The sequence below is a fragment of the Myceligenerans halotolerans genome (genome assembly GCF_054782975.1).
Map to the genome: position 1 here is coordinate 1 of NZ_BAAGRL010000016.1, position 57,183 is coordinate 57,183.

48 protein-coding genes and 2 pseudogenes (1 of these 50 only partly in view) are annotated in these 57,183 nt (G+C 71.2%); 19 read left to right on the plus strand and 31 right to left on the minus strand.

Going from position 1 to position 57,183, the window contains the following annotated elements; translation table 11 throughout:
• Positions 1–163: 163 nt before the first annotated feature.
• The 3 genes from ACYVK5_RS11825 to ACYVK5_RS11835 form a co-directional block, all read right to left on the minus strand.
• Positions 164–2,062, minus strand: a complete 1,899-nt coding sequence (locus ACYVK5_RS11825; RefSeq protein ID WP_460705111.1) for a S1C family serine protease — start codon at positions 2,060–2,062, stop codon at positions 164–166.
• Positions 2,063–2,199: 137 nt separating this feature from the next.
• A complete protein-coding gene (menD, locus tag ACYVK5_RS11830; RefSeq protein WP_460705113.1) occupies positions 2,200–4,290 on the minus strand; it encodes a 2-succinyl-5-enolpyruvyl-6-hydroxy-3-cyclohexene-1-carboxylic-acid synthase in 2,091 nt (696 codons plus the stop codon).
• 188 nt (positions 4,291–4,478) lie between these two features.
• Positions 4,479–5,543, minus strand: coding sequence for an o-succinylbenzoate synthase (locus tag ACYVK5_RS11835; RefSeq protein WP_460705115.1), 1,065 nt, complete (start codon positions 5,541–5,543; stop codon positions 4,479–4,481).
• Positions 5,544–5,703: 160 nt separating this feature from the next.
• On the opposite strand from ACYVK5_RS11835, the gene ACYVK5_RS11840 reads away from it, so the two are divergent.
• The gene (locus tag ACYVK5_RS11840) at positions 5,704–6,699 is read left to right on the plus strand and encodes a 1,4-dihydroxy-2-naphthoyl-CoA synthase (RefSeq protein ID WP_460705117.1); all 996 of its coding nucleotides are present in this window, start codon (positions 5,704–5,706) and stop codon (positions 6,697–6,699) included.
• A 48-nt stretch (positions 6,700–6,747) separates the two neighbouring features.
• Here ACYVK5_RS11840 and ACYVK5_RS11845 read toward each other — a convergent pair whose 3' ends face one another.
• Complete coding sequence (locus tag ACYVK5_RS11845; protein ID WP_460705119.1) at positions 6,748–8,121, minus strand: AMP-binding protein; 1,374 nt, start codon at positions 8,119–8,121, stop codon at positions 6,748–6,750.
• 266 nt (positions 8,122–8,387) lie between these two features.
• On the opposite strand from ACYVK5_RS11845, the gene ACYVK5_RS11850 reads away from it, so the two are divergent.
• Positions 8,388–9,509 (plus strand): DUF3048 domain-containing protein, encoded by a 1,122-nt coding sequence (locus ACYVK5_RS11850; RefSeq protein ID WP_460705121.1) that lies wholly within the window; start codon positions 8,388–8,390, stop codon positions 9,507–9,509.
• A gap of 24 nt (positions 9,510–9,533) precedes the next feature.
• On the opposite strand, the gene ACYVK5_RS11855 is transcribed toward ACYVK5_RS11850, so the two are convergent.
• Complete coding sequence (locus tag ACYVK5_RS11855; RefSeq protein ID WP_460705123.1) at positions 9,534–10,403, minus strand: 1,4-dihydroxy-2-naphthoate polyprenyltransferase; 870 nt, start codon at positions 10,401–10,403, stop codon at positions 9,534–9,536.
• Positions 10,404–10,613: 210 nt separating this feature from the next.
• Positions 10,614–10,886, minus strand: a complete 273-nt coding sequence (locus ACYVK5_RS11860; protein WP_460705125.1) for a DUF4229 domain-containing protein — start codon at positions 10,884–10,886, stop codon at positions 10,614–10,616.
• A gap of 207 nt (positions 10,887–11,093) precedes the next feature.
• Between ACYVK5_RS11860 and ACYVK5_RS11865 the strand changes: the two genes are divergently transcribed.
• The 3 genes and pseudogenes from ACYVK5_RS11865 to ACYVK5_RS11875 all read left to right on the plus strand — a co-directional run.
• Positions 11,094–11,528, plus strand: coding sequence for a PLD nuclease N-terminal domain-containing protein (locus ACYVK5_RS11865; protein WP_460705127.1), 435 nt, complete (start codon positions 11,094–11,096; stop codon positions 11,526–11,528).
• Positions 11,529–11,654: 126 nt separating this feature from the next.
• Positions 11,655–11,858 (plus strand): PLDc N-terminal domain-containing protein, encoded by a 204-nt coding sequence (locus ACYVK5_RS11870; RefSeq protein WP_460705129.1) that lies wholly within the window; start codon positions 11,655–11,657, stop codon positions 11,856–11,858.
• Positions 11,859–11,870: 12 nt separating this feature from the next.
• Positions 11,871–12,095 (plus strand): annotated as a pseudogene (locus tag ACYVK5_RS11875) (GNAT family N-acetyltransferase); the annotation flags it as partial.
• A 30-nt stretch (positions 12,096–12,125) separates the two neighbouring features.
• Here the strand turns inward: ACYVK5_RS11875 and ccsB are convergent.
• From ccsB to ACYVK5_RS11900, 5 genes are read right to left on the minus strand one after another with little or no spacing between them, the layout of a single operon-like run.
• Positions 12,126–13,124 carry a c-type cytochrome biogenesis protein CcsB gene (ccsB, locus tag ACYVK5_RS11880; RefSeq protein WP_460705131.1) on the minus strand — a complete coding sequence of 333 codons (999 nt, stop codon included), beginning with the start codon at positions 13,122–13,124 and terminating at the stop codon, positions 12,126–12,128.
• Between the two features lie 46 nt (positions 13,125–13,170).
• Positions 13,171–15,033, minus strand: a complete 1,863-nt coding sequence (gene resB, locus ACYVK5_RS11885) for a cytochrome c biogenesis protein ResB (protein ID WP_460705133.1) — start codon at positions 15,031–15,033, stop codon at positions 13,171–13,173.
• The gene (locus ACYVK5_RS11890; protein WP_460705135.1) at positions 15,034–15,879 is read right to left on the minus strand and encodes a cytochrome c biogenesis CcdA family protein; all 846 of its coding nucleotides are present in this window, start codon (positions 15,877–15,879) and stop codon (positions 15,034–15,036) included. It abuts the gene before it with no gap.
• Positions 15,879–16,646: a TlpA family protein disulfide reductase gene (locus ACYVK5_RS11895; protein ID WP_460705137.1), complete on the minus strand. Its 768-nt coding sequence runs from the start codon at positions 16,644–16,646 to the stop codon at positions 15,879–15,881. Before ACYVK5_RS11895 ends, ACYVK5_RS11890 begins: the two co-directional genes overlap by 1 nt.
• Complete coding sequence (locus tag ACYVK5_RS11900) at positions 16,643–17,287, minus strand: histidine phosphatase family protein (protein WP_460705139.1); 645 nt, start codon at positions 17,285–17,287, stop codon at positions 16,643–16,645. The genes ACYVK5_RS11895 and ACYVK5_RS11900 overlap by 4 nt, the downstream gene beginning before the upstream one ends.
• 269 nt (positions 17,288–17,556) lie before the next feature.
• Here ACYVK5_RS11900 and aqpZ point away from each other — a divergent pair, with 269 nt between their 5' ends.
• Entirely contained in the window at positions 17,557–18,306 is a 750-nt protein-coding gene (gene aqpZ / locus ACYVK5_RS11905; RefSeq protein WP_460705141.1) for an aquaporin Z, read from the plus strand.
• Positions 18,307–18,447: 141 nt separating this feature from the next.
• Here aqpZ and ACYVK5_RS11910 read toward each other — a convergent pair whose 3' ends face one another.
• Entirely contained in the window at positions 18,448–18,939 is a 492-nt protein-coding gene (locus ACYVK5_RS11910) for a MarR family winged helix-turn-helix transcriptional regulator (protein WP_460705143.1), read from the minus strand.
• A gap of 177 nt (positions 18,940–19,116) precedes the next feature.
• On the opposite strand from ACYVK5_RS11910, the gene ACYVK5_RS11915 reads away from it, so the two are divergent.
• A complete protein-coding gene (locus ACYVK5_RS11915; protein WP_460705145.1) occupies positions 19,117–19,668 on the plus strand; it encodes a YceI family protein in 552 nt (183 codons plus the stop codon).
• A gap of 142 nt (positions 19,669–19,810) precedes the next feature.
• Here the strand turns inward: ACYVK5_RS11915 and ACYVK5_RS11920 are convergent, their stop codons facing one another.
• Entirely contained in the window at positions 19,811–20,404 is a 594-nt protein-coding gene (locus tag ACYVK5_RS11920) for a helix-turn-helix domain-containing protein (RefSeq protein WP_460705147.1), read from the minus strand.
• Between the two features lie 204 nt (positions 20,405–20,608).
• On the opposite strand from ACYVK5_RS11920, the gene ACYVK5_RS11925 reads away from it, so the two are divergent.
• Together ACYVK5_RS11925 and ACYVK5_RS11930 are read left to right on the plus strand one after the other, a co-directional pair.
• Positions 20,609–22,291 (plus strand): NCS1 family nucleobase:cation symporter-1, encoded by a 1,683-nt coding sequence (locus tag ACYVK5_RS11925; RefSeq protein ID WP_460705149.1) that lies wholly within the window; start codon positions 20,609–20,611, stop codon positions 22,289–22,291.
• Between the two features lie 10 nt (positions 22,292–22,301).
• Entirely contained in the window at positions 22,302–23,042 is a 741-nt protein-coding gene (locus ACYVK5_RS11930) for an aspartate/glutamate racemase family protein (protein WP_460705151.1), read from the plus strand.
• Positions 23,043–23,246: 204 nt separating this feature from the next.
• Here the strand turns inward: ACYVK5_RS11930 and ACYVK5_RS11935 are convergent, their stop codons facing one another.
• A complete protein-coding gene (locus ACYVK5_RS11935) occupies positions 23,247–23,900 on the minus strand; it encodes a redox-sensing transcriptional repressor Rex (protein ID WP_460705153.1) in 654 nt (217 codons plus the stop codon).
• Positions 23,901–23,960: 60 nt separating this feature from the next.
• Positions 23,961–24,215, minus strand: coding sequence for a glutaredoxin family protein (locus ACYVK5_RS11940; RefSeq protein ID WP_460705155.1), 255 nt, complete (start codon positions 24,213–24,215; stop codon positions 23,961–23,963).
• A 123-nt stretch (positions 24,216–24,338) separates the two neighbouring features.
• Here ACYVK5_RS11940 and ACYVK5_RS11945 point away from each other — a divergent pair, with 123 nt between their 5' ends.
• The gene (locus ACYVK5_RS11945) at positions 24,339–25,145 is read left to right on the plus strand and encodes an HAD family hydrolase (protein WP_460705157.1); all 807 of its coding nucleotides are present in this window, start codon (positions 24,339–24,341) and stop codon (positions 25,143–25,145) included.
• Between the two features lie 164 nt (positions 25,146–25,309).
• Here ACYVK5_RS11945 and ACYVK5_RS11950 read toward each other — a convergent pair whose 3' ends face one another.
• Together ACYVK5_RS11950 and ACYVK5_RS11955 are read right to left on the minus strand one after the other, a co-directional pair.
• Positions 25,310–25,981, minus strand: coding sequence for a potassium channel family protein (locus tag ACYVK5_RS11950; RefSeq protein ID WP_460705159.1), 672 nt, complete (start codon positions 25,979–25,981; stop codon positions 25,310–25,312).
• Positions 25,982–26,129: 148 nt separating this feature from the next.
• Entirely contained in the window at positions 26,130–27,533 is a 1,404-nt protein-coding gene (locus tag ACYVK5_RS11955) for a TrkH family potassium uptake protein (RefSeq protein WP_460705161.1), read from the minus strand.
• Positions 27,534–27,703: 170 nt separating this feature from the next.
• On the opposite strand from ACYVK5_RS11955, the gene ACYVK5_RS11960 reads away from it, so the two are divergent.
• Positions 27,704–28,882, plus strand: a complete 1,179-nt coding sequence (locus ACYVK5_RS11960) for an acetoin utilization protein AcuC (protein ID WP_460705163.1) — start codon at positions 27,704–27,706, stop codon at positions 28,880–28,882.
• A gap of 288 nt (positions 28,883–29,170) precedes the next feature.
• Complete coding sequence (locus tag ACYVK5_RS11965) at positions 29,171–29,269, plus strand: 30S ribosomal protein bS22 (RefSeq protein ID WP_003792170.1); 99 nt, start codon at positions 29,171–29,173, stop codon at positions 29,267–29,269.
• Between the two features lie 153 nt (positions 29,270–29,422).
• Here the strand turns inward: ACYVK5_RS11965 and ACYVK5_RS11970 are convergent, their stop codons facing one another.
• The 8 genes and pseudogenes from ACYVK5_RS11970 to arfA all read right to left on the minus strand — a co-directional run bounded on the left by ACYVK5_RS11970 (position 29,423) and on the right by arfA (position 39,183).
• The gene (locus tag ACYVK5_RS11970; RefSeq protein WP_460705165.1) at positions 29,423–30,148 is read right to left on the minus strand and encodes an ABC transporter permease; all 726 of its coding nucleotides are present in this window, start codon (positions 30,146–30,148) and stop codon (positions 29,423–29,425) included.
• 469 nt (positions 30,149–30,617) lie between these two features.
• Positions 30,618–31,136: pseudogene (locus ACYVK5_RS11975) on the minus strand (ABC transporter ATP-binding protein); the annotation flags it as partial.
• A gap of 90 nt (positions 31,137–31,226) precedes the next feature.
• Positions 31,227–31,859, minus strand: coding sequence for a TetR/AcrR family transcriptional regulator (locus tag ACYVK5_RS11980; protein WP_460705167.1), 633 nt, complete (start codon positions 31,857–31,859; stop codon positions 31,227–31,229).
• 222 nt (positions 31,860–32,081) lie between these two features.
• On the minus strand, positions 32,082–33,266 hold the full coding sequence (mmsB, locus tag ACYVK5_RS11985) for a multiple monosaccharide ABC transporter permease (protein WP_460705169.1): 1,185 nt from the start codon (positions 33,264–33,266) through the stop codon (positions 32,082–32,084).
• On the minus strand, positions 33,263–34,828 hold the full coding sequence (mmsA, locus tag ACYVK5_RS11990) for a multiple monosaccharide ABC transporter ATP-binding protein (protein WP_460705171.1): 1,566 nt from the start codon (positions 34,826–34,828) through the stop codon (positions 33,263–33,265). The genes mmsB and mmsA overlap by 4 nt, the downstream gene beginning before the upstream one ends.
• A gap of 170 nt (positions 34,829–34,998) precedes the next feature.
• Entirely contained in the window at positions 34,999–36,156 is a 1,158-nt protein-coding gene (chvE, locus tag ACYVK5_RS11995; RefSeq protein ID WP_460705173.1) for a multiple monosaccharide ABC transporter substrate-binding protein, read from the minus strand.
• A gap of 430 nt (positions 36,157–36,586) precedes the next feature.
• Positions 36,587–37,663, minus strand: a complete 1,077-nt coding sequence (locus tag ACYVK5_RS12000; protein WP_460705175.1) for an arabinan endo-1,5-alpha-L-arabinosidase — start codon at positions 37,661–37,663, stop codon at positions 36,587–36,589.
• An 8-nt stretch (positions 37,664–37,671) separates the two neighbouring features.
• Positions 37,672–39,183 (minus strand): arabinosylfuranosidase ArfA, encoded by a 1,512-nt coding sequence (gene arfA, locus ACYVK5_RS12005; protein ID WP_460705177.1) that lies wholly within the window; start codon positions 39,181–39,183, stop codon positions 37,672–37,674.
• 460 nt (positions 39,184–39,643) lie between these two features.
• On the opposite strand from arfA, the gene ACYVK5_RS12010 reads away from it, so the two are divergent.
• The 5 genes from ACYVK5_RS12010 to ACYVK5_RS12030 all read left to right on the plus strand — a co-directional run bounded on the left by ACYVK5_RS12010 (position 39,644) and on the right by ACYVK5_RS12030 (position 45,251).
• Positions 39,644–40,987 (plus strand): ABC transporter substrate-binding protein, encoded by a 1,344-nt coding sequence (locus ACYVK5_RS12010; protein WP_460705179.1) that lies wholly within the window; start codon positions 39,644–39,646, stop codon positions 40,985–40,987.
• Positions 40,987–41,877, plus strand: coding sequence for a carbohydrate ABC transporter permease (locus ACYVK5_RS12015; RefSeq protein WP_460705180.1), 891 nt, complete (start codon positions 40,987–40,989; stop codon positions 41,875–41,877). The genes ACYVK5_RS12010 and ACYVK5_RS12015 overlap by 1 nt, the downstream gene beginning before the upstream one ends.
• A 16-nt stretch (positions 41,878–41,893) precedes the next feature.
• The gene (locus tag ACYVK5_RS12020; RefSeq protein WP_460705182.1) at positions 41,894–42,928 is read left to right on the plus strand and encodes a carbohydrate ABC transporter permease; all 1,035 of its coding nucleotides are present in this window, start codon (positions 41,894–41,896) and stop codon (positions 42,926–42,928) included.
• 1 nt (position 42,929) lies between these two features.
• Positions 42,930–43,730, plus strand: coding sequence for a DUF624 domain-containing protein (locus ACYVK5_RS12025; protein ID WP_460705184.1), 801 nt, complete (start codon positions 42,930–42,932; stop codon positions 43,728–43,730).
• Between the two features lie 249 nt (positions 43,731–43,979).
• Positions 43,980–45,251, plus strand: coding sequence for an ATP-binding protein (locus ACYVK5_RS12030; RefSeq protein ID WP_460705186.1), 1,272 nt, complete (start codon positions 43,980–43,982; stop codon positions 45,249–45,251).
• Between the two features lie 82 nt (positions 45,252–45,333).
• Here the strand turns inward: ACYVK5_RS12030 and ACYVK5_RS12035 are convergent, their stop codons facing one another.
• Positions 45,334–45,810: a MarR family winged helix-turn-helix transcriptional regulator gene (locus ACYVK5_RS12035; RefSeq protein WP_460705188.1), complete on the minus strand. Its 477-nt coding sequence runs from the start codon at positions 45,808–45,810 to the stop codon at positions 45,334–45,336.
• Positions 45,811–45,870: 60 nt separating this feature from the next.
• On the opposite strand from ACYVK5_RS12035, the gene ACYVK5_RS12040 reads away from it, so the two are divergent.
• Positions 45,871–46,323 carry a hypothetical protein gene (locus tag ACYVK5_RS12040; protein WP_460705190.1) on the plus strand — a complete coding sequence of 151 codons (453 nt, stop codon included), beginning with the start codon at positions 45,871–45,873 and terminating at the stop codon, positions 46,321–46,323.
• 30 nt (positions 46,324–46,353) lie between these two features.
• Here the strand turns inward: ACYVK5_RS12040 and ACYVK5_RS12045 are convergent, their stop codons facing one another.
• Positions 46,354–47,448 (minus strand): LacI family DNA-binding transcriptional regulator, encoded by a 1,095-nt coding sequence (locus tag ACYVK5_RS12045; RefSeq protein ID WP_460705192.1) that lies wholly within the window; start codon positions 47,446–47,448, stop codon positions 46,354–46,356.
• A 142-nt stretch (positions 47,449–47,590) separates the two neighbouring features.
• On the opposite strand from ACYVK5_RS12045, the gene ACYVK5_RS12050 reads away from it, so the two are divergent.
• Complete coding sequence (locus tag ACYVK5_RS12050) at positions 47,591–49,147, plus strand: alpha-N-arabinofuranosidase (RefSeq protein ID WP_460705194.1); 1,557 nt, start codon at positions 47,591–47,593, stop codon at positions 49,145–49,147.
• A 404-nt stretch (positions 49,148–49,551) separates the two neighbouring features.
• On the opposite strand, the gene ACYVK5_RS12055 is transcribed toward ACYVK5_RS12050, so the two are convergent.
• From ACYVK5_RS12055 to ACYVK5_RS12070, 4 genes are all read right to left on the minus strand, one after another.
• Complete coding sequence (locus ACYVK5_RS12055) at positions 49,552–53,145, minus strand: alpha-L-arabinofuranosidase C-terminal domain-containing protein (protein ID WP_460705196.1); 3,594 nt, start codon at positions 53,143–53,145, stop codon at positions 49,552–49,554.
• Positions 53,146–53,259: 114 nt separating this feature from the next.
• Positions 53,260–54,759, minus strand: coding sequence for an RICIN domain-containing protein (locus ACYVK5_RS12060; RefSeq protein WP_460705198.1), 1,500 nt, complete (start codon positions 54,757–54,759; stop codon positions 53,260–53,262).
• Between the two features lie 193 nt (positions 54,760–54,952).
• The gene (locus tag ACYVK5_RS12065; RefSeq protein WP_460705200.1) at positions 54,953–56,509 is read right to left on the minus strand and encodes an RICIN domain-containing protein; all 1,557 of its coding nucleotides are present in this window, start codon (positions 56,507–56,509) and stop codon (positions 54,953–54,955) included.
• A gap of 196 nt (positions 56,510–56,705) precedes the next feature.
• Positions 56,706–57,183 carry the end of a family 43 glycosylhydrolase gene (locus tag ACYVK5_RS12070; RefSeq protein ID WP_460705202.1) on the minus strand. It continues 1,004 nt past the right edge of the window, so 478 of the gene's 1,482 nt are visible here — the last part of the coding sequence; its start codon lies beyond the right edge, outside the window — the gene reads right to left on this strand; the stop codon is at positions 56,706–56,708.

A 57,183-nucleotide genomic window follows, 5' to 3' on the forward strand; every position in this document is an offset into this window, starting at 1 on the left:
GGGCACCGGCCGGCGGGCAGCGGCCGGCGGGCAGCGGCCGGCGGGCCGGGGTTGCGGTTCGGCAGCGGCCGGCGGCCGGCGGGCCAGGATTGCCGTTCGCCGCACCCGCCGCCGTCGCACCCGCCGCCGTCACAGCCGCCGCACCGACCGCCGCCGGATCGACTCAGTTGCCGAACAGGTCCCGCAGCCAGTCCGGGATGTTGCCCGGGTCGGTCTGGTCGGAGCTGCTCGATCCCGAGTCGCCCGAGTCGCCCGAGCCGTCCGAGTCGTCCTGCCCGGGCAGACCCGGCTGGCCGGGCGTCCCCTGCTCCTGCTGGTTCTCCTGGGCGAGCTCCTCGTCGTCCCGCACGGCGAGAGGGGCGGTGACCTGCCGGGCCTCGCCGTCGCGCACCACGGTCAGCGTGACCTCCTCACCGGCCGCGTGCTCGCGCACGAAGGCGGTGAGCGACTCGGAGCCGTCGACCGGGTCGTCGCCGATCGCGACGATCACGTCACCCACCTGGAGCCCGGCCTCCTCGGCCGGCGAGCCCGCGATGACCTGCTCGACGCGCGCGCCGAGCCGGGTCACGCCGTCGGCCGCCGCCGTGCCGTCCGAGAGCGACACGCCGAGGAACGCGTGCTCGGCCGAGCCGTCGTCGATGAGCTGCCCGCTGACGTTCGACGCCAGGTTCGACGGGATCGCGAACCCGAGCCCGATCGACCCGGACTGCTGCGTGGAGTTCGACAGCGTCAGGATGGACGAGTTGATCCCGATGACCTCACCCGACGCGTTGAACAGCGGACCACCCGAGTTTCCGGGGTTCACGGCGGCGTCGGTCTGGACGGCGTTCGTCACCACGACGTCGCCTCCGCTCCGCGACGACGCGGACACCGGCCGGTTCAGCGCCGAGACGATGCCCGTCGTCGCGGTGTTCTCCAGCCCCAGCGGGTTACCCACCGCCATCACGGGGTCGCCCACGGAGACCGCGTCGGAGTCGCCGAGGGTCGCGGGCGACAGGTCGTCCGGTGCGTCCTCGAGCTGTACGACGGCGAGGTCCGTGGCCGCGTCCGTTCCGACGACCGTGGCGTCGAAGAGCCGCCCGTCGGCCAGTGTGACCTGCACCTTCTCGGCGCCGGAGACCACGTGGTTGTTCGTGAGGATGCGGCCGTCCGCGTCGATGACGACGCCGGAGCCCTCACCCTCGCCCTGCTGGGTCGCCACCTGGATCGAGACCACCGACTCCGAGACGGCGGCGCTGACCGCCTGCCAGTCGGGCGCATCGCCGCTGGACGAGACGGGTACGGCCTGCTGCTGCGACCGGCCGACGTCGGCCAGCGACGCCGACTGCGTGTCGTCGTCCAGCAGCGCGATCGCTCCCGCGGTACCGACGCTCGCCAGCAGCGCGGCGACCGCCGCGGCGCTCACCACCGGGACCCAGCGGCGCTCCTTGCGGCGCGTCGTCGTCGCGGCCCCCGGGGCGACGTACGGGTTGCTGTAGGCCGTCGCCGTGTCCGACGACGTTCCGGGGTCAGCCGGGTAGGTTCCCTGCGGCCCGGCGCCGGCCGGGTACGACTGCTGGGCGGTGCCGACCGGTGCGTGATCGTGCGACGGCGGCGATCCGGCATCGGCGTCCTGCCGCGCCTGAGATCCGGCATCGGCGGGCGAGTCCGTCGGCCGGTCGGCAGGTACGGCCGGAGGCAGCGCCGCCGCCGCGCGTCCGGCGGCCGACCCGTCGGCGGACTCCGCCGAGGCGGGCGGCTGCGGAGCGGGCGGCGGCTGGTGAGTCGAGAGCTGCTGGGCCGACGACTGCTGGGCCGACGACTGCGGACCAGGCATCTGCTGAGCCGAAGGCCGCTGAGCCGGGAGCTGCTGCGTGGGCTGCGCCTCCGGCCCACCCGCCGTCGGTGTCTGCGCGGCCGGTACCTCTGCGGCCGCTGCCGGTGTTCCGGCGGTGGGGACCTGCGCCGCCCGAGCCTCAGCGGCGGGGGTCGGGGCGGTGGGGCTCTCCTGCTGCTGCGGTGCGACGGCGTCGGCCGCCTCTGGCTCGTGGCCCTGTGGTGTGGGGTTCTGCTCGGTGTTCACGGTGCCCTCCTTCATCCGTGAACCACTACACACCGGCACTCTGACGCGATGCTTGACCCTGCCTGTGAGTTACCTGCGCGGGCTGAGAGCTTGCCCGGAGCGCGGGCGACCGCCACACGCTCCGGGCCACACGGCGTTCACACCACCCCGCGGACCGCGTCCGACACGCGGTGGGCCAGGTCCCGTGCCTCCGCGTGGCGGTCCGCGCGTGGCACCTGTACCTCGATGACCTGCACGCCACGGCTCGGCGCCTGGAGGGCGTGGCGCAGGCTCGGCACGTCCTTCACGAGCTGGTGATCCACGCTGTAGCCCGCGCACAGCTGCGCGAGGTTCGCGCCGTGGGGCGTGCCGAACACCCGCTCGAACCGGGCGCCGGCCAGGTCCGACGACGCCGCCAGCGCGCCGTGCTCCAGCGTCGCGAAGATCGAGCCGCCGTCGTCGTTGACCACGACGATCTCCAGGTCGACGGCAGGCTCGCCGGGGCCGCGCAGCAGGCCGCCGACGTCGTGCAGGAACGTCAGGTCGCCCACCAGCGCGCGCGTGCGCCTGCCCGCCCGCGCGGCCGCGAGCGCGACGCCGGTCGCCGTCGAGACGGTGCCGTCGATGCCGGCGAGCCCGCGGTTGGCGACCACGACGGGGAGGCCGCCGATGTCGTCCATGCCGAGCACGAGGTCGAGGTCGCGCACCGGGTTCGACGAGCCGACGACGAGCACGTCGTCGTCCCCGAGGACCGTGGCGACGGCGCGGGCGACGGACAGCGCCGTCGGACCGCCGACGACGGCGTCGTCGCGGGTCACCTCGTCGATCACGGTGGCCGCCGCGCGTCCGGCGGCCTGCCATCGCTCGAGCCAGTCGCGGTCCAGGTCGTCCGGGGTCTCGTACCATCCGGGCGCGAGGCCGGGCACCACCTGGGCGGCGTTGCGGGCGGCGTCGGGCCAGGGCAGGCTGCCGGGTGCGACGACGGTGACGGTGACGTCGGGCCTGGCGAGCATGCGCTGCACGGGGCGGGAGAGGGTGGGGTGGCCGAGCACGACGGCCTGCTGGATCTCCCCCGCGAGCCCGTCCTCGCCGAGCACGAGGCGGTATGCGGGGATCATGTTCGGGCCGCCGCAGGCGCCGGACGACGGTTCGGCCAGGAGCGGCCAGCCCTGCGCCTCGGCGAGCCGGCGGGCGCCGGGCCCGGCGCCGTCGCCGGCCACGACAACGGTGCGCCCGGGATGTCCGGGCAGGGCCGGGGAGGCGTAGTGCCGCACGGTCCCGGGGGCGACGACGGTCACCGGGCGGTTCACGCCCGCGTCGGAACGGCGCGCCGTCGGCCATCCGATCGGCGCCGGCGCCGCCGTGCCGGATGCGGCGTCGGAGCCGGGCGACTCCGTCCGGTGGGGCTGTTCCGACGGTTCGACGCCGGATCGGGGCACGGCCGGAGCGGCTTCGTGGCCCGGTATGACGGGCAGGGCGGGGTGGAGGGGGTCGCGGTAGGAGAGGTTCAGGTGGACCGGCCCGGGTGCGCCGTCGCGCAGCCCGAGCGCGGCGGAGGCGGCGCGTGCCGCGAGGGCGGCGAGGTCGCGCGCCTCGGTCGCGCGGGTCGCGAGGTCCGTGCCCGACGGCGCCGGGACGTCCACCTCGTACCGCACGGCTCCGGCGAAGATGCCGGGCTGGTGGGTGGTCTGCGAGGCGCCCGTGCCGCGCAGTTCGTGCGGGCGGTCGGCGGTGAGCAGGATCAGCGGGACGCCGGTGTGGTGTGCCTCGAGCACGGCCGGGTGCAGGTTGGCGACGGCGGTCCCGGAAGTGGTGATCACGGCGACGGGGTGGCCGGTGAGGGGCGTGAGGAGCTCGATGGGCGCCGATGGCTCCGGGGCCGGCGCTTCGTCGTGGGTCTCGCCGTGGGTCGCGGGGAGGTCCGGCGCCGCGTGATCCTGGCCGTCCCGGTCCTGCCTGTCCCGGTCCTGCCTGTCCCGGTCCTGCCTGTCCCGGTCCTGCTCCGGCGGGGAGTCGCTGTCCGGCGTCAGCATGCTGCCGCGCGAGAGTCCGAGTGCCAGGAATCCCGCCGCGCGCTCGTCGATCCGCACGTGCAGGGTGAGCAGGCCGGACTCCGCGGCCTCGGCGGCGGCGTAGGCGAGTGGCGCGGACCGCGACCCGGGTGCCAGGACGACGTCGTGCACGCCGTGCGCGACGAGTTCGGAGATCAGGCCGCGCGCCGCGCAGACCGAGGCGGGATTCTCAGGCATACGGCCAGGCTAGCGGCGCGACGGCCGACGGGCCGCGCGCGGCGCGTGGTCGGGAGTTCCGTGGTCGGGGGACTCTGCGTGGTCGGGGGATTTCCGTGTGGTCGGTCAAGTGCTTGACCGACCACACGGAAATCCCCCGACCACGCGACGCCTCCACCCCATGCGGTCGCTGCACGCTGCCGCCGCGGTCAGCCGGAGGAGGCGGAGCCCACGGTTTCGGTCGCGGCGAGGATGCTCACGAGCCTGGAGTATCGGGCGCGCCAGCGGTCGGAGAGGTCGCTGGGTGCCGTGGCCTCGGCCAGTGCGGTCGGGTCCGGGGGCGGGGACGGGCGGCGTCCCGTCAGGAACCCGTTCTCCGGGAGCAGCGGGTCGCGAACGACGTCGTGCTCCAGGAGTTGCGCCGTCGCGAGACCGCACGCGTGCGGGAGGTCCGGGAGCGCCGCCGCGAGCGCCACACCAGCGGCCAGTCCGACCGAGGACTCCAGCGCCGAGGAGACCACGACGGGCAGTCCCACCTGCTCGGCCAGGTCGAGGCAGGCCCGCACGCCTCCGAGCGGTTGCACCTTGAGGACCACGATGTCGGCTGCTTCCAGCCGGACGACTCGCAGGGGGTCCTCGGCGCGGCGGATCGATTCGTCGGCGGCGACGGGGACGTGTTGGGCGCGGCGGACGGCGGCGAGGTCTTCGACGGACGCGCACGGCTGCTCGACGTACTCCAGTCCGCGAACGCTGCCGGCTCGCCCGTCCCCGCCCGCCGTCCGGTCGAGGACGGGCAGTCTCCGCAGTGCCTCGTCCAGGCTCCAGCCGCCGTTGGCGTCGATCCGGATCCGCGCGTCTGCTCCGGCGTCGGCGGCGAAGAGTTCGTCGAAGGCGGACCGGACGGCCTCGATGCGGGCCTGCTCGGCGGCAAGAGGTTCGACGCCGCCGTCGGGCAGGCGCTGGGCGACCTTGACCTTGGCGGTCCGGCAGCCGCCGGAGCCGAGCACGATCTCGCGGGCCTTGTCGGGCCCGACGGCGGGGACGGTGACATTCACGGGGACGGCGTCGCGCACGGGTGCGGGCCAGCCGGTGTCGGCGGCCTCGCGGGCGGCGCGCAGCCAGGTAGCGGATTCGGCGTCGTCGTAGTCCCAGAACGGGGAGAGCTCGCCCCAGCCGGCGTCGCCCCGGATCAGCATCCCGTCACGCGTGCCGAGCCCGCGGAACCGCGTGCGCAGGGGCGTGGACCAGACGATGAGACCGGCGGGTTCGGGCATACGGCCAGGCTAACGGCCGGCCACGCGCCGGACGCGCGCTGCGGCGCAAACTCTCGGACGGCATGGTCCGCGTCGTTGCGGTGTAGAGATCGCGCGGGCGGGTGTGACCGGTCCGGCCGCAGGATCGGAGGGCGCCGCGCTCACGAACTACGCTGCCCTCGTGAGTAGCACCGACCGAGCCGAGACCCCGTCCGCGCAGCCGCAGCTCCCCCGCCAGGTCTCCGAGACCTTCGACCCGCGGCGGTGGCGGGAGGTCACCGGGTTCGAGGATCTCACCGACATGACGTACCACCGCGGCCACGACCACGCGACGGGGCGTGACCTGCCCGTCGTCCGGGTCGCCTTCGACCGTCCCGACGTCCGCAACGCGTTCCGCCCGCACACCGTGGACGAGCTGTACCGGGTGCTGGACCACGCGCGCATGACGTCCGACGTCGGCACCGTCCTCCTCACCGGCAACGGCCCCTCGCCCAAGGACGCCGGCTGGGCCTTCTGCAGCGGCGGCGACCAGCGCATCCGCGGCCGGTCCGGGTACCGGTACACGACCGCCTCCGACGGCGGCGGCGAGGTCGCGACGGCCGACGCCGTCGACCCGGCCCGTGCCGGGCGCCTGCACATCCTGGAGGTGCAGCGCCTCATCCGGACGATGCCGAAGGTCGTGGTCGCGGTCGTCGACGGCTGGGCGGCCGGTGGGGGGCACTCGCTGCACGTGGTGTGCGACCTGACTATCGCGTGCCGGGACCACGGGAAGTTCAAGCAGACGGACGCGAACGTCGGCTCGTTCGACGGCGGCTACGGCTCCGCCTACCTGGCCCGCCAGGTGGGGCAGAAGCGGGCACGGGAGATCTTCTTCCTGGCCCGGGAGTACTCCGCCGACGACGCCGAACGCTGGGGCGCGGTCAACGAGGTCGCCGAGCACGCCGACCTGGAGGGTCTGGCGATCGAGTACGCGCGCACCATCGCGACGAAGTCGCCGCAGGCGATCCGCATGCTCAAGTTCGCCTTCAACCTGCCCGACGACGGCATCAACGGCCAGCAGGTCTTCGCCGGCGAGGCGACCCGCCTGGCGTACATGACGGACGAGGCGGTCGAGGGCCGCGACGCGTTCCTGGAACGCCGCGACCCGGACTGGAGCCAGTTCCCGTACTACTTCTGACGGGCTCGCAAGGGCCGCTGATGCGTGAGGTGGGGTGGCGGGAGGCCTTTACGGGCATCTGACGGTCGCCTCGGCCACCGTCGCCTCGATCGCGGCGCGGTCCGGCTTCCCCGGTCCGCGCAGGGGCAGTGTGTCCGCCAGGTAGAGGCGCCGCGGCGCCGCGGCGCGGCCTACGGCGGCCGTCGCCAGGGCCCGCGCCCGGTCGGTCAGCGCCTGCGGGGCCTCGGTCAGGCGCGGAGAACTCGTGTCCGACGCCGGTCGCGGGCGCGCACGCGGCGTCGCCGCGCCGCCGCCGAGCGCCAGGACCGCGACGACCGCCCTGCCCCATTCGGGGTCGGGGACGCCGACCACGCAGACCTCGCCGAGATCCGCGAGCGCCGCCTCGACCGCCGCGGGGGCGACATTGACGCCGCCGGTGACGATGACGTCGTCGGCGCGGCCGAGGATCGTGAGGCGGCCGTCGGTGTCGAGAGTGCCGAGGTCGGAGGTGCGGAACCAGTGGGTGCCGTCGGGGTCGGTCCGGAAGGCGTCGCTGGTGGCGGCCGCGACGGCGATGGGGGCGACGGCGACAGGGGCGGGGGCGGGGGCGGGGGCGGCAGCAGCGGTGGCGGCGACGTCGTCGGCGGCGCCAGCGGCGGCGCCGGTTTCGAGATAGCCGCTGGCGATTACCGGGCCGGAGATCTCGACGATGCCGGGCGATGAACCGTGCGGGGCCCGCGAGTCGCCGGGCGCGCGCTCGGGGTTCGCCGGGGTGCCGGGGTCGACGGCGGACTCGTCGCGAGCGAGGCGGACGCGCACGCCCGCCAGGGGAACGCCGTCGTACACGCATCCGCCGCAGGTCTCGGACATGCCGTAGGTGGCGACGGCGCGGACGCCGGCGTCGCGGAGCCGCGCGCGCAGCGGGAGCGGGGTGGTGGCGCCGCCGAGGAGGACGGCGTCGAACCGGGCGAGCGTGTCCAGGCCGGCGGGGGCGCCGTCGTCGGCGGCCTCGACGAGACGGTGGGCCTGCGTGGGGACGAGGGAGACGTAGGTGCGGGAGCCGTCGTCGTCGGACAGGAACTTTCCGGCCGCCGCGGCGAACCGGTCGGGGGTGAACGGCCCGTCCACTCCCCCGCCGACCCGGGTCCCGGCGACGACGGACCGCGAGATCACCTGGAGGCCCGCCACATGGGTGGCGGGGAGGGCGAGGAACCAGCGGCCCGGGCCTCCGAGGCGCTCGTGCGTGGCGGTGGCGGAGGCGCGGAGCGCGGAGGCGGACAGCGCGACCTCGCGGGGGGCTCCGGTCGAGCCGGAGGTGCGGACGACGAGCGCGGTGCCGCGGGGCGGCGGCGCGGCGGCCAGCAGGGGCTGCGGCGCGTAGGGGGTCCCGCCGTCCAGGGCCTCGCGGATCGCCGCGACCACGTCCTTCAGCTCATCCCGCACCCGGCCAGCCTACGAGACCGGCGGGCAGGCCCACCGCCGGACCGTCACCTGCTTCCGGCCCGCGCTGCCGCTCAGTCGCCTGTGCCGCGCGTCCGGGCGATCGAAGCGGACCACGTGACTGCCCGGCAGCGACGCCTCCGCACGCCCTCTCGTCCCGCCTGCTCGGCCCACACCTGCTTAGTCTGGGGGCGATGCAGCCCGCTAGGGTGTGGGGCCAGTCCCGGAGGCGGCCGGGGACGAGCACCGAGCGCGGACCCGGAGGAGAGATGAGACGGACCCTGCGACGGACGCGAGCGGCCGGGGTGGTCGCCGTGATCCTGGTGGCGGTGATCGGGATGAGCGCCTGCACCACACCCTGGGGACGGGACCTGGCGTGGCCGTGGGACGAGCCGGAACCTCTGCCCACGCCCACCGAGACGACGGCTGCGGACACGGCCGCCCGCAAGGCCGAGCCACCGCGGCCCGTCCCGAAGCCGGTGTACTGGCCCCTCACCGGGATCGAGGGCGACGAGGCGAAGATGCGGCACCCGGCCGTCTCGGTCAAGATCGAGAACGCGCCCGAGGCGCGCCCGACGCGCGGCCTGGAGCACGCGGACATCGTCTGGGAGCAGGTCGTCGAGGGCGGGATCACGCGCTTCGTCGCCACCTACCACTCGACTCTGCCGGACGCCGTGGAGCCGGTGCGGTCCGTGCGGCCGATGGATGCGGCGATCGTCGCGCCGATGAAGGGCATCCTCGCGTACTCAGGCGGGCAGCTGCCGTTCATCGACCAGGTGAACCGGGTGAGCACGCAGTCCGTGATCATGGACGACGGACACGCCGGCTTCTCGCGCAACCCGAGCCGCCCGGCACCGCACAACGTGATCGGCCGGCCGCACGTGTTCCTGTCCCAGGAGCGTGAGGACATGCAGCTGCGCTCCCCACCGCGGTCGCAGTTCACCTACGCGCACGAGAAGGGCAAGGGGTCCGCCGCCACGCAGGGCCGCAAGGCGGGAACCCTCAAGGTCCGCCTGTCGAACCAGCAGACCAGCAACTGGTACTGGGACGGCGACAGCCGCACCTACCGGCGCAGCGAGGGCGGCGTGCCATCCATGTCGATGTCGGGCGCGCGGCACAGCGCCCGGAACGTCGTCGCGCTGAGGATGAAGGTGGTCATGACCCCGTACACGGATCCGAGCGGCGCCCACGTGCCCGAGACGAAAGTCGTCGGTTCCGGCGAGGGCTTCATCGCCGCCGACGGCAAGGTCGTGAAGGTGCGCTGGAAGAAGGCCGCGCTCCGTGCGCCGATCAAGCTGACCCTCACCAACGGCAAGCCGGCGAAGCTGGCCCCCGGCAACACCTGGATCGAACTGGTTCCCGAAGCCACCGGATCCTGGTCGGTCCCCTGACCGCTCCGCCGCTCGGGGCCGACGTCAGAGCGCCAGGCCGACGCCGAGCAGCAGGCCGTAGCCGAGCTCGAACAGACCCGTGCCCGCCAGGACCGGAACGAGCAGCTTGCCACGCGCGCCGGCGATGATCGGCAGCGCCAGGAGCGCCGCCGGCCCGATGAGCAGCACCACCAGCAGCGACCACGGCGCCCAGAACGCACACACCATGCCGAGCAGCACCGGAATCCAGAGCAGCCCGAGGTACACCCGCCGCGCCCGGTGGTCACCGATCCGCACCGCCAGGGTCCTCTTCCCCGCCAGCACGTCGCCGGGAATGTCGCGCAGGTTGTTCACCATCAGCAGCGCGCACGCGATCAAGCCGATGCCCACCGCCCCGAGCAGAGCCGGCCACGTCACGACGTCGGCCTGCGTGTACGTGGTGCCGAGCACCGCAACCAGCCCAAAGAACACGAAGACCGCCACCTCGCCGAGCCCCGCGTACCCGTACGGCCTGCGGCCGCCCGTGTAGTACCAGCCCGCCAGCACGCACACCACGCCGACGGCGAGCAACCACCAGTGCCCGCTCACCGCGCACAGCGCCACACCGAACACACCCGCCGCACCGAATGCCCCGAACGCGGCATGCTTCACGGCCCGCGGCACGGCAGCACCGGACGCCGTCAGCCGCATCGGACCCACCCGGTCGATGTCGGTGCCCCGGACACCGTCCGAGTAGTCGTTGGCGAAGTTCACGCCGACCTGCAACGCGAGCGCGACGCCGAGCGCGAGCAGCGCCGCAACCCAGGAAGCCGCATCCACCTGCGCCGCCGCACCCGTGCCCACCATGACCGGGGCAGCCGCGGCCGGCAACGTGCGGGGCCGCGCCCCGGAGATCCACTCGGCGGCTGTCGCCATGCGTGCGCTCCTAACAGGTCGATCCGACGTGAGATGTCGATCCGGCGTGATCAACGAGCCCGCCCGGTCGGCAGTTCCACGCGGGTTGGGTTGTGCAGCTCGGGTGATGCAGCTCGGGTGATGCAGCTGGGGTGGTGCAGCATGAGCTTGCTTACGTCCAGGGCGTCCATGGCGTAAGCAAGTTCATGGCTCCGCACGGCCGCTCGCGGCTCACTCGGTCGCGCGGTCGACGACGGCGTCCTCGTGGGCGGCGTCCGCGTCCGCCGCCGAAGCGCCCGTCCGGGTGCCACGGCGCTCGCGGCGGTCCGCCAGCCACCTGGCGGCGGCGTCGCGCGGTCCGCCGAGCAGCACATAGGACAGGGCGAACGCCGCGACCGCGGCGACCCCGACGAGCAGCCAGCTCCGCAGACCGGCGAGATGCAGGAGCCCGAGCGCACCGGCGAACAGGGCCAGGCGCAGCATGGTGTAGATCACGAGGGGCACCACACCATGGTAGGTCTCCGGAACGCCGCCGGGGACCGCGGGGACCGCGGGGACCGCGGGACCGCGGGACCGCGGGAGCAGAGGCCGGCCGGAGGCCCTCGGGAGTCCCCCGCGACGATCGGCGCGCACCCGCTTCGAGCCCGGGTTCACTCCGGGCGGACGCGTCGGAGGAGACTCGCGGGCCCCACAGCGATTAGCCTCTCCGACGTGCGCCCCCTTCTGCTCGGAGTCCTGTACGTCGCTCTCGTCGCCTACACACTGGTGGACGTCGCCCAGTCCGACGACGAGGACCGCCACGGCATCCCCAAGGCCCTGTGGGTCGCAGCAATCATCTTCCTGCCGCTCGTCGGGTCGATCGCATGGATCGTCCTGGCGTTCACCGCACGCCGCCGCAAGGGGCGGAAGGCGGCGGCCCCGTGGGAACGCGCGAACGGTGGCGCTCCGACGACGCCGCGTGGCGACGAGCCCCCCGCCGGCCCGGAGGACGACCCGGAGTACATGTGGCTCCTGGAGCAGGCCCGGCGCCGGAAGGAACGTGAGGAGCGTCTCCGCGACGAGCAGCCTCGCGAGGATCCCGACGACGAGTCCCACCCGGACGACCGCCCCCAGAACGGCGACCGCCCGAAGGATTCCTCGGACTGACGTCCGGTCCGTGCAGCGGTCACCGGCCGCGCGGGTGCCGTGTCCGTCATGCCGGCACCGGCCGCATGACCTCCACCGGCCGAGAGATTCCGCAAGCTCCCAGGAATCGGGGCCTACGCTGGAAGCATGTTGATCCGCGTAGGCCTTCCGATCCTCGCCGTGGGACTTCTCGTCTATGCGCTCGTCGATGTGCTCGGCGCGCCGCCGCAGGAACGAGCCGGTCTTCCGCGCTGGGCCTGGGTGCTCATCGTGCTGGTCCCGGTGCTCGGCCCCTTGGCCTGGATCTACGTCCGCACGGTCGTCCGTCACACAGGCCGCCTCGACCGGTGATCCCCGGCCGCGCGGGGCCGCGGGGCCGCGTCCCGCGCGGTGGAGGCCGCCGCCGGATGGGCGTTCGCGAAGGGTTTCCACCGGCTGGACCTCGACCACGCGACCGGCAACACGGCGTCGTGCCGCGTGGCCGAAAGAGCCCACTTCACGGCCGAGGGGACCCGCCGCAGTGCCGCCCTGCACGAGGACGGCTGGCTCGACATGCACGTCCACGCCCGTCTCGCACCCGACGCCTGACAGCGCGCGACGCGGGCCGAGCGCGGTGGGTCAGCTCAGGCCCGAGTACGAGTGCTTCCCGTTGAAGATCAGGTTCACCCCGGTGAAGTTGAACAGGACGCAGGCGTAGCCCGCCACGACGAACCAGGCCGCGCGCCGCCCGGACCATCCGCGCGTAGTCCTGGCGTGCAGGTAGGCCGCGTACACGACCCAGACCACGAAGGACCAGACCTCCTTGGGGTCCCAGCCCCAGTAGCGTCCCCACGCGTCCTCGGCCCAGATCGCCCCGCCGATGATGGTGAAGGTCCACAGCACGAACGCGACCGCGTTCAGCCGGAACGACAGTGCCTCCAGGGCGTTCGCCGACGGCGTGTGGTCGAGCCACCCCCACCGGGCGAGCCACGGCGCGCCCTCGTCACGGGTGTCCCGAAGTAACTGCAGCACCGAGGCCACGAACGCCACGGTGAAGATCCCGGTCGCCATGATCGCCACGCCGACGTGGATCACGAGCCAGTAGTTCTGCAGCGCGGGCTGCACACCCGTGGCCGCCACGAAGAACGCGTTCTGCGCCAGCACGAGGAACACGGCGCTCAGCCCGGCGACGAACGCTCCCAGGAACCGCGCCTCGCGGGCCAGGCACACCCCCACGAACACGGCGACCGCCACGAAGGTGCCCACCAGCGTGAACTCGTACATGTTGGCCCACGGCGTCCGTCCGGAGGCGATCCCCCGCAGCACGATCGCGACCAGCAGCATCCCGGCGGCGAGCCACGACAGGGACAACCCAATCCCGGCGCCCTTCCGTGACACGCCGTCCGCGGCGGCATCGCTCCCGGGTCCGTAGGCCGTCGTCGGTCCCGCCCCGGCGCCCGCCGTCGTCCCCGGCGCTGCCGCGCCCGCGCCGACCACGGCCTTCTCGCGCGCGGCGTCCCGCACCGCCACCCGCGCGCCGGAGAGGCGCGCCAGGTCCGCCGCGAACGCGATCATCGCGATCGCGAGCGCCGTGGCGGCCGCCCACACGAGCAGCACGCTCAGGTTCGCCATCTCCATGTCTCAGTCCTTCGTCGTCTCGTTCTCGGTCCCGACGGTCCTGGTGTCACCGGGCTCGGCCGCGACGGGCTCGGGCTCGGCGGTCTCCGTCTCGACGGGCTCGTCCCCCGACCCCCCCGGCCTCCGGCACCGCCACCGGCAGCACCGACATCGCCCGGTCCACCTCGCCCTGGAGCCCCGCGTCATCCCCGCGCGCCAGCCCCGCGGCCTCCACCACAGTAGCCCCGCTGTCCGACACGAACGCCCGCACCCACACCCGCCGCCGTGGCGTGAACAGGCTCAGGGCGAGCCCGCCCAGCGCGAGCAGGGCGAACGTCAGCACGAATCCCAGCGACGGGTCGTGGCGCAGATCGAGCGCCACGTAGCGCGGCACGTCCTCGCCGAGCGTCACGGTCCCGAGGTCGTCGGGCAGTTCCACGCTCTCGCCGGGCCGCACCAGCAGCTTGAGCCGCTGCCCGGCCTCGTCCACCGAGGGTGTCAGCGTCGCGGTGTCGAGCTGGTACACGTTCTGCGGTACGCCGTCGTCGAGTCCCAGGTCGCCGCGGTACACCTCGAGCACGAGCAGCGGGTCGAGCGGCTGGGGGAAGGTGGAGCGGGCGGTGCCGTCGTCGTTCACGACCGCCGTGGGCAGGAAGTATCCGATCAGCCCGATCTGGTCGCCCCCCGACACGTCCGGCACCTTCACGACGCCCCGCGACGTGTACATCTGGTCCTCGGGCAGGAAGGGCACGCGCTGGGAGAAGGCGGTCTCGCCCTCGGCGTCGGTCACGGTGATCTCGGGGGCGAAGCCGTTGCCCTGCAGGTAGATCTTCGCGCCGTCCGTGACGAGCGGGTGGTTCACCTTGATCTGCTCGGCGCGCTGCGCGCCGCCGGGCTCGGTGACCGTCACGTGCGCCGTGAAGTCCCTGGCCTGCGCGAACGCCACGGTCTCGCTCGTGAACTCCGAGTCGAACGCGTCGAGCGTCATGGAGAACGGCACCAGCGAGGACGCCTGGAACCACGCTCCCTTGTCGAAGGTGTCGTAGTCGACGACGGCGTTCGCGAACCCGCGCCCCTCCGTGACGATCGCCTGGCCCCGGTAGTGCAGCATCTGCCCTGTCGCCACGGACACCAGCAGCCCCAGCAGGGCCAGGTGGAAGAGCAGGTTCCCGCTCTCGCGGAGGTAGCCGCGCTCGGCGCTGATCGTGCGCGCCGCGGGCCGCCCCCGCCGCGCGGGCTCCGTGCGCCGGTCCACGCGGAAGGCGGGCAGGTAGCGCGGCCCGCGCAGCTTCGCCGCGACCAGGCCGACGACGTCGTCCGGCGTGAGGTCGGTGGTCACGCTCGCCCGCGCCGGGAACCGCCCGAACCGCGAGGGGACGCGCGGCGGCCGCTCCCGCAGCGCCCGGCCGTGCGCGGCCGTCCGGGGAACGATGCAGCCCACCAGCGACACGAAGAGCATCAGGTAGATCGCGGAGAACCACACCGACGTGTACACGTCGAAGAAGCCGAGCCGGTCCAGCCATTCTCCGAGATCGGGATGATCGCCCAGGTACTCGGCCACGGCGCCCGGGTCCTGGCCGCGCTGCGGCAGGACGGACCCGGGCACCGCCGCGACCGCGAGCAGCATGAGGAGCATGAGCGCCACCCGCATCGAGGTGAGCTGCCGCCACACCCACCGCAGCATGCCGACGACGCCGATCCCCGGTGCGGTCGGCCTCCGGCCGCCCTCGTCGCCGTCCGTGTCCGACGACGAACCGGGCGCCGCGGCACCCTCGGCGAACTCGTCGTCGATCCCGTGGGGAACGTAGCCGCCCCGCCGCGGACGGGACTCGGCCGGGAGACCGGCCGCCCTCGCCGGACCCTGGTCCTCGGATCGCGGGGTGCCGGTCGGGCCGGGCACCTCGGCGTCCGGTCGCTGGTCGTCCGCCATCTACAGGACCGTCCAGTATCCGTTGATCCAGGACTGGAGGGAGGCCGTCAGCACGCCCCACAGGCCCGTGACCAGGGCCAGGCCGATCGCCACCAGAAGGGCGCCGCCCGCGCGCATCACGGCGAGGCGGTGGCGGCGCAGGAAACCCATCATCCGGTCCGAGGCCGTCGCGCCCAGCGCGACGAGCAGGAACGGCACGCCCAGGCCCACGCAGTAGGCCACGCCGAGCAGTGCCCCCCGCCACACCGACGCCTCGTCGAGGGCGAGCGTCTGCACGGCCGCCAGGGTCGGTCCCATGCACGGGGTCCAGCCCAGCCCGAACACGAAGCCCAGCACGGGCGCACCCCAGAGCCCGGTTCGCGGCGCGACGTGCAGGCGCGCCTCGCGCTGCAGCCAGGGGACGAGGCCCACGAACGACAGCCCCATCAGGATCACCACGACGCCGAGCACCCGGAACAGCACGTCCTCCCAGCGCACCAGGTAGACACCCACAGCGCCGGCCGCCGCCATCAACGTGACGAACACCGTCGTGAACCCCGCCACGAACAGGGCGACCCCGGCGAGCACCCTGCCGCGCCCGGTCGAGACCGCGCGGTCCGTCGCGACGCCACCCGCGACCGCCGTCGTCCCCGAACCGCCCGGGGTACCCGCGACCGCCGTCGTCCCCGAGGACGACGCCGGGCGGCCCGGCCCGGCCGAGGCGGCCGACATGCCGCCCACGTAGCCGATGTATCCAGGCACGAGCGGCAGCACGCACGGCGACGCGAACGAGACCAGGCCGGCGAGGACGGCCACGGGGATCGCGACCAGCAGCGACCCGCTGAAGGCGAGCGAGCCGGCGTCCATCAGGCCTCCTCGGCGAGCGCGTCGTCGATCAGGGACTGCAGCGTGGAGTGCTCGACCTGCCCGATCACGCGCGCGGCCACCATGCCGTCGCCGTCGAGCACCACGGTGGTGGGCACGGCCTGGAGCGGCATGATGCCGGACAGGTCGGCGACGACGCGGCCGTCGCGGTCCTCGAGGCTGGGGTACGGCGTGTCGAAGGTGCGCTCGAAGGCCTGGGCTGTCGCGGCGTCGTCCTCGGTGTTGATGCCCAGGAAGTGCACGCCGTCGTCCGCGTACTCGTCGGCGAGGTCGGTGAGGTCGGGCGCCTCGGCCCGGCAGGGCGGGCAGCCGGCGTACCAGGTGTTGAGGACGACGACGTCGCCGGCCCAGTCGGTGGTGTCCCGCTCCTCGCCGGCGAAGTCGGTCCCGGTGATCGCGACGGGCCCGCGGCGGTCGCCGTCGTCCCAGCTCTGCACCGAGCCGTCGCCGGAGACGTACCCCTGGCCGGCGACGTCGCCCGCGCCGGAGTCCGCGGCCGGGCGGACCGCGAGCGCCGCCGCGCAGCCCGCGGCGAGGACCGTGGCCACAAGGCGGCGGGCCCTGGCGCCACGGCGGGGCGCGACCGCGGCGGGGCGGCGGCGATCGGTGCGCGCGGACCACGTGGCCGGTGCCGGGCTCGCGGCTCGGGCGGGTGCGACGGCCCGAGCTGATGTCACGGCCTGGGCGGGTGCGACGGCCCGGGCGGGGCGCACAGGATCGGCGGAGCCGGCCGGGGTCACGGGGTTCATGCGCCGGGAAGCTGGTGGGCGCCGTCGTACAGGTCGGCGACCGGCTCGCTGTAGTGCAGGCCGGTGAATCGGCCGTCCTCGAACCGCAGGGACGTCAGGGAGGCGAGGTTGCACTGCCGGTTGCGGGGGTCGTGCCAGAGGCGGCGGCCCTCGAACGAGCAGCGCGTGAGCCAGACGGGGAGCTGGTGGCTGACCAGCACGACCTCGTGGCCCTCGGCGGTCTGGCGCGCGGTCTCGACGGCTCCGCGCATCCGCCGCACCTGGTCCGTGTACGGCTCGCCCCAGGACGGCCGGAACGGGTTCCACAGGTACCTCCAGTGTGCGGGCCGGCGCAGCGCCCCGTCGCCCACGCCGAAGCGCATGCCCTCGAAGTGGTTCTCCGCCTCGACGAGGCGGTCGTCCGTGCCCAGATCCAGACCGAACGCCTGCGCGATCGGCGCGGCGGTCTCCTGCGCGCGCTGCAGCGGGGAGGCGATCACGGCGGTGACGTCGCTCCCGCGCCCGGCAAGATGCTTGGCGACGCGGGCCGCCATCTCCTGGCCGCGGCCCGACAGCCGGTACCCGGGCAGGCGGCCGTACAGCACGCCCTCCGGATTGTGGACCTCGCCGTGACGGAGCAGGTGGACGGTGGTGGAGACCATGACCCTCAGTCTCCCATCGGATCCTGGGTGGTTCTGCACGGCCCGGCGTGGCGTGAACCACTGTTCCGACGTTTTTCCCGGACTCGCCGGAAGGCGCGGGATGCCGCGCCTCCCGGGGCGGCCGGTCGTAGCGTCCGAAGAGGTCGCGCCCGCCGAGGCGCCGTCCACGGCGACGCTCCTGCTCGCGCGACCGCATAGCTGATCTCTCGTCTTCGTCGACGGAACGGGGTGTGTCGCGTTCCCGGACGAACCGATTTCAGGAGGACCCCGTGAATGCTTCGTCGACGCCCAGCACGTCGGCCCGGCTCGCCGCCGAGTTCCTGGGCACGTTCATCCTCGTCTTCGGGGGTGTCGGGACGGCGCTCCTCGCCGCGAACTTCCCGGACCCGGAGACCAACACGCTCGGCGTCGGGTTCCTCGGCGTCGCGCTCGCGTTCGGCCTGACGGTGGTGGTGGGCGCCTACTCGATGGGGCCGATCTCGGGCGGGCACTTCAATCCCGCCGTGACGCTCGGTGTCGCCGCGGCCGGCAGGTTCGCCTGGAGGGACACCGGCGGGTACATCGGGGCGCAGCTCGTGGGCGGCATCGTCGCCAGCAGCGCGCTGGCGGCGATCCTCTCCGGGGCCGACGGCGCGCTCATGGCCGCCCGCGACGGCGGGTTCGCGTCGAACGGGTTCGGCGAGCTGTCGCCCGGCGGGTACGGCATCGGCTCGGCGATGCTCATCGAGACGATCCTCACCGCTGTCTTCCTGTTCGTCATCATCGGCGCGACGGCGAAGATCGCCGCGCCCGCCATGGCCGGACTGGCGATCGGTCTCACGCTCACCCTGATCCACCTCATCTCGATCCCGGTGACGAACACGTCGGTGAACCCGGCGCGTTCGCTGGCGGCCGCGGTCTACGGCGGCGGGGAGTGGCTGGGGCAGGTGTGGCTGTTCTTCGTGTTCCCGATCCTCGGCGCGCTGATCGCCGGGTTCGCGTACAAGGCGCTGTTCGGTTCCGCTGCCGCGGAGGGCTGAGCACGCGGCGAGGAGCGCCCGGCGGGTGGCATCCAGGCGGTGGTCGGGGGTTTTCCGTGTGGTCGGTCAAGCACTTGACCGACCACACGGAAAACCCCCGACCACCCGCCAGCTTCTCGCGCCGATCGACGCGGACGGCCGTCAGCAGACGCGCGGTTCTCCCGCAAGTTCGCCGCGGGACGCCGCGCCGATCTTGCCCATGATCCGCCCGAGGGCTTCCATCTCGTCCGCGTCGAGGACGTCGACCAGCAGGCGGCGCACGGCGCGCACGTGCCCGGGCGCGGCGGCCACGACCGCGGCGTACCCGAGGTCCGTCAGGCGGCAGTTCACGCCGCGCCTGTCCCCGTCCGCCGGGCACCGGCTCACGAGACCGCGCTGCTCCATCCGCGTCACGGTGTGCGTGAGCCGGCTGCGGGACAGCACGAGACCGTCCGCGAGCGCCGACATGCGCTGGGTGCGGTCGGGCTGTTCGGAGAGTTGCACGAGCAGGGTGTACTCGCCCAGGCCCAGGTCGAGCTCGGCGTCGTGGGCGGCACTGAGCGCCTCGAAGAATCGAGCGTTCCCCGCCAGGAACAAGCGCCACGCGACCTGCTGACCGTCGTCGAGCCAGTGCACGCCGTTCGTCTCACCCATACCCTGATCTGCCTCCTCTGATGCGGTAGCCGCCTCGCGGTCCGAGCAGATCACGCCCGGCCCTGGGAATACTTTACGGAGCGGAGTATGTTGGCCCCGAAGTAGTTGAGATCTCAACTATCTCATCTCCCGGGGTCCGCCCCGGTGCCGCCAGTACGACAACCTAGGAGTAACACCATGGCCACCCCGCTTCCCGCCGGTATCGCCGCAGGCGCCTACGACATCGATCCCTCGCACTCCACCGCCGCCTTCTCCGTGCGGCACGCGGGCATCGCGAAGGTTCGCGGCACGATCGACATCGCCTCGGGCACGATCACGGTCGGCGAGGACATCGAGTCGTCGGGCGTCACCGCCGAGCTCGACGCCAAGTCGGTCAACACCGGCGACTCCGGCCGGGACCAGCACCTCGTCAGCAACGACTTCTGGGGTGCGGACGAGAACCCGGCGTGGACGTTCCAGTCGACCGGCGTGTCGCTGGACGACGACAACATCGTCGTCACCGGCGATCTGACCATCAACGGCAACACCAAGGCCGTCGAGCTGACCGGCGACTTCACCGGCACGGCGAAGGACCCCTTCGGCAACAACCGCGCGGGCTTCGAGGCGAGCACCGAGATCAACCGCAAGGACTTCGGCATCACCTGGAACGCCGCGCTGGAGACCGGCGGCGTCCTAGTCGGCGACAAGGTCAAGATCACGCTCGACGTCTCGGCGATCGCCAAGGGCTGAGCATCGGCGCCAAGGGCTGACCATGCTGTGGTCGGTCCGTTGGTGAGTGATCGGCAGATCGATCTGCCGATCACTCACCAACGGACCGACCACAGCCGCCGGAACGGGCCGTCCGGCCGGACCGACCGGCCCGGCGCCGTTTTCACGGGTGCACGATCAACCAGGTGGCGACGGCCGGACGGGCGCCCGCGTTCCGCACGCGGTGCGGCACCGAGCACGGGTAGCTGATCGAATCGCCGGCCGCCAGCACCACCTCGTCGTCCGCCAGCTCGACGGTGAGCTCACCCGAGACGACGTTGCCGATCTCGTAGCCCTCGTGCTTGAACAGGCCGGCGTCGCCCAGCGTGGCCGTGGCGCCCGGCGGGTAGACGGACTCGAAGAAGTCGAGACCGGGCGTCGGGTGCGGCGACAGCCGGCGGAAGGAGACACCGCCGTCGAGCGTCACCGGCGACACCTCCCAGGCACGCGTGACCGCGACGCCGGCCCCCTCCGGCTCCGCGCTCCCGCCGCGGGGACCGGCTGCGGCACCGGGCGGCTCGAAGACATCGGCCAGCGGCACCCCGAGCGCGTCCGTGATGGCGAGCAGTCGCACCACCGAGGGCCGCATCACGTCCCGTTCGATCTGCGACACGGCGCTGGCGGAGATGCCGAGCGTCGCCGCGAGGCTGCGTGCGGAGACACCGCGCGCTTCACGCAGAGCACGCAGCCGGGCGCCGAGCGACGGTTCGGAGGACACGGCCGCATCGTACGGGCGCATGGGATCGAAATGCGCCCCTTCGCGGCGACACGCCGGGCGCCACGCCAGGCCGACATCGCCGTAACATGCGTGAAGTCATTACTGAACATGAGCTTTACCGCATGGTGACACCCGCGAAACCGCGCGGCATCCGTTAACCCATAGCTTCATCCGGACACGGATCCCCACCGGAAGGCACGGCTCATGACGGAGTACACGGAGGTGTCGGCGCCCACTGCAGCCGCGCCGTCCAGCCCACCCAGCACGTCCCCGCCCGGCGACCACGACCTGGTGGAAGCCGCGGGTCATCCCGCCGGCTCCGGCAACGTCAAGTCGTCCTACGACCCCCGGCTCGCCAACGAGGACCTGGCGCCGCTGCGGGAGCAGCGCTGGTCGGCGTACAACATCTTCGCCTTCTGGATGTCCGACGTGCACAGCGTCGGCGGCTACGTCACCGCGGGGAGCCTCTTCGCGCTCGGCATCGCCAGCTGGCAGGTGCTCCTGGCCCTGCTGGTCGGCATCGTCATCGTCCAGGTGTTCACCAACCTCGTCGCGAAGCCCAGCCAGATCACCGGCGTGCCCTACCCCGTGATCAACCGGGCCGTCTTCGGCGTCAAGGGCGCCAACATCCCCGCGATCATCCGCGGGCTCATCGCGGTCGCCTGGTACGGCGTCCAGACGTTCCTCGCGGCCCAGTCGCTGAACATCGTCTTCCTCAAGTTCATCCCCGCCGCCGAGGCGCTCGTCGCGCCGTCGTTCCTCGGCCTCAGCGCGCTGGGCTGGATCTCGTACGCGATCCTCTGGCTCGCCCAGGCCGCCGTCTTCTGGAACGGGATGGAGACCATCCGCCGGTTCATCGACTGGGCCGGCCCCGCCGTCTACGTCGTCATGATCGTGCTCGCCGGCTACATGGTCTCCCAGGCCGGCTGGTCGAACATCAGCCTGAGCCTCGCCGAGGGCGAGCCGCTCGGCGGGTGGGCGCAGGTCGGCGTGTTCTGCACGGCCGTCGCCATCGTGGTCTCCTACTTCTCCGGGCCGATGCTGAACTTCGGCGACTTCGCGCGGTACGGCCGCTCGTTCAGCGCCGTCAAGAAGGGCAACCTCCTCGGCCTGCCCGTGAACTTCCTGTTCTTCTCGCTGCTCACGGTCATCACGGCGTCCGCCACCATCCCCGTCTTCGGCGAGCTCATCACCGACCCCATCCACACGGTCGAGCGGATCGACACCCCGTTCGCGATCCTCCTGGGCGGCCTGACCTTCGTCACCGCCACGGTCGGCATCAACATCGTCGCCAACTTCATCTCGCCCGCATTCGACTTCTCCAACGTGGCGCCGCAGAAGATCAGCTGGCGCATGGGCGGGATGATCGCCGCCGTCGGCTCCGTGATCCTGCTGCCCTGGAACTGGTACGACGACGCCGACGCGATCCACTACACGCTCGGCGTGCTCGGCGCGCTGATCGGGCCGCTGTTCGGCATCCTCATCGCCGGGTACTACGTCGCCGCCCGCCAGCGCATCCGGGTCGACGACATGTACACGATGTCCGAGGGCGGCACCTACTGGTACCAGAACGGCTACAACCGCAACGGCGTGCTGGCGGTCCTCATGGCCGGTGTCCCCACCGTCCTGCTGGGCGTGCTGCCCAAGCTGCTGGCGGACCTCGGCTGGTACGACATCTCCTGGATCGGCAACTTCACCTGGTTCATCGGCTGCGGCCTGGGCTTCGCGGTGTTCTGGGCACTGGAGCGCCGCAACCCGCAGGTCCCGTCGTTCGACGACGCCGCCGAGGGCGTGAGCGACGGCGCGACTGGTGCCACGGGCGGCACGACCGAGGCCGCCGACAGCGCGGGCGCTACCACCGACGGCGCGGCCGGGGCCACCGCGTGAGGCGGCGCCCATGCTGATCCGGGTGATCAACCCCAACACCTCCCGGGCGATGACCGACAAGATCGGCCGCACCGCCCGGGAGGTGGCAGGTCCCGGGGTCGACGTCGTCGCGGCGTGCCCGGCCCCGGGCGCCGGGCCGGCCGCGGTCGAGAGCCACACCGACGAGGCCTGGGCCGCCCTGACCGTGGCGCGCGACGTCGCGGACGCGCGGGCCGACGGATTCGTCGTCGCCTGCTTCGGCGACCCGGGGGTCGACGCCGCACGCGAGCTCACCGCAGGACCCGTCATCGGCATCGCCGAGGCCGCGATGCACGTCGCCACCCTCTCGGGACGCACGTTCGCCGTCGTCACCACGCTGTCCCGGACGCTGGGCCGGGCTCACGACCTCGTCAGGCGCCACGGCTTCGAGGACGCGTGCGTCGCGTCCTACGCCGCGAACGTCCCCGTCCTGGACCTGGAGGAGCCCGGGTCGGCCGCCCGCGAGGTCATCACGGAGCTCGGCGAGCGAGCGGTCCGCGTCGACGGAGCCGACACCGTCGTCCTCGGCTGCGCGGGCATGACGGACCTCTGCGCGGACCTCACCGAACGCGTCGGCGTCCCCGTGATCGACGGCGTCGCGGCCGCCGTCGGGCTCGTCGCCGGAATGGTCCGCATGGGCGTGGGAACCAGCAAGCGCGACGAGTACGCCTCTCCGCCCCGCCCGCCCGCGAGCGCGGCGACACCGGCCGGCGGGCCGGTCCGTCTCATCTGATCGACGACACGGTCGGCAGCCGGCCACCGATTTGCGGGCCACCGGCCACCGCCGACCACGCCATCTTGCGTGGTGGTTACGCTCCCATCACACAAAATGGCGTGGTCGCCAGCCGGGGCCGTCCGATGGCGCGGTCGCCAACCGCATCGCCGCCTGCCCTCCGAGGCACCCGCCCACCCAGGGCGGGCCCGGGAGCCGGCCCGCTCAGTCCGCCGCGCCGGCCGCCCTGGCCGCCGCGTGGAAAGCCAGGATCTGGAGCTCGCCGCCGACGTCGACCGAGCGGACCACGACGTCGTCCGGGACCTGCAGCGCCGTCGGCGCGAAGTTCAGGATCTCCCGCACGCCCGCCGCGACAACCTTCTCGGCGACGCCCTGCGCCACCCCTCCGGGGGTCGCGAGCACCACCATGGAGACGCGCCGTTCGGCGATCACCGCGGCCAGGCCGGCGACGTCGTCCACCCTGATTCCCGCGACCTCGGTCCCCACCACGTCCGGGGAGGCGTCCAGCAGCGCCGCGACCTGGAATCCCCGCTGCGCGTAGCCGGAGTAGTTCGCGAGCGCGTGGCCGAGGTTCCCGATCCCGACGATCGCCAGCCGGTGCTCGGACTCGAGCCCCAGGGCTCCCTTGATGTAGTCGGCCAGCGACTGGACGTCGTACCCCACGCCTCGGGTGCCGAACGAGCCCAGGAACGACAGGTCCTTGCGCAGTTGCGCCGATCCCACGCCGGCCCGCTCGGCCAGCTCCGACGAGGACGTCAGCAGGACGCCCTCGTCCGCCAGGTCTCGCAGGGCACGCAAGTAGTAGGGCAGGCGACCGACGGTCGCCGCCGGGACAGCGTTCTCGCTGAGTTCGGCCACGCGGCTCGCTCCTTTCCCGGGACGACGACGTCAGCCGGGCTCGCTCCTTCGCTCGTCAGATCATGCCAGGAGACGGGCCAGTCGTGCGGGATCGATACGCCAGAATCCCTGCTGCACACCGTCCACCTCCACGACCGGCACGTACTCCCCGTACTTCGCGGTGAGAGCCTCCGCCTCGGGCCCGTCGGAGATGTCCACCTCACGCCACCCGGCGCCGGTGTCCGCCGTGACGGCCTCGACGACGGCACGGGCCGCGTCGCACAGATGGCAGGACGGCCGGGAGTACAGGACGACGCGGGCATCGGAGGTGGTCACGACCAGAGCCTACGACGACGGCCGCCGGCGTGGTGCCGAGCCCGCGCGCCGGGCGGATGGCAGGGTCCCAGGGCCGTCCTCACGTGCGACTCCGCACGCCCGCGCGCCGATAGAGTGAGGCGCATGTCGTCGACGCAGCCCGCATCCGCCACCGCGGCATTCTTCGACGTCGACAACACGATCATTCGCGGTGCGAGCGCGTTCCACCTGGCGCGAGCCGCCTACCAGCGGGGATTCTTCCGGACCCGTGACCTGCTGCGCTTCGGCTTCATCCAGGCGCGCTACCTGCTGTTCGGCGAGAACCGGGAGCAGATCGACGAGGTGCGCAACCGGGCCCTCGAACTGATCGCCGGCCGCACCGTCGCCGAGGTCACCACCCTCGGCGAGGAGGTCTACGACACCGTTCTCTCCCTGCGGATCTTCCCGGGAACCCGCCGGCTCCTGGAGGAGCACCTCGCCGCGGGACACCAGGTGTGGCTCATCACGGCGACGCCCGTCGAGATCGCCGAGCTCATCGCGCGCCGCCTCGGCGCAACCGGGGCGCTCGGTACCGTCACCGCGCACGAGGACGGGTTCTACACCGGCCGGCTGGTCGGCGACCTCATGCACGGCGCGGCCAAGGCGGCCGCCGTCCGCGAGCTCGCCGAGGCCCGGGACATCGACCTGACGGCGAGCTACGCCTACGGCGACTCGCTCAACGACCTGCCGATGATGAACGCCGTGGGGCATCCCTGCCCGATCAACCCCGACATCCGCCTGCGCCACCACGCACAGGACGTGGGCTGGCCCATCCGCGAGTTCCGCGGCCGCCCGCAGCGCCTGGCCGGCCGGGGCGTCCGCACGGCGTCATGGGCGGGAGCGGCATGGGTGTTCGGGCTGGTGATCCGCGCGCTCCGCCGCCGCATCCGCGGCCGCACCTTCCGCGACTGACTGTGCTTTCCGGAGCCGCCGGGCTCAGCCCTGCGGGCGCTCCTACGTCGCGTCCTCGGTCTTCGCAACCTGTCCGGCGGCCCGGGACCGGTTGCGTCGAGCGGTCACGCTGACGCCCATGGCTAGCAACACCTCGCATGGATCCAGCAGGCACGCCGGGTGCGTCAGGGTCTGGCCGCGAAGCGTTCCAGGAGTTCCGCGTGGCCCGAGCAGACCAGGAGGTCGTTCGCCGAGACGCGCGTCTCCGGGGTCGCGTAGAAGAAGTCCTGGCCCGGAGACTTCACGCCCATCACCGTGATCCCGTACTTCCGCCGGATGTTCGACTGGGCCAGCGTGAAGCCCTGCATCTCCTTCGGCGGCCGCATCTTGACGATCGTGAAGCCGTCCTCGATCTCGATGTAGTCGAGCAGCTTGCCGCTGACCAGGTGCGCTACCCGTGCGCCGGCGTCGGCCTCGGGGAAGACGACGTGATGGGCGCCGATCCGCGTGAGGATGCGGCCGTGCTCCGCGGAGATCGCCTTCGCCCAGATCTGCGGCGTGCCCAGATCGACGAGGTTCGCGGTGATCAGCACGGACGCCTCCAGTGACGACCCGACGCCCACGACCGCCGCCCCGAAGTCCTTCGCGCCGAGCTGCTCGAGCGCCTCGGGGTTCGAGGCGTCGGCCTCCACGAGCGGGATGCGGCCGGACCACTGCGCCACCAGCGCCTGGTCCTTCTCCACCGCGAGCACGTCCTCGCCCAGCCGGTCCATCGTCGTCGCGAGCGACGAGCCGAACCTGCCCAGCCCGATGACGAGCACGCCGGCCTCGCGGGCCGGCCCCTTCTTCTCCGCCACGGTGTTCCCTCTCCTTTTTCTCCCGCTGATCACGCGAACAGCGGCTCGTGCGACCACCCGGTCACCCGGTCAGCCCGGCCCCGGTTCCGCTCCGGCGGCGACGTCGTTCACCGGTTCCCCGGTTCCCGTCCTGCGCCGTGACTCCGCCTCACCCGATGATCGGCCGTTCCTCGGGGAAGCGTATGATGCGACGCCGATCCCGGAGCGCCAGCGCGGCCGCGAACGTGATACCTCCGGTGCGCCCGACGAACATCAGGGCACTCAGAAGATACTTGGCCGCGTCGGGAAGCTCGGCGGTGATCCCGGTGGACAGGCCCACCGTCGCGTACGCGGACAGGGACTCGAACAGGACACGGCTCAGCGGGAAGTCGGTGATGTGCAGGAGTGTGACGCTACTGAGCATCACCACCGTGGCGCCGAAGAACGTCACGCCGAGCGCGAGGCGCAGGATGTCGGACGGGATCCGGCGCCCGTAGGCGTCGATGTCGCGGTCGCCACGCGCCTCGGCGACGATGGCCAGGAGGATCACCGCCAGCGTGGTCACCTTGATACCGCCGGCCGTCGACGCCGACCCGCCGCCCACGAACATCAGCGCGTCCGTGACCAGCCACGTCGACTCCTCCATTGCGCCGATGTCGACCGTGTTGAAGCCGCCGGACCGCGGCATCACCCCGGCGAACAGCGCCGCAAGGATCTTGCCCGGCCAGTCCAGCGGGCCGAGCGTGTCCGGGTTGCGCCACTCCAGCAGCCCGATCACCACCGAGCCGACCACCAGCAGCGCCACGCTCGTCATCAGCGTGAGCTTCGAGTGCAGCGTCAGCCGCAGGCCCCAGCGCCTGCCGAGCCCGCGGCTGCGCCCCTCGCGCAGCGCCCGGTACAGGTTGAGGATCACCGGGAACCCCAGCGAGCCGATGAACACTCCGAGGGCCACGGGCAGGACCAACCCCCAGTCGCCGACGTGCGGCATCAGGCCCTCCGCGGTCGGGATGAAGCCCGCGTTGTTGAACGCCGAGATGCCGTAGAAGAGCGAGTGCCACACCGCGGTGCCGAAGTGTTCGTCGATGACGAGGAAGCGGGGGACGAGCAGCGACGCGATCGCCAGCTCCAGCGTCGTGGCCGCCACGATGATGGTGCGGACCAGCGACCCCACCTCGCCGAGCTTGCTGGTCTTCGTCTCCGACGCCGTCAGCAGCCGCTGGGTCAGCCCGATCCGCCGGGAGACCACCATCCCGATGATCGACGCGATCGTCATGATCCCCAGGCCGCCCACCTTGATGCCCGCGAGGATCACGATCTGCCCGTACAGCGACCAGTACGTGGCGGTGTCCTGCACCACGAGCCCGGTGATGCACACCGCCGAAACGGCCGTGAACAGCGCATCCACGAACTCTGCCGAGGTTCCGGACGCCGTCGCCCAGGGCGCGAGCAGCAGCACGGTGAACACCGCGATGACGGCACCGAACACCACGATCGCCAGCCGGGCAGGGCTGTGCCGGGCGACCTCGTCCACCATCTCCCGGAGCGCGTACAGTCGCGCACGCAGCAACCTCATCGCCGTGCCCGTCCTCCTCGAATCGTCACGCGCCTCCGGCGCTGATGGGACCCTATCCCCGCGACGGCGGTGTCGGGCGCATTCCGCCCGGCGGCGCACGGACCGGATCGCCGGACGCAACGCGACGAACGAGTGGATGCCGAAGCAACGATCTCGGCTACCGTGGACGCGTGCACCGCGCCCGCCTCGCCTGGAGCCCGGAACTCCTGGAGTACGACTTCGGGCCCGGCCATCCCATGGCCCCCGTCCGGCTCGACCTGACGATGCGGCTCATTCGTGCCCTCGGTCTCCTGGAACTCCCGGCTCTCGAGCTCGTGGACGCCGCTCCCGCCTCCGACAGCATTCTGCGCACCGTGCACGACGACGACTACCTCGCGGCGGTCAAGCGCGCGTCGACGACCCTCGAACCCGACCCGCTCCGCGGCCTCGGCACCGAGGACGACCCCCTGTTCCTCGGCATGCATGACGCCGCCGCGCGCCAGGTCGGCGGATCGGTGTCCCTCGCCGAGGCCGTCTGGCGTGGTGAGATCAGCCACGGCGTCAACGTGGCGGGCGGCATGCACCATGCGCAGCGGGGAGCCGCTGCGGGCTTCTGCATCTACAACGACGCCGCCGCCGCGATCCAGCGGCTCCTCGACCTCGGCGCGGACCGGGTCGCGTACATCGACCTCGACGCCCACCACGGCGACGGCGTCGAGGCCATCTTCTGGGAGGACCCCCGCGTACTGACCGTGTCCGTGCACCAGGACGGCCGGACGCTGTTCCCCGGCACCGGCTACCCCGGCGACGTCGGCGGCGGGCGCGGCGAGGGCACGGCAGTGAACATCCCGCTGCCGCCCGGGACACATGGTGCGGAATGGTTGCGCGCCGTCGACGCCGTCGTGCCGGCCGTGGTCCGGGAGCACCGGCCCGATGTCGTCGTGTCCCAGCACGGCTGCGACGCGCACGGCAACGACCCGCTCTCCCATCTCGACGTCGACGTCGACGCGCAACGCACGGCACAGCAGTGGGTGCACGCCCTGGCTCACGAACTGGCCGGCGGGCGGTGGCTCGCGCTGGGTGGCGGCGGGTACGCGGTGGTCGACGTCGTCCCCCTCGCCTGGGCGTCCCTCGTGGCCGAGGCCGCCCACGCACCGCTCGCGGCCGGGATGCCCCTTCCGGCCGACTGGCGCGCGGTGGCCCTCGCCATCTCGGAGATCGAGCCGGCCAGGAGGCTCGGGTCGGCCGAGCCCGTCGTGTGGCGCCCCTGGAAGGACGGCTGGGACCCGGCCGACCCGATCGACCGCGCCGTCCAGGCCACCCGCAAGGCGGTCTTCCCCCTCGTGGGCCTGGACCCGTTCCACGACTGACTCTGTTCTCCGGACTCTGTTCTCCGGGGCCGCCGGGCTCAGCCCTGCGGGCGCTCGTGCCTCGCGTCCTCGGTCTTCGCACACCTTCCGGCGGCCCGGGACCGGTTGCCTCGGCGGTGTCCGTGATCTCACGTCCGCCGATTACTCCTGCGGTCGGATCAGCCGTTATCCTGGGCGACAGACTCTTTCTCGTGTTGGTCGGCGTATGTCCGCGGGACCAACCGTGGATCACGTCAGCCGCGGCCCGGCGTCGGGCCGCCCGATCATCACAGACGAAGTGAGGACCTCATGGGCTCCGTCATCAAGAAGCGCCGCAAGCGTATGGCCAAGAAGAAGCACCGCAAGCTGCTTCGCAAGACGCGCCACCAGCGCCGCAACAAGAAGTGACGTATGAGGGCCCGGCCGCCACGGCCGGGCCCTTCGTCGTTCCGGGACGGACCGCCGGTGCTCGGTCGGTCCTTCCGTGAGTGATCGGCAGTTCCATGTGCCGATCACTCACGGACGGACCGACCGCATCCGCCGTGGCGCGGTGCCGCGGCGTCAGGGGGTGCGGCGGCGGAGAGTCAGCATCCCCAGCGCCACCGCGCCGACGATGAACAAGGCGATCACGCCGACGGAGCCCTGCACCGCCTCCCACTCCTCGCCGACCGCCAGGTTCTGCATGGCGTCCACCGCGTAGGTGAGAGGCATCGCCCGAGAGATCCATTCCAGGAGCTCGGGCATCTGGTCGCGCGGCATGAGCAGCCCGCAGGTGATGAGCTGCGGGAACACGATCGCGGGCATCATCTGCACCGCCTGGAACTCGGTCCGCGCCAGCGCCGACGCCGCGAGCCCCAGCGTGCAGCCCAGGATCGCCACGAGCAGCGCCACCACGAACACCAGCCACAGCGGCCCCTCGACGTCCATCCCGAGCCAGACGGACCAGCCCACCACGACCACCGCCTGGAGCAGCGCCAGGACCGCGAACGCGAGCGCGTAGCCCGCCACGAAGTCGCCCTTGCGGATCGGGGTGGTCATCAGGCGTTCCAGCGTCCCCGACTGCCGCTCCCGCAGCGTCGCCACGCTCGTGACCAGGAACATCACGATGAGCGGGAAGATCCCCACGAGAACCGGGCCGAACCGGTCCAGCACCATCTCGTTGTCCTCGAACATCCACGCGATCAGCCCGATGAGCAGGCACGGCAGCACCACGATGAGCGCGATCGTCCGCTTGTCCGCGCGGAGCTGGGCGAGCACGCGACCGGTGGTCGCGAAGGTCAGGTTCATGCTGTCCCCACGCCTTCCTCGTGTTCCGCTGCGGGCACGTGGCTCGTTCCTCGCCCCGTACCGTCCGCTGCACCTGCCGTCAGGCTCATCGTGCGTCCTCCTCGGGTACGACGGCGGTCGTCGCGTCGTCGGCCTTCTCCGCATCCGGCACGACGGCCGTAGCACCGCCGCCCCTCGCCGTGTCCGGGCCGACGGCGGACATCCCGCCGCGCGTCACGCCTTCCGACGCATCCGACCCGGCGGCGTCCGCCGCGTCGATCAGGGCGAGGAACGCCCGCTCGGCGTCCGGCGCGCCCGTCTGCTCCAGCAGGGCGGCCGGCGTGATGTCGGCGACCAGCTCGCCCTCGCGCATGAGCAGGAGCCGGTCGCACTGCGTGGCCTCGTCCATCACGTGCGAGGACACGAGCAAGGACTTCCCGCCCGCCGCAAGCTCACGGAACGTGGCCCACAGGTCGCGCCGGAGCACGGGGTCGAGCCCCACGGTCGGCTCGTCCAGCACGAGCAGCTCCGGATCCGCGACGAGCGCCGCGGCCAGCGAGACCCGCGAGAGCTCACCGCCCGACAGTGTCCCTACGCGCTGCTTCTCGTGCCCGCCCAGGTCGACGACGTTCACCGCGCGCACGACCGCGGCCTTGCGATCCTGCGCGGGGATACCGGCCAGGGCGCAGAAGTAGTCGAGGTTCTGCGCGACCGTGAGGTCCGTGTACACACTCGCGTCCTGCGTGACGTAGCCGACGCGGCGGCGCAGCGACGGTGAACCCGCCCGCTCGTCGAGCACGTCGACCGTCCCGGAGACCTTGTCCTGCACGCCGACGATCGCGCGCATCAGCGTCGTCTTGCCCGACCCGGACGGCCCGAGCAGCCCGACGACGGACCCGGCGGGCACCTCGACGTCCAGGCCGGAGATGATCGTGCGCCCACCGCGCACGACGCTCAGCCCCGCGACGCGGATGGCCGCGGGCCGCACTTCCGGCGGGTTTTTCCTCATGCGATGAATTATGCTCCGGCACTACGCCGACGCGCAAGGGCTCGACGAAGCATCGACACCGCGCCCGGGCCACCGATCCTCCCGCGCTGCTCAGGTGCCGGAACTGGCTGCCGCAGGCAGTTCTCCGGTCAGGTAGCGCTGGAGGGTGGGAGCGACGGCCGCCACGACGGCGTCGGCCGGGAGCGACGCGATCGGCTCGAGCCCGACGACGTAGCGCGCCATCATCAGGCCCACCATCTGCGTGCCGAGCAGGTTCGTCCGGAGTGCGGCCCCGTCGGGCGGCAGCTTCCGGGCGATGGGTCCGAGGATCTCGGCGAGGAGGAACTGCGGCATGAGCGCGCGCAGTTCCGGGTCCGACATGACCGCCGGCATGGCGATGCGCAGCGGCTCGGGGCCGACGTCGTCCCAGACGGTCAGGACCGCGCGGAGCAGACGCTCCCCGAGCGTCTCCAGCGGGCCGTCGACGGCCTTCAGGACGATCTCGGTCGGTGCGACCTCGCCCAGGCCGAGCGCGGCGGGGAGGAGCCGCGCCTTGTCGCCGTACCAGTGGCGCACGGTCCCGGGGTCGACGCCGGCCCGCCGGGCGACAGAACGCACCGACGCCGCCACGTAGCCGCGCTCGGTGAACTCGGCCCGGGCCGCCGCGAGGATCGCGGCACGGGCATCCTGCCCGGCGGGCCGCCGGCCACGCCGCACCACTCGCTCTGAAGAAGACTCGCCCATCCGCCCATTCTCACCGAAGAGCCGGCACGAACGCCCACCTCGGCGGCCGGGGTGGCTCGCCGGGTGACACCCGAACCGAGGCCGAACACGTGGCCGGTCGCAGCCCCGCAGAGCCGACCTGGGGAGTGACGCGCGAGTGACACGGGAGCACGAGAAACGGCGGCTGACGCCGCGCGACGTCGAGAGACGTCGTCGCAGGTCTGCCGCCGTTTCCGCAGTGAGTCAGGACGTACGCGCCCCGGCTCGCTTCTTGTTCCAGATGTCGAAGCCGACGGCGAGCAGGAGCACCAGGCCCTTGACCACCTGCTGGACCGACTGGTCGACGCCCATCAGGGACATGCCGTTCGACATGACCGCCATGATCAGGCCGCCGATCATGGCACCAGGAATGGTGCCGATACCGCCGGTCACCGCGGCGCCGCCGATGAAGCAGGCAGCGATCGCGTCGAGCTCGAACATCTCACCCGCGCCGGGCTGCGCCGCGTTGGAGCGTGAGGAGAACACGATGCCGGCGATCGAGGCGAGGAAGCCCATGTTCAGGAAGATCAGGAAGTTGACCCGCTTCACCCGCACACCGGACAGCTGCGCGGCGGCGAGGTTGCCGCCGATGGCGTACACGTGGCGCCCGAAGATGCTGTGCTTCGTCACCATCGTGTAGGTGATGATGAGCGCGGCGAGGACGATCAGCACGATCGGCAGGCCGCGGCTCGTCGCGAGCTGCCAGGCGAACCACATCACGACGGCGGCGACCAGGACGATCTTCGCCGCGAACAGCCAGATCGCCTCGACGTCCTGGTTGTACGACAGCTTCGCCCGCCGGTTGCGATAGGCGGCCACCGCGTACCCCGCGACGGCGATCGCGAAGATCACGAGCGTGAAGGTGTCGTACCCGTAGCCGCCCAGCAGGCCGTTGAGGAAGCCACGGCCGATCTCGCCGTACTCCCCCGGGAAGGGTGACAGGGACATGTTGCCGAGCACGAGCAGCGTCAGCCCGCGGAACAACAGCATGCCCGCCAGGGTCACGATGAACGCGGGGATCCCCACGTACGCCACCCAGAAGCCCTGCCAGGCACCGATGAGCAACCCGGCTGCGACGGCCGCCAGCACGCCGGCCCACCAGGGGAAGCCCTCCCGGACGACGACGACGGCCGCGATGGCACCCGTCAGCGCGACGACCGACCCTACGGAGAGGTCGATGTGACCGCCGACGATCACGATCAGCATGCCGATCGCGAGGATCAGGATGTACGAGTACTGCAGTACCAGGTTGCTGAGGTTGTTCGGGCTGAGGAGCCGCCCGTCGGTCATGAAGGCGAACATCCCCACGATCACAATGAACGCGAAGGCGATGCCGCTGGATCGCACGTTCTGGGTGATCAGATCCTTCAGGTTCGCAATGGTGGTCATGCGTCAGCCTCCTGTGTCATGAGCGACATCAGTCCTTCCTGGGTGGCCGACGCGACGTCGACCTCGCCGGTGATGCGTCCGGCGGCGAGGGTGTAGATGCGGTCGCAGGTGCCCAGGAGCTCGGGGAGCTCCGAGGAGATCACCAGGACGGCCTTGCCGTCCGCGACCATCTTGTTGATGAGGGTGTAGATCTCGTACTTCGCGCCGACGTCGATCCCGCGCGTCGGCTCGTCGAGGATGAGCACCTCGGGGTCGGTGTAGATCCACTTGGACAGGGCGACCTTCTGCTGGTTGCCCCCGGAGAGCTTGCCGACCGGGACCAGCACGTTCGGCGTGCGGGTCCCCATGGACTCGCGGTACTCCTCGGCGACGCGCAGTTCCTCGTGCTCGTTCACCCAGCCCGCGCGGGACAGCTTCGGCAGCCCCGCCGCCGAGGTGTTGCGCCGCACGTCCTCGATGAGGTTGAGCCCGAGCTGCTTGCGGTCCTCCGACACGTAGGCGATGCCCGCGTCGATGGCACTCGGCACGTTCTTCACCGAGACCTCGCGACCGTGCACCAGCACCCGCCCGGAGATGTCCCGGCCGTACGAGTGGCCGAACACGGACATGGCGAGCTCGGTCCGGCCGGCGCCCATGAGGCCGGCGATGCCGACCACCTCGCCCGCACGCACGTTCAGGGTCGCCTTGTCCACCATGACGCGCCCCGGCTGGGTCGGGTGGCGCACCGTCCAGTCCTCGACGCGCAGCACCTCCTCGCCGATCACCGAGGTGCGCTCGGGGAACCGGTTGTCCAGCGAGCGCCCGACCATCCCGCGGATGATGCGGTCCTGCGTGCTCTCCGGATCGGTCATGTCGATGGTCTCGATGGTCCGGCCGTCCCGGATGATCGTGGTGCGGTCGGCGATCGCGGCGATCTCACCCAGCTTGTGGGAGATGATGATGCAGGTCACGCCCTCCTCGCGGAGGCGGCGCAGGATGTCGAGCAGGTGCTCGGAGTCCTGGTCGTTGAGCGCCGCAGTCGGCTCGTCGAGGATGAGCAGGCGCACCTCCTTGGAGAGTGCCTTGGCGATCTCGACGAGCTGCTGCTTGCCCACACCGAGGGTCGAGACGGGCACCGTCGGGGACTCGGTGAGTCCCACCCGGGCCAGCAGCTCAGCGGCCGAGGCGTTCGTCTTGTGCCAGTCGATGAACTCTCCGGCACGACGCTGCTCATTGCCGAGGAAGATGTTCTCCGCGACCGACAGGTAGGGGACGAGGGCAAGTTCCTGGTGGATGATCACCACGCCGCGCGCCTCGGAGTCGTTGATCGACCGGAACGACGCCGCGGCGCCGTCCAGCACGATCTCCCCCTCGTACGTGCCGTGCGGGTGCACGCCCGACAGCACCTTCATGAGGGTGGACTTGCCGGCGCCGTTCTCGCCGCAGATCGCGTGGATCTCGCCGCGGTCGACCGACAGGTTGACGTCCGAGAGCGCCTTGACGCCCGGGAACGTCTTCGTGATGCCGCGCATCTCGAGGATGGGGCCGTCACCTTCAGCGGGTGACGCAGTGGGTTCAGACATGCACTGTCCTTGTTCTCTTACAGCCTCGGCGACCCTGGTGCGCCGGGGCAGCACGTTCCGACGAGGAACCCTACTGCCCCGGCACGTCTCCGCCGCCGAGGTGGCGTCTCGCGACTGCGAGACGCCACCTCGGCGCGGAGTACGACACCCCTGTGGTCAGGAGTGACGCGTCACTCGGCGACGCCGGACTCGACCTCGTCGGCGCTCCAGTACTCGGAGTCGACCAGCTCGGACTCGATGTTGTCCGCGTAGATCGTCGTCACGGGCAGGAGGTACGACGGGACGACCTTCAGGCCGTTGTCGTAGTCCTCCGTGTTGTTGGCCTCGGGCTCCTCGCCGGCGAGCAGGTCCTCGGCGGCGGCGACGGCCTGGTCGGCGAGCAGGCGCGTGTCCTTGAAGATGGTCGAGCCCTGCACGCCGTCGGCGATCAGCTTGACCGACGCGATCTCGGCGTCCTGGCCGGTGATGACCGGCATGGCGTCGTCCTCGTAGCCGGCGCTGCGCAGCGCCTCGATGATGCCGCGCGAGAGCCCGTCGTACGGCGAGAGCACGCCGTCGACCTGCATGTCACCGTCGTAGTGCGCGGTGAGGAGGTCCTCCATGCGGCTCTGCGCGTTCTCCTGCAGCCAGCGCTGCGTCGCGGCCTGGTCGATGTCGGTCTGCTCCGAGGGAACCACGAGCGTGCCGTCGTCGATCAGCGGCTCGAGCACGGACATCGCGCCGTCCCAGAAGAAGTGCGCGTTGTTGTCGTCCAGCGAGCCGGCGAACAGCTCGACGTTGAACGGGCCCTCCGGCGCGTCCTCGGCCGGCTCGCCCGCCTCGTCCACCAGGCCGAGCCCGTTGAGCAGCGCGTTCGCCTGCGCGACGCCCACCTGGAAGTTGTCGAACGACACGTAGAAGTCGACGTCTTCGGAGTCGCGGATCAGGCGGTCGTACGAGATGACCGGGATGCCCTCGGCCGCGGCAGCCTCGAGCTGGCCGGTCAGGGTGGTCCCGTCGATGGCGGCGATGATGAGCGCCTTGGCTCCATCGCTGATCATCCCGTCGATCTGCTGCTGCTGCGTCGGGATGTCGTCGCCCGCGAACTGCAGGTCGACGTCGTACCCGGCCGCCTCGAGCCCTTCTTCCACAGCGTCGCCGTCCGCGATCCACCGCTCGGAGGTCTCGGTCGGCATCGCCACGCCGACGAGGCCACCTTCTTCGGCCGCGTCGTCACCTGCGCCGCCGCCGCTGCCGGCACCTTCGCCACCGCACGCGGCAAGCGTGACGGTCAGCGCACCGGTCGCGACCGCGGCGATCGCCCGGCTGTACCAGAGCTTGTTTGCCATGAGGTCTCCTCTTCGAGAGTTACCGGATCCCTTGCCCGGCACTACCCCGAGATGTTAACGCTCACACCAAGCCGCTCCAAACCTGTCCTGTCACGATCCCGTCACGACTGGCGGGCGCAAAACTATCAATCACCCCGCCACCAGACAAGAACGTCCCTCATCCGGGAACTGAGGACGGTTCAGCAGGGTCTCGCAGACGTTTCGGCCTCCCTTGAATCGATACGAAACCCTGATGAACCGAAGTCAGTAACGGAAGGCGGAGAAGGCCATGCCCGTCGGCGGTAGCCCGGCCCGGTAGCCGCCCGGCCGGCCGGAGGCCCGGCCCCGAGACCTGGCTGCCGCCCCAAGGCCCACCGGGCCCCGGACCCGGCCGCCGGACCGCTTCGCCACATCCGAGCCCTGGAGCAGGCCGCTGCACGAAACCACCGCCCTACCCCGCCCCGCCCAGGTGCACGCTCGGCCAGCCCTCGCCGTCCCAGCTCAGCCCCCGCACCGCCAGCGTCGGCGCGCCACCCTCGTCGCCGTCGTAGAAGTGGAACGCCAGGTAGTACGCCGATGACGGCGAACCCGGCTCGCCCACCACCGACACCGTCTGCCCGCCCGGCCCGATCATCCGCCCCGACGTGCTCGCCACCTCGGTGCCGCCGCCGAGCATCATGTCCGTGCCCTCGGCGTCCAGATACGGCCCGGTCACCTCCCGCGAGCGCCCCACCACGATCCGGTAGGTCGAGTCGACGCCGCTGCAGCACTTGTCCCAGGAGACGAACAGGTAGTACCAGCCGTCGCGCTCCACGACGAAGGGCGCCTCGATGGCGTTGTCGGGCACGCCGACCCGCGATGCCACGCCGACCGGAGCGATGCCGTCGGCCGGCCTCCCGGACGGCCACTCCAGCGGCACCATCTGGATGCCGCCCCAGAAGGAGCCGAAGAACAGCCACGGATTGCCGTCGGCGTCCTCGACGACGCCGGGGTCGATGGCGTTGTAGTGGGTCTCGCCCGGCGTGGACCGGACCACCACCCCCTGGTCCTCCCACCCGTAGTCCGGATCCGCGGGATCCAGCGTCTTCCCGGTGGCCAGGCCGATCGCGGAGTCGTTCGAGCCGAACGTCGACGCCGAGTAGTAGAGGTACCAGGTTCCGTCGTGCCGGTAGAGCTCGGGCGCCCAGTAGTTCTCGACACCGGCGACGCCGGTCTCCGGGTCGCGGACCCACTCCGGGTCGCCGGCCTGGTCCCAGGCGGTCCCGGCGCGGGCCCAGGTGACACCGCCGTCGTCGGACTTGAGGATCCGTGGGGCGCCGAACCCCTCGCGGACGTCGCCCGTGCCGTAGACGAACCACGGTTCGCCGTCGTCCCCGGCCACGACGGCCGGGTCGTGCACGAGCAGGTCGCCGGCGGAGGCCAGGGGCGTGCCCGTCGAGGTGTCCGACGACGGCGAGCTGCCGCGCGTCATCATGTACGCGCCGCCGGCACCGGCCGTGAGGAGTGCTGCGACCAGCCCGATCACCATGCCGCGCCTCACGCCCGGACCAGGCGGAGCATCGACCAGGACACGGGCGGCAGTTCGGCCCGGGCGCGGTCGTCGGCGACCTTGGCGGAGGTGTTGGGCTGCGGCGCGACCGAGGTCGAGTCCTCGGCGGTGGCGTGCCAGGTGTGGTCGGGGTTGGCCAGGGTGACCGCCTCGGCGACGCGGAGCCCGGGGAAGCCGCGCAGGTCGACGTCGAGCCCGATCGCCTCGGTGACCGAGCGGTTCACGGCGAAGATGACGAGGTCGCCGGTCTCGGGGTCGTGCGTGGCGACGGCGTCGAGCACCGGCACCTCGCCGAACTTCGCGGTCTCCTGGACGGGCGACTCGACCGCGAGCCGCAGCACCTCACCCTTGGCCTGGGCGGAGGTGAGGGCGAACGGGTGGAAGGTCGTCTGCTTCCAGGACGGGCCGCCGGGCGCGGTCATGATCGGCGCGATGACGTTCACGAGCTGCGCGAGGGACGCGGCGTGCACGCGGTCGGTGTTGCGCAGCAGCGAGATGAGCAGGCTGCCGACGACGACGGCGTCGGCCACGTTGTACTTGTCCTCCAGCAGCACGGGGGCCACGGGCCAGTCGTCGCCCTGCGGCGGCTGGGACTCGGCGCGCTGCTGGTACCAGACGTTCCACTCGTCGAACGAGATGTGGATCCGCTTGTCGAGCTTGCGGGCCGCCCGGACCTGGTCGGCGGTGGCGGCGACGTCCGCCACGAAGTTGTCCATGTCGACGCTGCTGGCGAGGAATGAGGCGAGGTCGCCGTCCTCCTCGTAGTAGTAGGCGTGGGCGGAGACGTAGTCGACGTGCTCGTAGGTCTCGGTGAGCACGGCGCGCTCCCACTCGCCGAACGTGGGCATCTGCGAGCTGGACGAGCCGCAGGCGACGAGCTCGATGCCCGGGTCGATCATGCGCATGGCGCGGGCGGTCTCGGCGGCGAGGCGCGCGTACTCCTCCGCGGTCTTGTGGCCGATCTGCCACGGCCCGTCCATCTCGTTGCCCAGGCACCACATCTTGATCCGGTACGGGTCCTCGACGCCGTGGGCGCGGCGCTGGTCCGCCCAGAACGAGCCGCCCGGCACGTTGCAGTACTCCAGCAGGTCGAGGGCCTCCTGAATGCCTCGGGTGCCGAGGTTGACGGCCATCATCGGCTCGACGCCGGACCGCTGGGCCCACTTCATGAACTCGTCCACGCCGAAGGTGTTCGGCTCGGTGGAGTGCCAGGCGAGGTCGAGACGCCGCGGGCGCTCGTCGACCGGCCCGACGGCGTCCTCCCAGCGGTAGCCGGAGACGAAGTTGCCGCCCGGGTAGCGCACGGTGGAGACGCCGAGTTCGCGGGTCAGTTCCAGGACGTCGCCGCGGAAGCCGTCGGCGTCGGCGGTCTCGTGCTCCGGCTCGTAGATGCCGGTGTACACGCACCGGCCGAGGTGCTCGACGAAGGTGCCGAACGTGCGGCGGCGTACGGGACCGACGACGAATGCCGGGTCCACGGTGACAGTGGCGGCGTGCATTGCTGCTCCTCACGGAAGTGGCTCGCGCGTCCAACAACAGCCGCGCGGACTTGTACATCGTTGTAGACACGGAAATGGTGCACACTCGACCGGCGATCGGTCAAGCGGCGTCCGAGTCGGGCCGCCTGGCGCGCGGTGCGACCGGCCTGCTGTCGCGCGGTCGGCCTGTTGTCGCGCGGTCGGTCGGATGTCGGATGATCGGTCGCCCGGGGGGCCGATCATCCGACATCCGACCGATCACGCGACGGCGGACCGACCGCGCCCGGCAGGCCCATCCACCCCGCGGCGCTTCATCGTTGTCACCCCGTGATCACCGCCACTTGACCATCCGGCACCCTTCGTGCCACCGTTTCACCGTCGATATCTCTTCATCGATGTAAAGTGCGTCGAGGCGGACGCCGGGGCACGCCCCACCATCACGCCTCGGCGTCGCACCAGGCAGACCTGAGAGGAAACCGTGATGAGGAAGTCACGACTGGCCAGCGGCATGGTCGCCACGCTGATCCTGGCCGGCACCGCCGCGTGCAGCGCCGGATCCAGCACCGACGACGACGGCAAGCTCACCTTCATGTTCCGCGGAGGCGAGGACGAGAAGGCCGCCTACCAGGAGGCGATCGACCGGTTCAGCGCGGACACCGGTGTCGAGGTCGAGGTCATCGTGACCGACGCCGACCAGTACGCCACCAAGCTCCAGGCGGCGATCTCCGGCAACAACGTGCCCGACGTCTTCTACATCGAGCAGGCGAGCCTGCAGTCGTACGTGACGTCCGGGATCCTCCTCGACATCACGGACCTCGTCGCCGAGTCCGACGTCGACCTGGAGAACATCTGGGAGTACGGCGTCGACTCCTACCGGTACGACGGCAAGCTCCAGGGCACGCCCGACGGGGCGCTCTACGGCCTGCCGAAGGACGTCGGCCCGTTCGCCATGGGCTACAACAAGACCATGCTCGAGGAGGAGGGCATCGACCTGCCGAGCCCCGACGAGCCCTACACGTGGGACGAGTGGCTCGACGTCCTCAAGGACGTCACCACGGACAAGGACGGCGACGGCGAGCTCGACCAGTGGGGCACCGGCCTCAACGTGCAGTGGAACATGCAGGGTTTCGCGTGGTCCAACGGCGCCGACTGGACGAACGCGGACAGGACCCAGGTCACGGTCGACACCCCGGAGATGGCGGAGTCGCTCCAGTTCATCGCCGACCTGACCACCGAGAACGAGGTCACGCCGTCGACCGAGCAGCAGGCCACGCTCGACACGTACCAGCGCTGGATGGAGGGCGAGATCGCCTTCTTCCCGGTCGGTCCCTGGGACGTCAGCACGTACAACGAGCTCGACTTCGAGTACGACCTGATCCCGTTCCCCGTCGGCTCCACCGGTGAGCCCGCCACGTGGATCGGCTCGCTCGGCATCGGCGTCTCCGCCACGACGGCCATGCCCGGGGAGGCCACCGAGCTGGTCACCTACCTGTCCGCGGACGAGACCGCGCAGGAGACGCTCGTCGAGGCCGGCATCCAGGTCCCGAACCTCAAGGACATGGCCGCGGAGTGGGCCACCGAGGAGGACACGTCCCCGGCCAACCGCCAGGAGTTCCTGGACATCGTCGAGGACTACGGTCGCCCGATGCCCGCCGCGTTCACCTACGGCGCCGCGTGGTACGACGAGATGTGGACCAACATCCAGCCCGTCCTCGACGGCCAGCAGACCGCGGCGGACTACCTCGCCGAGGTGCAGCCGCGGATGCAGCAGCTGCTCGACGACTCCAACGCGCAGGCCGAGCAGGCCGCAGCGGCGAACGAGTGATGACTCGTACGTCGCGGCTGCACAAGGCCGAGCACCGGTGGGCGCTGGCGTTCATCGCCGCGCCGGTGCTCGGCTACGTGCTCTTCACCGCCTACCCCGTCGGCTTCGCCCTCTACACGTCGATGACGCAATGGAACGGTCTGGGCGCGATGCGCTTCGTCGGGCTGGACAACTACGTCCGCCTGTTCGGGGACCAGTACTTCTGGCAGTCGATCGGCAACACCGTCTTCTACATGCTCGGCATCCCGATCGGCCTGGCGCTGTCCCTCACGCTCGCCATCGGCATGAACCGGGCCATCCCCCTGCGCTCCATGCTGCGCACCGTCTACTACGTGCCGGTGATCTCCTCGCTCGCGGCGATCGCGATCCTCTGGCAGTGGGCCTACAACGGCGACTTCGGCCTGGTGAACCAGTTCCTCGCCTGGTTCGGCATCGACGGCCCCAACTGGCTCGCCAGCACGGCCTGGGCCAAGCCCGCGATCGTCATCATGCTGATCTGGAAGGGCCTCGGGTACTCGATGATCCTGTACCTGGCCGCGATCCAGTCCGTGCCACGGTCCCTCTACGAGGCGGCCGAGCTCGACGGCGCGAACGGCTGGCAGAAGTTCCGGACCATCACCCTCCCGATGGTCCGCCCGGTGACGTTCTTCCTGGTGGTCACCCAGGTGATCGCCGGGTCGCAGATCTTCACCGAGATCAGCATCATGACGCCCACCGGCGGCCCGGAGTACAGCACGGCGTCGTCCGTGTTCCACATCTGGCGCCAGGCGTTCCGCTACCAGGACATGGGATACGGCACCGCGATGGCGATCATGCTGGGCATCCTCATCCTGATCATCACGCTCGTGCAGTTCCGCCTGAACCAGCGGAACAGCTTCGTGCTCGACTGAGAACCCTGGAGAAACCATGACTGAGAAATCGGCCACCTCCACGGCGTCGTCGGGCACCACCGGCGCTTCCGGCGTGGCTTCGAGTGGCACCGGCACGACGTCGGGCAGCAGCGGCGCGACACCTCCCGCGGCCGGCACACCGGGCGGTACCCCACCACCGGCACCGCTCGGCGGCCCGTCGTCGGGACCGGCCCCGGTGGCGCGCCGGCTCGGCCGCAAGGCCCAGGGCCGCATCGCGGACTGGATCACCTTCGTCGTCCTCGCGATCGGCGGGGTCGCGATGGTCGCGCCGCTGGTGTGGATGTTCTCCACATCGCTGAAGAGCAAGCCCGAGGTCTTCGCGCTGCCGCCCGTCTGGATCCCCGAGGTCCCGCAGTGGGACACCTACGTGCGGATGTGGGAGAACTCCTACGTCCTCACGGGTTTCCAGAACAGCCTCATCGTGGCCACGTCGGTCACGGTGCTCGGCACGATCACGTGCTCGCTGGCGGCGTTCGCGCTGGCCAAGATGCGCCTGCCCGGCCGGAACGCGATCTTCGTCGGCCTGCTGACCGGCATCATGATCCCGTTCCCGACGCTGATGATCCCGCAGTTCGTGATGTTCTCGCGGATCGGCTGGGTCGACACGCTGCTGCCGCTGATCGTGCCCGCGATCTTCGGCAACGTCATCGTGATCTTCTTCCTGAAGCAGTACCTCGAGAACGTGCCGAACTCGATCATCGAGGCCGCGAAGATCGACGGCGCCAGCTACTGGCAGATCTTCTGGAGGCTGATCTTCCCGATCATCCGCCCGGCGGTGTCGGCCCAGTTCATCCTCTGGTTCATGATGGTCTGGAACGACTACCTCGCCCCGATCCTGTACCTCAACACCCCCGAGCGGCAGACGCTGCAGGTGGTGATCGCGAACATGAACGTCCAGTACGCGACGCAGCGCGACTACCCGCTCATCATGGCGGCGTCGTTCGTGGCGCTGCTGCCGATCCTGGCCGTGTTCCTGGTCTTCCAGCGGCAGATCATCGAATCGGTCGCCCTGACGGGCACGAAGGGCTGACATGCCCGCGCACGACGGCGGTCGCGGCCGGGTCCCGGAGGGCCCGGCCGAATCCGCCGGGCCCGAGGCGACCGGCCCGGCGGGCGGCGACCACGCCATTTTGCCCGGTGGGAACGCAACCACCGGGCAAGATGGCGTGGTCGCGCAAAATGGCGTGGTCGCGCACGCACCGATCGACGGCTCGGACTGGCGGGCCGACGACGTGCCCGGGTGGGCCGGGAGTGTCATGGCCGTGCTGCGGGTTCTCACGCGGCTGGTCGAGGTCAATCTGCTGGTGCTGGCCGGGGCTCTGGCGGGCGGCATCCTGCTCGGGCTCGGGCCGGCACTCAAGGCCGGGTCGGCCGTGCTGCACACCCCCGACCTGGCGATGGAGCCGTGGCGCGGGTTCTGGCGCGAGTGGCGCACCGGCTGGCGCCGGTCGAACCTCCTGTTCGCGCCCTTCTGGCCGGTGGGCGCGCTGCTGTGGGCCGACGCGGCCGCCGTCGGACAGGCTTCCGGCCCGGTCCACGCGGTCATGCTGGCCGGCCTCACGCTCGCGTCCGCCTGGACCGCCGCCGTCCTCGCGTGGTGGCCGCGCATCGTGCTCAGGTACGACGACGCGGCTCCCGCCGTCTGGCGCTACCTGCTCCTGACCCCGCTGATGGCGCCGGGCGTCACACTGGCGACCCTGATCACCCTGGCCGCGACGGCGGCCGCGATCCTGGGCGTCCCGCTGGTGGCACTCGTCGCGGGCATGTCGTTCCCCCTCTGGGCCACGGGCAAGCTGGTCGACGGCAAACTGGAGAAGACTCCCGCATCCTGACACCTCGAACCTCAGGACAGCCTGGCCGGTCACACCTCCCACAGCGAAGCGATCGGTAGGCCGTTCACGGTAGGTGGCCGAAAGCCACGGACCGCCGCTGAGCTGGCCGGACATGCACCGAGGGCCGCCTTGCGATGAGTCCGCTGCCCGATGCGCGTCGTGAATCCGTAGCGTAGCGAAGCGTGAATCTGTAGCGTAGCAGGGTATGAATCTGTAGCTTAGTAGAGAGTGAATCTGTAGGGTAGCGTCATGGCCTACATTCGGCGAGCAGTCGACAACGAACTCTCGGAGATCCTCCAGGGGCTACCGGCGGTCGCCGTCGAGGGACCAAAGGGCGTTGGCAAGACTGCAACCGCAAGCCAGTACGCAAAGTCTGTGATCGCACTTGACGATCCTGACCAAGCCGATCTTCTCGCTCTCGACCCAGGGCGTCTCTCTCGAATGCCTTCGCCGACCTTGATCGACGAGTGGCAGATCTTCCCCCGATCGTGGGATCTCGTTCGGCGCGCCGTTGACTCCGGCGCTGCGCCGGGCTCGTTCATCCTCACCGGGTCAGCCAGTCCGCGCGAACGCACCCACTCAGGCGCCGGCAGGATCGTGCGCGTGCGGATGCGCCCGATGGGGTTCGACGAACGCGAACTCGCCAGACCTACGGTGTCGTTCGCACAGCTCATCGGCGACGAACCGGCCGAGATGGGCGGTGAATCATCCATCACCCTCGCCGACTACGCCGATGAGATCGTCCGTTCCGGGTTCCCCGGGATCCGGGGCATCGACGGCCGGAACCTCACCAGAGCGCTCGACGGCTACCTGGCACGCATTGTCGACCACGACTTCGAGGAACTCGGCCACGAGGTCCGGCGCCCCGAAGCGCTACGGGCGTGGCTCACCGCGTTCGCCGCCGCAACGGGATCGACCGCCTCGTACGAGTCGATACTGGATGCGGCAGCCCCGGGACTCGCCGACAAACCGTCCCGTTCCGCGTCGCTGGCCTACCGCGACACGCTGAGTCGGCTCTGGATCCTCGATCAGATCCCTGCCTGGGTCGGGTCGCGGAGCCGGATGACGCCCCTTGCCGCATCCCCCAAGCACTACCTCGCCGACCCCGGGCTCGCGGCACGCCTACTCGGCGTCAGTTCCGCCGCTCTCATCGATGAAGCACAACCCGGCACCATGCGGTCCCGGGACGGGATACTTCTCGGCGCGCTGTTCGAGCACCTCGTAGCCCTGACGGTGCGGGTTCACGCCGAGACACATGGGTGCCGCGTGCTACACCTACGAACGAAGAACGGGGCGAACGAGGTAGATCTGATCGTCGAACGAGACGACGGCAGGGTGCTCGCCATCGAGGTGAAGCTGGCGCCAGTACCTCGCGAGAAGGATGTGCGCCACCTCAGATGGCTCAAGGAGAAGCTGGGCAGCGATCTCGTGGATGCCGTCGTCGTCACGACAGGCCAACTTGCCTATCGCCGGGAGGACGACGGAATCGCCGTCGTTCCACTCGCACTCCTCGGCCCATGAACGCGCCGGCATCGTCGAGCAGCCGGGCGGCCCACGGCCTCCACCCGCCGGCAACGCCGCAGCGGCAGGCCGGTCACCTGGCTCAACCGGACGGATGCCCTCGCGGCCAGGCCTCGACGAAACGCTCCAGGAGGGTGGCGAGGGCCCGCGCCTCCGCGTCGGTGAAGCCGGCGAGAGCCTCCGTGACACTCTGCCGGCGGGCGGCGTGCACGCGGTCCACCAGATCCCGACCCGTGGCGGTCAGGCGGATGCAGGCATAGCGGGAGTCATCCGGGGCGGTCTCCCGCTCGATCAACCCCTCGGCCAGCAGTTCGCCGGTCAGGCGGCTGGCGCGAGGCCGGTCCACGTCGATCGCGTCGGCGATCTGGGAGATGGCCAGCCCCTCCCCCGCACCGTCGAGGGCATCGAGGTAGCGGAAGCGGGCCGCGCTCGCCGCGGACGCCACGGCCGGGTCGCCCTCGGCGGTACGGCGCTGGAGCCGACGGGCCTGCTGACCGCGCCGGATGCCGGCCAGGGCTCGCTCGATCACCTGGTCGGGTTCGCGGTCGGCACCTGTCATGCCTGCCACCTTACAACAGTTGCTACTTGACAACTGTCGGCACGCCAGTACTTTAGTTGCATGATGACAACCACTTCGCCACGCGTCGGCGAGGGACTTTGGAGACGAGTCCTCCTGGGCGCGGGCGCGATCGCCCTGTACTCGATCGCCGCGGCCGCCTTGGCCACCCTCGCACCCGGGGCTGCGTGGCCCGCGGTCGGAGACAGCCAGTACTCCTCGCAACAGGCCACGATCGTCCCGGCGATGAACGTGTTCGCCCTTGCCACGCTCCTGCTCGCCGTCGTCACGCCCATGACCACGCGCGCAGTTCAGGCCGTCGGCGGCCTCGTCGCCGCGATCCTTGCAGCCGTGACGGGGCCGCTGCTCGCTGTCGTCGAGACGCGCGCCGACATCTCGCTCCTCACCCCGGCCGCCATCGCCCTCGCTCTCACCGGGACCGCGATCAGCCTGGCCCGGACCTGGGCGACCGAGCGCTGGGCACCATCGACTCGCGAGCCGGCGACACCGCACTGAGCAGCAGGTGGGGTGGACGCCACCCGGCGGTCAGGCCGGCGCGGCCGCCACCTCCAACTCGACGGGTTCGACGCCGCCCCGCTGGACCGCCACCGGCTTCTCCTCGCCGCCCGCCGGGACGTCGCCCGTGGACTCGCGGCCGATGATGCGGGAGTCGGGGACCACGCGGCGGAACGGTCCCGTCTCGGCCCCGGTGATCCGCGCGACCAGAAGTTCCACGGCGGTCTGCGCGATCTGTTCGCGGCCCGGGTCCACGGAGGAGAGCGTGGGGACGGAGTAGCGCGCGTCGTCGATGTCGTCGAACCCGACCACGGCGACGTCGCCGGGTACGTCCATCCGCCGGGTGTGCAGCGCGTGCAGTGCGCCGAGCGCCAGCGCGTCGTTGAGCGCGAAGACGCCGTCCACCCGGACGCCGTCGTCGAGCAGCCTGCCCATGGCCTCGGCGCCGGTGGAGCGGTGCCAGAGCCCCGCCTCGGCGACCAGCGCCGGGTCGTAGGGAAGGCCCGCCTCCTCCAGCCCCTGCCGGTAGCCCGTCGTGCGCAGCGCGGCGGATCCCACCTGCTCGCCCTCGTGCCCGCCGACGACGGCGATCCGCTTCCGCCCGAGCGACGCCAGGTGCAGGGTGGCGGCCTTGGCGGCGGCCACGTTGTTCATCGTCACGTGGTCGGCGGGAGCCCCGAAGACCCGCTCGCCGAGCACGACGAGGGGGAAGTCGACGTCGAACAGCGCGAGATCCTCGGGGCCGAGCTCGAGCGGCGAGAAGATCAGGCCGTCGGTCATGTTCCTGCGCTTGCCGGTGAGGACGTCCAGCTCACGCTCCCGACCGTGGCTGGTCTGCTCGATCAGGACGGTGAGCCCCCGCACGTCGGCGGCCCGGATCACGGAGTCGGCGAGCTCGGCGAAGTACGGCAGCGACAGCTCGGGAACCGCGAGCGTGATCATGTCGGTGCGCCGCGTGCGCAGGCTGCGCGCGGTCTCGTTGATGCGGTAGCCGAGGTGGTCGATGGCCTCCTCGACACGCTCGCGCGTGGCGGGACGGATGTGCGGGTAGCCGTTGACGACGTTCGACACCGTCTTGATCGAGACGCCGGCTCGAGCCGCAACGTCCTGCATGGTCACAGCCACAGATTGCTCCTCCCCGCGCCGACTCTCGCGCCCGTGTGCCCCACAGCGTAGGCCACGTCGTCCGGCCCCTGGGCGAGCCCGACGAGCAGCACGCTCATCGGCTAACGTACAACGTTGCAAAGCGAAGCGCGAAGGAGCCCGCATGTCTGACCTCGCACTGGACGCCGTCGTCGACCTCGACGTCCCCGGCCCGACGATCAACCGCCATCTCTACGGCCAGTTCGCCGAACACCTCGGCCGTTGCATCTACGAAGGGTTCTGGGTCGGTGAGGACTCGCCCATCCCGCACGAGGGCGGCATCCGCCGCGATGTCGTCGAGGCGTTGCGGGAACTGAGGATCCCGAACCTGCGCTGGCCGGGAGGCTGCTTCGCGGACTCGTACCACTGGCGCGACGGCGTCGGACCGCGCGAGGACCGGCCGCGCATCGCGAACGTGCACTGGGGCGACGTCGTCGAGGACAACGCCTTCGGCACGCACGAGTTCCTCGCCCTGTGCGAGTTGCTCGACACGGAACCGTACGTCTCGGCGAACGTCGGCTCGGGCACCGTGCAGGAGACCGCCGACTGGGTCGAGTACCTCACCCGCGGCGACGACGCCCCCATGGCCCGCCTGCGCCGCGAGCACGGGCGCGACGAGCCGTGGCGAGTCACGTTCTTCGGTCTCGGCAACGAGGCCTGGGGCTGCGGCGGCAACCTGCGCGCCGACCAGTACGCCTCGCTCGCGCGGCTCCACGCGACGTACGCGCGTGACACGTCCGGGAACAAGCTCCAGCGCGTGGCCGCCGGGGCGAGCGACGACGACTACGCCTGGACCGAGACGCTGATGAAGCAGGTCAGCAAGGGCCTCGGCGACGAGGACCCGGCGCCGCTGTTCCAGGCGGTGTCCTTCCACTACTACACGGTCCCCGGCCAGTGGGGGGCCAAGGGCTCCGCGACCGACTTCTCCCAGGACGACTACTGGACCACGATGCGCAAGGCCCACCGCGTGCGCGACCTGATCCGCGGGCACTCCGCCGTGATGGACGCCTACGACCCCCACGCCAAGGTGGCGCTCGCCCTCGACGAGTGGGGCACCTGGTTCGACGTCGAGCCCGGCACGGAGCCCGGCTTCCTGTACCAGCAGAACACCATGCGTGACGCGCTGGTCGCGGCCGTGCACTTCGACGCCTTCCACGACAACGCCCGGCGCCTGCGCCTCGCGAACGTGGCGCAGGTGGTCAACGTGCTCCAGGCGATGGTCCTCACGGACGGGTCGCGGATGCTGCGCACGCCCACGTTCCACGCGTTCGCGATGTCGGCGGGGCACCAGGACGCCTCGGCGCTGGCGGTGCACGACGTCGCGACGCGGGGCACACGCGACGTCGACGGGAACGCCCTGCCGACGGTGTCGACGTCGGCCTCGGTCAAGGACGGCTCGGTGCTGGTCTCGCTGACCAACCTCGACCCGAGCGCGCCGGCCCGCGTGCGCCTCGCGCTGCGCGGCGGTTCGGTCGCGCTGGAGGATGCGACGGTGCTCGCGGCCCCGGAGGGTGCGGGGGCCGACGACGCCGTCCGGGTGCACAACACGTTCGACGCGCCGGACGCGGTGGTCCCGAGGGATCTCGCCACGGTCTCCGTCACCACGACGGACGCCCAGAACACGCTGGACGCCACCCTCCCGGCGGCGTCCTTTGCCACGATCCGCCTGACCCTGTCCTGACCGTAAGGATCGCTGTCGCAGCCTGATCGTGCCGGGCTGTGGTCCGGCAGCCGCGCGTGTGACCCATGTTCTGACTGACTTGGCGCCCTTCTGGCGACTTGTCCACGCGCGGCTGGCGGCCCCGGCCGGGTCGGAACCTGCCGTCGAACCGCAGGCCGAACCCGGAACCAGCCGCCGAACCGCAGGCCGAACCCGAAACCAGCCGCCGAACCGCAGGCCGAATCGTGCCAACACCGGATTCGAACGATTCATCCTGCGACTCGGCGAGCCAAGACGGGCTCAGACTGCGGTTCGGCGACGCCCGGCCGCCCGAGACTGCGGTTCGCCGCCCCGCCGACCGCCCCCGGCCGGCCGAGACTGCGGTTCGGCGAGTCTCGGCCGGGACCGGGGTTCGACTCGACGAGTCAGCCTTCCGTGAGGCGGAGGAACGTGATCGAGTACGGCGGGAAGTCGTACGTGAACTCGTTCGCCGCCCCGCTCCAGTCACTCTCCTCCGGAACCACGCGCTCCGGCCTCGTCTTCGTGTTGATCGCCGCCGGGTCGCCGGTCATCTCGACGACCTCGGCCTCTCCGGCGACCTCGAACCCGGCCACGGACACGTCGGTGCGTGCCACGTTCCCGAACGGGTTGACGACCTTGACCAGCAGGTCACCGGTCTCCCCGTCGGTGGTGACCACCTGGTACAGCGACTGCGTCACCGGCTCCGTGTACGTCATCTGGAGCTCGCCGTCCAGGTACATCTCGATGGTCCGGCCGTTCACGACGACCTTGATGTCGTAGTCCTGACCGGTCACCAGCGAGTGCCCCTCGACCGCCGCGACCTCGCCCTGGCGGCCGCCGTCGGCCCGTTCTAGCGCCTGGCGCGAGTTGCCCCAGCCGCCGAGGTTCCACCAGTAGAACCGGTCGGGCGCCCCGGCCGCGAAGCCGACGAGGAAGCCCTCGCCGCCGCCGAGCTTCCGGGCGTCCAGCTCCAGCGTGTAGTTGGTCCAGTCCTGCCCGTAGGCGTCGGGGATGATCGAGCGGGCGTCCTCGGCCCCGCCGTCGGACTGCACGTACTCACCGTCGACGACGTCCCAGGCGCCGCCCTGGGCGTCCCAGGTCGGCTCGCCGGAGAAGTCGTCCGAGAACAGCACCTCGCCGGTCTCGTTGTCGGTCACCACGACGTCGTCGTACGCGGCCTGCGTGAGCCACGTGGACAGGAAGACTCCGCCCGCCAGGGGTGGCGGCGTCGACTCGGGGCCGGTGTGCTCCGACGGGACCACCTCGTCGCCGGTGTTCGTCATGAACATCTGCTGCGTGTAGTACGACGTGGAGCCCCAGGACTCGTCGTTGTCGAACCACATCATGTCCGGGGACCACTGCACGTAGTCCTCGTTGGCGAACATCGGCGCGTACGAGGCCAGCTCCACGAGGTCGGCGTTGCGCTCGATCCCCGTCATGTACGCCGCCTCGGACAGCGCGTTGCGCCACTGGTTGCCGCGCGAGGCGTACTCGCCGAGGAACACGTGCGGGCCGCCCCGGTCGTAGGAGTCGTACCGGTCGTCGTTCGCCAGGAACCAGGCCGGGTCGTTGTAATAGTGCTCGTCGACCATGTCGACGCCCTGCTCGAGGTTGAACTGCCAGAGTTCGTCGAAGCGGGCGCCGGCGTCGTCGGGCCCCGAGTTCGAGATGACCGTGACGTCCGGGTAGCGCTCCTCGATCGCGTCGCGGAAGCGCGGGAAGTTCGCCTCGAACGTGTGGGTGTTCTCCTCGTTGCCCAGGCCGATGTACTCCAGCCCGAACGGCTCCGGGTGCCCGAGCCCGGCACGCACGGCGCCCCACTCGGTGTCGTCGGCGTCGCCGTTGGCGAACTCGATGAGGTCCACCGTGTCCTGGACCCAGCGGTCGATGCGCTCGTCGTCGGTCATCTCGGGGATCTGCGATCCGCAGCCGTTGGCGCCCACGGACAGCACGGGCAGCGGCGTCGCGCCGAGGTCCTCGGCGAACTCGAAGTACTCGAGGTAGCCCAGGCCGTAGGACTGGTTGTAGCCCCAGAAGTTCCAGTTGGTCGGCCGCTCCTCGACCGGCCCGATCGTCTCCTTCCACTGGTAGGTACGACGGCGGTCCTCGCCGTCGGACTCGAGGTACGTGTCGAACGTGCCCACGTTGGTGACGCACCCGCCGGGGAAACGCAGGAACGACGGTTCGAGGTCCGCGACCATCTGCGCGAGGTCCTCGCGCAGCACGGACCGGCCGTTCACCGGGCCCCTCCAGGTGTCGTGCGGGAACAGCGAGACCATGTCGAGGCGCAGCGTCCCCGCGGCGTCGCCGGTCACGACCAGGCGCGCGTCGTCGACCGTCGCGTTCGCGCGGAGCTTGGTCCTGACCTCGCGCCACGTGTCCCGCGCGTTCACCCTGATGGTCTTCTCGGCGTACGTCGTCGTACCGTCGGCCGACTCCAGGCGCACCGTCAGCCGCTGACGCACGTCGGACCGCACGAACATCGAGAAGTCGTACTTCTCTCGCCGCTCGATCGCGAACCCGGAGTTGTACCCCTCGTTGCGCACGCCCACGCCGGGGCCGTCGGCCTCGATCTGCAGGTAGGCCCGGTTGGAGTCGTTGAGCCACTCGTCCCGCTCGGAGGCGACCTCGACCGTGCCGCCGGCGCCCTCGACCACGTCCCAGGCCGTCATGCCGGTGAAGTTCGCGTTGTCCGTCGGCGCGAACTCGAACGAGCGGTTCCGGACCAGTTCGGCGTACAGACCACCGTCGGCCGCGTAGTTGATGTCCTCGTAGAACACGCCGTACAGGTCGTCGCTCATCGCGGTGCGCGCGGCGTCGGCGTCGATGGTGAGTTCGTGCTCGGTCACCGAGGGCGCCGCCGGCGGGTAGGCCGCAAGCAGGCCGTCGCGCTCCTCGGCGGTGATCGGGATGACGCTGCCGTGCCGCGGGCTCGCAGGCAGCTCGGCGTCCAGGTTCGCGGTCCACTCGCCGCTGCTCAGGTCGTCCGTCTCGAAGAGCATGTAGCCCTCGCCACCGTGGTACGACGGCTGGTCCTGGAGCAGGAACCAGCGCTCGTCCGTGAGCGAGGGGAACATCGTGGGGCCCTCACCACCGGTGAACTCGCCGCCCCAGGGGTTGGGCTCGCCGAACCCGATGCGCTCGGCGGTCAGGTCCCAGCCGTCGCCGTCGGACACGCCCTGGGTGAGCCGCAGGTCCGTCGACGACTCCTGCCGCATCCCCATGTACGACTCGTCCTTGGTGAGCCGGTGGTAGACGCCGTCCTCCTCCGCGATCGTCGAGTCGATCATGCCGCGGCCGTCGCCGCGCTTCTCGTCGATCCACACCTGCGGCTCGGAGAAGGTCACGAAGTCCGTGGTGGTCGCGTACAGCATGCGCTGGTAGCTGGTGGCGATGTCCCGGTCCTCGGGGGCCACGTCGTCCGGGTAGAGCGCGGAGGCCCAGTACACGACGTACTCGCCGGTGTCCGCGTCGTAGAACGCCTCGGGTGCCCAGAGGTTGCCCGCGTTCTCGGGTGCGAGCACCACCTCGCGCTGCTCCGACCAGTTCACCAGGTCCGGCGACTCCCAGATCATGATCGACCGGCTGCCGGTCTCCTGGGCGTCACCGAAGTTCCCGCCACCGAAGATCTGCAGGTCCGTGGCGAGCACCACGAACCCGGAGCCGTCAGTCTTGCGCATCACGAACGGGTCGCGCAGGCCCTCGGTGCCGAGATCGCTGGTCAGGACGGGTGCGTCGTCGTTCAGGGTGGTCCAGTCCAGCGGGTCCGGACCGTCGCTCACCGCGAAGGAGACGGTCTCGCCGTCGGCGGTGGACTCCCCGGTGAAGTACGGGAAGAAGTAGCCGGCGTAGTCGCCGTCAGCGGCGGCGGCCGGCGTCGGCCCCGCGTCGTCGTCCGAGGCCGCGACGGCCACGGCCGCGGTCGGGGCGAGCAGCCCCAGCGTGAGGGCGCCGGCGAGCCACACTCGCCGCGATCGCCCTGGTGGATAATTGTACATCGATGTACTCCTTCTCTCGAGGACGCCCAGCGAAATTCGCCGGGCTGGGGTTTGGGAGACCGACCCCACGGCGCCGGCCGGTCGGCGCACGACCGACCGGCGCCTGGGATCAGCTCACGATGCCGCGTGCAGGATCCACTTCTGGACGTCGTTGCCGTTGTCCGTGTACTGGGAGATGCGCGCGCCGGGGTCCGTCGCGAAGTCGTACAGGTCCAGTGCCTTGCCCGAGTTGCGGTTCAGGAAGGTCACCGTCCCGTCGCCGTTGGCGCGCACCTGGAACTGCTGGTTCGTTCCTCCGGTGCTGTCCCACTGCACGACGTCGGCCCCGTTGGCCGTACTCGCGCCGGACACGTCGAGGACGAGACCCGAGTGCCGCGCCTCGATCGTGTGGTAGCCGTTGCCGAGATCGGCGAAGCGGAACTGCTGGTTGGCGCCGCCCCAGGAACTCCACTGCGTCAGCAGCGCGCCCGGTTCGGTGGACTGCCCCGCGATGTCCCAGACGAGACCCGAGTGCGCGGACTCGACCTCGTACCAGGTGCCGGGCTGCACGACGTCCGAGCCGCCGTACGCCGCGAGCAGCCGGTCGTATTCGGCCTGCGTGACCGGCAGGACGGTGCCGTGCCGCGGGTCGGTGGGCATGTCGTAGCCGGACACCGCGGACCACGATCCGGAAGCCAGGTCCGTCGTCTCGAACGGCACGTAGCCCCGGCCGCCGAACTCGTCGATGAAGAGGTACCAGCGGTCCTCGGTGTTGGACTTGAAGATCGTGGGGCCCTCGCCCGCGCTGATGTCCCCGTCCCCGATGCAGTCGGCGATGAAGTCCCAGCTCGTGTCGTGCAGGTCGGTCGCGCGCTCCGCGGTGATGAACTTGCCGCACGGGGAGCTGCCGGAGTTGGAACGCTCGTCCTTGGTGAAGCGGTAGTACGTGCCGTTGTGCTCCGTCACCGTGGAGTCGATCACCGAGTAGCCCGGGTCGACCCAGACCTGCGCCTCGCTGAACGTGCTGAAGTCGCTGGTCGTGGCATACATCATGCGGTTGTACGACGATCCGGTGTGGTCCGGGTCGTCCTCCTCGTACAGCTTGGAGGCCCAGAAGACGACGAACTCACCGCGCGCCTCGTCCCAGTACGCCTCGGGCGCCCAGGTGTTGCCGGCCGTGGGCGGCGACACCAGCTCCAGCCGGGGCTCCGACCAGGTGACCAGGTCGTCCGACTCCCAGACCACGATGTTCCGCGAGCCGTGCCGCTGGGCGTCGTCCCAGTCGCCGTTGCCGTGGATCTTCAGGTCGGTGGCGATCTGGTAGAACCGGCCGGTCCCGGGGTCCCGGATGATGAAGGGGTCCCGGACGCCGCCGGTCCCCACGTCCGAGGTGAGCACCGGCTGGTTGCCGTTGAGGTCGATGTAGTTGAGCGGGTCGTTGCCCTGGCTCAGGCCGAAGTAGACCTGTTCGCCGTCGGCCGTGTTCTCCCCGGTGAAGTAGGAGAACAGGTAGCCGGCGTACGGCTCGTCGGCCGCCGTGGCCGCCGGCGCGGTCGCCGCCCCGGCCGCCGCCGCTCCCGCGAGCGCCAGCCCGGCAGCAATCGCTGCCCACCTCTTCGAGCGTGTCCTTCTCATGGTCGCTCCTCCGTCACGTCGTCGTGTCTGTCGATCGGCGCCTGCCTCGTGGCAGGTCGGCCGGTTGACGAGTGATCGGCAGATCGAACTGCCGATCACTCGCGGATGTGCCGACCACTGTGCGGGTCGGTCATGGGATGGCCGATCGCACGGCGGCCGGGTACCCCGCCTACGGGTCGTACGGGTCGTACCGTCAGGACACCGGGTGCAGGTGCCACTTCTGGACGTCGGCGCCGTTGTCCGTGTACTGGGAGATGCGGCTGCCCGGCGTGGTGGACCATTCCCACACGTCGAGGGCCTTGCCGGAGAACCGGTTGACGAACGTGACCGTCCCGTCGGCGTTCTGCCGCACCTGCCACTGCTGGTTGGTGCCGTCGAGGTCGTCCCACTGGGCGATGTCGGCGCCGTTGTCCGCGTTCCACTCGTACACGTCCAGGACGAGCCCCGAGTGCCGGGCCTGGATGCGGTAGTACCCGTTGCCCGAGTCGAGGAACCGGAACTGCTGGTTGGTGCCGTCCCAGCGGGTGTACTGGGTCAGCAGGGCGCCCGGCGTCGTGGACTGGCCGGCGATGTCCAGGACCAGTCCGGAGTGGGCCGACTCGATCACGTGCCACCCGGCGCCCGGACCGGAGCTGCCGTAGGCGTCCAGGAGTGCGGCGTGCTCGGTCGCGGTGATCGGCAGGACGGTGCCGTGCCGGGGGCTGGGCGGCAGGACGGCGTCGGGCACGGACGTCCACTGCCCCGAGGCGAGGTCCGTGGACTCGAACAGCATGTAGCCCTGGCCGCCGTGGTAGCTGGGCTGGTCCTGGATCATGTACCAGCGGTCGTCGGTGAGGGAGGGGAAGACCGAGGGGCCCTCACCGGCGGTGAACGTGCCGCCCCAGGGGTTGGGCTGTCCGACGCCGACCCGCTCGGCGATCATGTTCCAGCCGTCGCCGGAGGTGACGCCCTGGGTGCGGCGCAGGTCGGTGGACGACTCCTGACGCACGGTCATGTCGGACTCGTCCTTGGTGAACCGGTGGTACACGCCGTCGAGCTGGACCACGGTGGAGTCGATCATCCCCCGCCCGGCGCCCTGCTGTTCGTCGATCCACACGCGCGGCTCGGAGAAGGTCACGAAGTCCGTGGTGGTGGCGTACATCATGCGCTGGTAGCTGTCTGTGATGTCGCGATCCTCGGGTGCGACGTCGTCCGGGTAGAACGCGGAGGCCCAGTAGACGACGTACTCCTGGTTCGCTTCGTCCCAGAACGCCTCGGGCGCCCACAGGTTGCCGGCGTTCTCCGGAGCCAGCTCGATCTCGCGCTGCGCCGACCAGTTCACCAGGTCGTCCGACTCCCAGACCATCATCGACCGGCTACCGGTCTCCTGGGCATCACCGAAGTTCCCGCCACCGTAGATCTTCAGGTCGGTGGCGAGCAGGTAGAACGTCGAGCCGTCGTCGGACCGCATGACGAACGGGTCCCGCAGGCCCTGCGTGCCGAGCGTGGAGGTGAGGACGGGCTCGCCGCCGTTGAGGGTCTGCCAGGACATCGGGTCGTCGCCGGTGGAGACGGCGAAGCTGATCGTCTCGCCGTCGTCGGTGGACTCGCCGGTGAAGTAGGGGAAGAAGTACGCGTCGCCGTCGCCGGGCGATGCCACGGCGGCCGGGGCCGTGACGACGGCGGAGGTGGTGGCCGCCGCGACGCCGAGCGTGCCGGCCAGCGCCGCGGCGGCGACGCCCGCGAGGGTTCGTCTCAGGGAGATGTGCATCTTTGCTCCATCCTTTGGGGGTTCGGTGGTGAGTGGGCGCGGGTGCGCCGGGGTTCCGGGTTGACGGCGGGTGGGTGCGGTCGGTCGGATGTCGGGTGGTCGGTCCGACGTCGGAGGATCGGCTCCTCGGGGGACCGACTTCTCGACATCGGACCGACCACCCGACGTCCGACGGTCGACGGACCGCCCGCGCCGGCTACTCGCCCGAGGGCGGTATGAGCACCTGGCCCGACGGGGCCGGCGTGCCGAAGTTCGGTGTGCCGTCGCCGTTCCAGCTGATCTTCTGGACGCGGGTCTGCCGGGTGTCCCCGCAGCCGTCGTCGGCCGACGGGTTGCCGTGGTAGACGAGCCAGTCCTCCGTGCCGTCCGGGCTCTTGAAGAACCCGTTGTGCCCGGTCCCGTAGACGCCGTTCCCGCTCTGGAGAGCGGGGGTGGACTGCTTGGTCCAGGCCGCCGGGTCCATCGGGTCGGAGCCCGTGAGCTCGAGCAGTCCCAGCTTGTAGTCCGGCGTGTCGCAGGACGACGCCGAGAACGACACGAACGTGCGGCCATCATGCTTCAGCACGGCCGCGCCCTCGTTGACCCGGGCGCCCTGGGTCTCCCACGAGTACGTCGGGGTGGAGATGGTGGCGGGCGATCCGGTCGCGGTCCACGGATTGCTCATCTGGATGATG

What these genes read in the sequence shown, in the direction of transcription:
- ACYVK5_RS12035 (WP_460705188.1), bottom strand. Translation starts at nt 45,810, where the DNA reads ATGACAGGTGCCGACCGCGAACCCGACCAGGTGATCGAGCGAGCCCTG.
- ACYVK5_RS11900 (WP_460705139.1), bottom strand. Translation starts at nt 17,287, where the DNA reads ATGGTCTCCACCACCGTCCACCTGCTCCGTCACGGCGAGGTCCACAAT.
- resB (WP_460705133.1), bottom strand. Translation starts at nt 15,033, where the DNA reads ATGGCGGACGACCAGCGACCGGACGCCGAGGTGCCCGGCCCGACCGGC.
- ACYVK5_RS11980 (WP_460705167.1), bottom strand. Translation starts at nt 31,859, where the DNA reads ATGGGCGAGTCTTCTTCAGAGCGAGTGGTGCGGCGTGGCCGGCGGCCC.
- ACYVK5_RS11895 (WP_460705137.1), bottom strand. Translation starts at nt 16,646, where the DNA reads ATGAACCCCGTGACCCCGGCCGGCTCCGCCGATCCTGTGCGCCCCGCC.
- ACYVK5_RS11855 (WP_460705123.1), bottom strand. Translation starts at nt 10,403, where the DNA reads ATGGCGACAGCCGCCGAGTGGATCTCCGGGGCGCGGCCCCGCACGTTG.
- ACYVK5_RS11850 (WP_460705121.1), top strand. Translation starts at nt 8,388, where the DNA reads ATGAGACGGACCCTGCGACGGACGCGAGCGGCCGGGGTGGTCGCCGTG.
- ACYVK5_RS12040 (WP_460705190.1), top strand. Translation starts at nt 45,871, where the DNA reads ATGATGACAACCACTTCGCCACGCGTCGGCGAGGGACTTTGGAGACGA.
- ACYVK5_RS11835 (WP_460705115.1), bottom strand. Translation starts at nt 5,543, where the DNA reads ATGCCCGAACCCGCCGGTCTCATCGTCTGGTCCACGCCCCTGCGCACG.
- ACYVK5_RS11970 (WP_460705165.1), bottom strand. Translation starts at nt 30,148, where the DNA reads ATGAACCTGACCTTCGCGACCACCGGTCGCGTGCTCGCCCAGCTCCGC.
- ACYVK5_RS11945 (WP_460705157.1), top strand. Translation starts at nt 24,339, where the DNA reads ATGTCGTCGACGCAGCCCGCATCCGCCACCGCGGCATTCTTCGACGTC.
- arfA (WP_460705177.1), bottom strand. Translation starts at nt 39,183, where the DNA reads ATGCACGCCGCCACTGTCACCGTGGACCCGGCATTCGTCGTCGGTCCC.
- ACYVK5_RS12025 (WP_460705184.1), top strand. Translation starts at nt 42,930, where the DNA reads ATGCCCGCGCACGACGGCGGTCGCGGCCGGGTCCCGGAGGGCCCGGCC.
- ACYVK5_RS12065 (WP_460705200.1), bottom strand. Translation starts at nt 56,509, where the DNA reads ATGCACATCTCCCTGAGACGAACCCTCGCGGGCGTCGCCGCCGCGGCG.
- ACYVK5_RS12030 (WP_460705186.1), top strand. Translation starts at nt 43,980, where the DNA reads ATGGCCTACATTCGGCGAGCAGTCGACAACGAACTCTCGGAGATCCTC.
- chvE (WP_460705173.1), bottom strand. Translation starts at nt 36,156, where the DNA reads ATGGCAAACAAGCTCTGGTACAGCCGGGCGATCGCCGCGGTCGCGACC.
- ACYVK5_RS11870 (WP_460705129.1), top strand. Translation starts at nt 11,655, where the DNA reads ATGTTGATCCGCGTAGGCCTTCCGATCCTCGCCGTGGGACTTCTCGTC.
- ACYVK5_RS12060 (WP_460705198.1), bottom strand. Translation starts at nt 54,759, where the DNA reads ATGAGAAGGACACGCTCGAAGAGGTGGGCAGCGATTGCTGCCGGGCTG.
- ACYVK5_RS11930 (WP_460705151.1), top strand. Translation starts at nt 22,302, where the DNA reads ATGCTGATCCGGGTGATCAACCCCAACACCTCCCGGGCGATGACCGAC.
- ACYVK5_RS12020 (WP_460705182.1), top strand. Translation starts at nt 41,894, where the DNA reads ATGACTGAGAAATCGGCCACCTCCACGGCGTCGTCGGGCACCACCGGC.
- mmsA (WP_460705171.1), bottom strand. Translation starts at nt 34,828, where the DNA reads ATGTCTGAACCCACTGCGTCACCCGCTGAAGGTGACGGCCCCATCCTC.
- ACYVK5_RS11925 (WP_460705149.1), top strand. Translation starts at nt 20,609, where the DNA reads ATGACGGAGTACACGGAGGTGTCGGCGCCCACTGCAGCCGCGCCGTCC.
- ACYVK5_RS11915 (WP_460705145.1), top strand. Translation starts at nt 19,117, where the DNA reads ATGGCCACCCCGCTTCCCGCCGGTATCGCCGCAGGCGCCTACGACATC.
- menD (WP_460705113.1), bottom strand. Translation starts at nt 4,290, where the DNA reads ATGCCTGAGAATCCCGCCTCGGTCTGCGCGGCGCGCGGCCTGATCTCC.
- ACYVK5_RS12015 (WP_460705180.1), top strand. Translation starts at nt 40,987, where the DNA reads ATGACTCGTACGTCGCGGCTGCACAAGGCCGAGCACCGGTGGGCGCTG.
- mmsB (WP_460705169.1), bottom strand. Translation starts at nt 33,266, where the DNA reads ATGACCACCATTGCGAACCTGAAGGATCTGATCACCCAGAACGTGCGA.
- ACYVK5_RS11965 (WP_003792170.1), top strand. Translation starts at nt 29,171, where the DNA reads ATGGGCTCCGTCATCAAGAAGCGCCGCAAGCGTATGGCCAAGAAGAAG.
- ACYVK5_RS11890 (WP_460705135.1), bottom strand. Translation starts at nt 15,879, where the DNA reads ATGGACGCCGGCTCGCTCGCCTTCAGCGGGTCGCTGCTGGTCGCGATC.
- ACYVK5_RS12055 (WP_460705196.1), bottom strand. Translation starts at nt 53,145, where the DNA reads ATGTACAATTATCCACCAGGGCGATCGCGGCGAGTGTGGCTCGCCGGC.
- ACYVK5_RS12000 (WP_460705175.1), bottom strand. Translation starts at nt 37,663, where the DNA reads ATGGTGATCGGGCTGGTCGCAGCACTCCTCACGGCCGGTGCCGGCGGC.
- ACYVK5_RS12050 (WP_460705194.1), top strand. Translation starts at nt 47,591, where the DNA reads ATGTCTGACCTCGCACTGGACGCCGTCGTCGACCTCGACGTCCCCGGC.
- ACYVK5_RS11955 (WP_460705161.1), bottom strand. Translation starts at nt 27,533, where the DNA reads ATGAGGTTGCTGCGTGCGCGACTGTACGCGCTCCGGGAGATGGTGGAC.
- ccsB (WP_460705131.1), bottom strand. Translation starts at nt 13,124, where the DNA reads ATGGAGATGGCGAACCTGAGCGTGCTGCTCGTGTGGGCGGCCGCCACG.
- ACYVK5_RS11910 (WP_460705143.1), bottom strand. Translation starts at nt 18,939, where the DNA reads ATGGGTGAGACGAACGGCGTGCACTGGCTCGACGACGGTCAGCAGGTC.
- ACYVK5_RS12010 (WP_460705179.1), top strand. Translation starts at nt 39,644, where the DNA reads ATGAGGAAGTCACGACTGGCCAGCGGCATGGTCGCCACGCTGATCCTG.